Genomic DNA, 57671 nt, shown 5'->3' with positions numbered 1-57671 from the left:
TTTACCGGTATTTGCATCCAAAACACAAAGAGAGACAAGAGCATGTTTTGCCTGTTCGTCATTTACTAAGTTATTAAAGGCTTTTTCTATGTTTTGGATCCTGTTTTGAGCGTTTGCTGCGATTGTTAAGCACAGCGATAGGGACAATATTTTGAAAAATTTCATTTTTTTGCAGGCGATTATTTTATACCAGGAAACTGGTATAGTTAGCTTTATTTATAACGTATGTTTCATTGGTGGGGTATGCGTCTAAAAAAGTTGAAGGAAACTTTACTTTTTTATTCTCATTCCATTTAATTTCTATGGCATTTATTTTTCCATCAATTTCTTCTATTAAATCAATTTCCTGTTGCTGAAAACTGCGCCAAAAATAATATTTGGCGTGCTTTCTTTTATTATTACTGGCCTTTATGTATTCGGATACAATATAATTTTCGAACAACTGACCCGCATCCTGACGTAAGCCGAGCATGCCAAAATTTTCGATTACCGCATTTCGGATTCCTGTATCATAGAAGTATATCTTTTTGCTCTTTTTAATTTCGTTCCGCAGGTTACTGCTGTAAGCACCTAGCCTAAATACAACGAAACATTGTTCTAATAGATCGATGTAACGCTCAACGGTGAGTTTATCGGCTTCAATCATTTGCCCAAGCTCAGTATAAGAAACCTCATTCCCGATCTGTAGGGCCAATGCCTGTACCAGTTTTTCGAGCTGTAAAGGTTTTCGGATGCCGGTAAGGGATAAAATATCTTTAAAAAGATAACTGTTTGCTAAATTTAATAACAGCTCTTTTTCTTCCCCCGGATAATTGATCGCATCGGGGTAAGTACCATAAATTAATCTTTTTTCTAAAGCCTGTTCTTCAATAAGCACATTAGTGTCTTCAACAAGTTCTGCAACTGAAAAAGGGAAGAGGTGATATTCGAATTTTCTTCCTGTTAACGATTCTTTGATGCCAACAGCCAGATCTAATGATGAAGAACCGGTAACCAATAACTGAACATCAGTAAAATTATCAACGATCAGTTTTAAGGTTAAGCCAATATTGGTAACACGTTGTGCCTCGTCGATAAAAATGATTTTGCTAGCACCGATAATTGATTTTAACCGCTCAATACTGATGTCGGTTAATGTGGTGCGTACATTAGCTTCGTCACAGTTTAGGAAAACAAAGGACAATTCTGTTTTTTTTACGAGTTGCTTTAACATAGTAGTTTTACCCACTTGTCTTGCACCAGTAACAATAATAGCTTTTTGTTTAAAAAACTTCGATTCTATATGGTTTTGTAGATTTCTGATAATCATCTTACAAATTTTGATTATCTCAAATATAGCAAAATCTTAATTCTAATCACTAAATTATATGTAATTTAGTGATTACGATCTCTTTTTTATATGTAATTTAGTGATTACGATCCGCTAAATTATATATCTTTAAATTTTTAACTTTACCCGTTGAATAATTTGTTGCGCTTAATTTTCTTTCCCTGCCTCAATCTCACTGCATGATAAATGGTGGGTACATCATTTGTCCATTTTTTGAGTGTAAACACAATAGCGAGTATTTCTAGTCTTGTAGCCAAGCCAATCCAAAAGCAAATTTCGAATAGCACGACCGATTCGCAGTGAACCATAATTTCGACCAGGGCGGCAAATATAGTTAGTGTCCAGATTTTGGCACCGATAGAATGCGTAGCAATTTCCTTTTTAAATTTGATAAAACTTAAGACATAAGTAGAGGCCTCAAAAGCGCCTAACACAATCAGTTTTATGAGATTAGTTTTAAAAAAATCAGGGCATTGGATGTAAGTGGCAACTGCTACCGAAATAAAAAATACCTGATCGATACCAGAGTCTAGCCGCCTTAACTTTTCTGAAGAGATATTGAGCTTACGGGCAATAATTCCATCAAAAACATCGGTTAGCAAACCCACGGATAATAAGGTGATGGCTAAAAAGGAATAGTGGTTAACATGGAAAACGCTTAACAGAATAATTCCAAAACCGATAAGCAGTCTGAAGAATATTAAAGCAATTGGAATGTGTTTCATTATTGGAGCGCATAAAAAAGCCCCGAATAAATCGAGGCTTTTCTTAAGTTATTTATTGATTAAACCAATTCTTTCTGAACCAGGTATTCGGCAATTTGAACTGCATTGGTTGCTGCTCCTTTACGTAAGTTGTCGGCAACAATCCAAAGGTTTAATGCTTTTGGTGCTGATTCATCTCTACGGATACGGCCTACAAAAACTTCATCTTTTTCATGTGCATCTTTTGGCATCGGGTATTTTAGGTTGGCAACATCATCAATAACAATAACGCCTGGTGCTTTTTCTAAAATGCTGCGTACTTCGGCTAAATCGAAATCATTTTCGAACTCGATATTAACCGATTCTGAGTGACCGCCCATAACCGGGATCCGAACAGTTGTAGCGGTAACTTTGATGCTATCATCGCTCATGATTTTGTTAGTTTCCTTCACCATTTTCATTTCTTCTTTGGTATATCCGTTATCGGTGAAAACATCAATATGTGGAAGAACATTCAGATCAATTTCGTATGGATAAGCTTTAGGACCATCAATGCCTTTGCGTTCGTTCATTAACTGCTCAACCGCTTTAACACCTGTACCGGTAACCGATTGGTAGGTAGATACGATTACACGTTTAATTTTGTATCTATCGTGCAAAGGTTTTAAAACCACAACCATTTGAATGGTAGAACAGTTCGGGTTTGCGATGATTTTGTTATCGATAGAAAGTTCGTGTGCATTAACTTCTGGTACAATTAATTTAATTGCAGGGTCCATTCTCCATGCCGAAGAGTTATCGATAACAGTTGTTCCGGCTTCTTTAAAACGCGGTGCATGCTCTAATGAAGTATTGCCACCAGCTGAAAACAAAGCGATATCCGGTTTCATGCTGATTGCAGTATCCATGCTAACAATTGGGAACTTCTTGCCCTTAAAAGTAATTTCCTTGCCAACACTCTTTTCTGATGCTACGGGAATCAACTCTGTTAAAGGGAAATTTCTCTCCTCCAATACTTTTAACATGACAGTACCAACCAACCCGGTGGCACCTACTACTGCTACTTTCATTTTAATTTTTTTTATATTATTAATTATTTGATATGAGACCAAATATGCTAAAAATTAAGCTGATATCCCTATTGTTACCAATTAAATTTGCTTTTTATATTTAAAATTTTTGGTTTTCGATAGAAAATATGGTTGGAGAATAAAGTGTTAATTCGATTTAGTGATGCTTGATAGAAGATCGTCATTCCCAATCGATTGGGAATGACGATTCCTCGCAGTTTTTAATTCACTAAAATTTATTTATGAAATAAATTTTTCATCGGTTGAAGGCTACAAGATTTATAGGCATAGCAATTAAAAAGGATTGCCGTTCTATCAGGTTTAGATAAACAGGGACAATTCTCCTAATGATAGTGAAATCTTTTGTTGAAGAAAGAAGAAGTTTTGATTTACGAAGATAGATCTCTCCATTTCGCTACGCTTCAGTCTATAGAAAGACAAGCGCGTGTTAAACCCCGCAGATTTTTTGAAACCTGCGGGACTTGGATAAATTTAAATCAAACTGGCTTTGATATAATCGCAGCTGGCTTTGATTGAGCCAATTGGATCTGGCTGATAATTGGTTTCGTGCTCTACAAAGAAATGTTGCATGCCAGAAAGTTTCGCTTGTGCAAAAATGGTTTTAAAATCAATTGATCCTTTACCCACCTCGGTGTTTAATTCAGGTTTGGCCTTGTCCATATCCTTTACATGCCACATTGGGAAACGGCCTGGATATTTTTTGAACAAAGCTAAAGGGTCATTACCTGAACGGACAACCCAGTATAAATCCATTTCAAAATTAACCAGGTTTTTATCTGTTTCAGTTAAGTAAATATCATAGCCCGTGGTATCGCCCAATTTCTTAAACTCAAAATCATGGTTGTGGTAGGCAAATTTTAAGCCTGAAGCTTTAGCAATTTCAGCCACTTTGTTAAAATCGCTGGCGGTTTTTTTGAAACCATCAGCTCCTTTACTCATATCAACATGTGCGCCGGCAATGGTAAAATATTTACCACCAATTGCAGCTGATGATTCAATGTCGGCTTTTAATCTATCCGTATTTCCTGTTTTTACAAAATCATCCATGTGGTAATGACCACTTGGTGCTTTTAAGCCATTCGCATCAAGTAAGGCTTTAAATTCTTTAGGCGTTAGATCCCAGAATTTTCCATTGGCAAAACCATAGGTTTCAACTTCTTTGTATCCGGCTTTTGCTACTTTCTCGATAACGCCTTTTACATCTTTTGGCAATTCATCGCGTAGGGTATACAATTGCAGACCAACATTTTTGCTTAATTTATCAAAGGCAAATGATGGAATTAATAATGCTGCTCCTGCAGCTAATCCTGCTTGTTTTAAGAATGTCCTTCTTGAATTCATTGCCTAATAAATTAAATAATTTCTTTTTTAATAAATGCACAGCTTGCGGCAACAGATGCCATTGGATTTGGCTTGTAATTGGTTTCGTGCTCTACAAAGAAATGTTTCATACCTGAAAGTTTTGCCTGGGCAAAAATAGGTTTGAAATTGATAGAACCCGTTCCAACTTCAGCATTTAAGGCTGGGTTGGCTTTATCCATATCTTTAACATGCCACATGGTAAAACGGCCCGGATTTTCTTTGAATAATTTAATCGGATCGTTACCAGAGCGTACTACCCAATATAAATCAAGTTCGAAATCAACCAATTTTTTATCTGTTCCTTTTAACAGGATTTCGTAACCGGTAGTGTTACCTTGTTTTTCGAATTCGAAATTGTGGTTGTGGTAAGCCAAACGGATACCAGCTGCCTTGCACATTTTTCCGGCTTCATTTATTCTGGCTGCGATTTTCTTATAATCTTCGGCATTTTTTCTAATGCTTGCATCTAACCATGGGATGGTTACATATTCGCTTTTAAGTACTTTTGCTGCTGCAATTGCCGCTTTTAATTCGGTGGTATTACCATCGCTTAAATAAGTGCCTAAGCCATAATGGCCACTTGGTGCTTTTAAACCGTTTGCATCCAATAATGCTTTAAATTCTTTGGGTGTTAAACCCCAAAACTGATCTTTTATCGAAAAACCATAGGTTTCAACCTCTTTGAAGCCAGCTTTTGCCACCCTGGCAATAGTTCCCTTTACATCTTTAGGCAGTTCGTCCCTTAAAGAATATAATTGTAAGCCTACTGCTTTTTTATCGGCAGCAAACGCGAACGATGGAGCCAAAAGTGCTGCCGCTGCAGCCATACTACTATTGAGTAGAAAACTTCTTCTTGATATCATAGGTATATTTTTAAATGTCGCAAATTGAGATTGCCTTTTTTAAGGAGGCTATTTTATCAGCATTTTTGGGTATAAATTCTTGTGCAACGAAACCTTTAAAGCCGGTTTCGGCAATGGCTTTCATAATGGCAGGGTAATACAACTCCTGGGTATCATCTATTTCATTACGGCCAGGTACGCCAGCGGTATGATAATGGGCAATGTATTGGTGGTACTGCCTGATATTACTGATTACATCACCTTCATCAATTTGCATATGGTAAATATCATATAACAATTTGAAGTTTTCAGATCCCAAGCGTTTACAAAGTTCTGCCCCCCACGATGTTCTATCGCACTGGTAATCTTTATGGTTTACTTTGCTGTTTAGCAACTCCATTACCAGTACCACGTTGTGCTTTTCAGCCAAAGGAATTAATTGTTTTAACCCTTTAACGCAATTGTTCCAGCCTGTTTCATCATCTTTACCACGACGGTTTCCACTAAAGCAGATCAGGTTTTTATAACCAGCTTCGGCAACAAGGGGAATCATTGCGGTATAATTTTGAATTAACTTTTCGTGGAATTTTTCGTCGTTAAAACCATCTACCAAATTAATCTCCGCACCATTGCACATCGTCGATTCTAAGCCATGTTTTTTTAAGGTAGGCCAATCGTTCGGACCCACCAAATCGATCCCTTTGATCCCTATTTTTTTTGCTTCAATACAAAGTGTATCTACATCAAAACTACTAAAACACCAGCGACATACGGCATGGTTGATATTTCCTTTCAGCCTAAATGGCCCGCTTGATTCTGTTTTATTCATGGCTAAGGCTGATAGGCCTGAAGAAACACCAACTACAGCAGTTCCTGCAACAATGTTTTTTAATGCGTTTCTTCTATTGATATGCGAGGTCATATTAAACAGTTTTAACTTCTACTTCTGATTTGGTTTTATCGTTAAACAGTACGGCAAATAATAAGAAAACTGCAGCTGCAATACCTGCCGGTATAATCCAAACCATTTTCCAATCAGTTACATCCCCGGTTTTATACATGTCTGTGATTAACCCTGCTACTTTGAACCCGATTAACATACCAACGCCATAGGTGGCTAGGGTGATAATACCCTGAGCTGCACTTTTAAATTTTTCTCCTGCTTTTGAGTTGGTATAAATCTGACCAGAAACAAAAAAGAAATCATAGCAAACACCGTGAAGTGCAATACCTATAATCAGCATAAAACTTAAACTGCCGGCATTACCATAAGCAAAAAGAATGTAGCGTACTGCCCAAGCCAACATACCAACTATAATAGTTTTCTTAAAGCCGTATTTTGAAAAGAAAACAGGGATAGCCAGTAAAAATAATGCTTCGGAAACCTGACCAATGGCCATTTTACCTGTTGGGTTAGAAACTTTGATATCTGCCAGGAAAAGACCCGCATTTTGATAATAAAATGCCAATGGAATACAGATCAGGATGGAAGAAATAAAGAAAACCGCAAAATTTTTATCTTTTAACAATTTCAAAGCATCTAAACCTAAAATGTCACTTAATTTTATTTTTTCATCTTTAGCAACTTTTGGTGGGGTTGCAGGTAATGTAAAACTAAATAATCCCAATACCAAAGAGGCGATACCAGCCATTAAAAACGTGCTTTTTAATAATCCAGCCTGAATTCCTTCCGGAGAATCCCAATGGAAGGCAAAACTAATCAACAAACCGGCAATGATCCAGCCGATTGTACCAAATACCCTGATGTTTGCAAATTCTTTTTCGGCATCTTTCATTTGGTTAAAAGAAACTGAGTTTACCAAGGCAAGGGTTGGCATAAATAAAATCATATAAGCTAAAACGTAAGGATAGAAAACGCTTACATCGGGCGCACTATACATCTGGTACATTAAAATCGCACCAATAATATGTAGCACACCTAAAATTCTTTCGGCGTTAAAATATCTGTCGGCAATAAGACCTATTATAAATGGAGCAATAATAGCGCCCCAAGATTGTGTTGAAAATACAGAACCAATTTCAGAGTTGGTTGCCTTCAGGTTATTGTTTAAGAAAGCTCCTAAAGTTACAAACCATGCGCCCCAGATAAAAAATTCAAGGAACATCATGGCAGAAAGTTTAAAGCGAGTAGTGCTATTCATTTGGCTAGTAATTATGTAAAATGGTTAAGGTAAGAGGGATGATGGAAACGTATCCCCGTAACTCATCTTACAATTTTATAATATTTTAACAGGATTCGGTAAGAGGGATTTTGTAATTCACATTATACATTTTCCCTCTTACATTTTCCATTTTTATAGTTCTTTTATAGAGATGTTTTTGTACCAAACTTCATCTCCGTGATCTTGTAAGGCAATTTTACCAGTTTTAAAGGTTCCCCAGTTTTCCCATGTTGCAAATTTGCTGCCTGCAACAATTTTTTTCCAGTTATCGTCCCATAGGGTTGTTTTTACGACTTCAACGCCATTTAAAATTAAGGTCAATTTGCCCTTTTTACTAATGATTTCGGCTTTGTTCCATTCGCCAACTGCTTTAACCGGTTCTGATGAACTTTTTACCAGATCATAAAGATCGCCGGCACGATGCTTAGTGATTTTTCCATCAGGGTGACCATCATTATCGATTACCTGCATTTCTAAACCTGTAGAATAGGTAGCATGGTATTTAGGTTCTTCATGAACATAAAAAATCAGACCGCTATTTGCTTTAGGAGCCACTTTCCATTCATATTTTAAGTGGAAGTCGCCGTATTCTTTATCTGTCACTAAATCGCCGCCGCCATCAGTACCTTTTTTAGCTAAATCCAGATGTAATGCACCATCCTGAACCTGCCAACCACTACCAACAGTAGTTTTATTGTAAGTATGCCAGCCTGTTGTAGTTTTACCATCAAAAAGTGGTTTAAAGCCTTTTTGTGCTTTTGATATTTGTGTAACTGCAAGTATGATACAAGCAGAAAGAAAGATTTTTTTCATTTTTTTGTGCGTAAAACCCCACAGGTTTAATTCGGTTTAATAATTGGAAGGCCTTATTGGAGACTTCGTTGTCTTAAAACCTGTGGGGTTTGTAATAATTAAAGAGTTAAATTGTTCCAGCCTTTACGGTATTCGCGTTTTACAAACTGGTTTGCTTCATCGAAGTTGGTCACTTTCATATTATCGTTATCCCATAACATTTTCGTGTACCTGCCCGGATAAGTAATTTTATCATTTACCGTTTTCTGGATATCAAAACTTCTGATCGCCAGGTTGGCCATTAATAAAGCTTCGGTTAAAGGACCAGCAATTTCGAATGGAGAACTTACTTCTTGTTTGCCATAACCGGCAATTGCAGCCTCAACCCATTGTTTGTAGTGTCCGTTTGCGCCATCTGGTACGCGGGCGTATTTTGGTGCAACCTTAATGTCTTTATTTTTACTTAAAGGCAATAATTTTGGATTTGCACTATACGTTTCAGACATCATTTTGCCTTTTGTGCCGATAAACAGGGTGCCGTTACCGCCATCACCAAAAGTTTCGTTTGCTTCTAATTCTTCCGGGCGTTCTGGCTGGATACCACCATCCATCCAATGTAAAGTAACATCACCTTTTGTTTTATTCGTTTTAGGGAATTTTAAGGTAACATGGCTTGATGGAGGGCAGCTTTCAGGGAAATAACCGCGTTTAAATTCATCTACATAAACAGAACCTACACTTGCCTGAACCTCTTTGGCGTATTTTAAATTTAATACACTAAAAGGAGCTTCGATTAAGTGACAGCCCATATCGCCCAAAGCGCCAGTTCCGTAATCCCACCAGCCACGCCAGTTAAATGGAACCAATTTATCAACATAATCCTTTTCAGGAGCTGTTCCCAACCATAAATTCCAGTCTAATTCGTTAGGAATTTCTGCTTTTTTGTTTGGCCATGGAATACCTTGTGGCCATACCGGACGGTTTGTCCAGGCATAAACCGTGTGTACATCGCCGATTAAGCCAGCTTCATACCATTCCTTCATTTGGCGGGGACCGTCGTTTGATGCACCTTGATTACCCATTTGCGTAACCACTTTATATTTTTTTGCTGCTGCGGTTAGAATCCGCGCTTCATAAATATCGTGTGTTAAAGGCTTTTGAACGTAAACATGTTTGCCCAGCTGCATGGCGGCTAAAGCCTGGATGGCATGGTTATGATCGGGAGTAGAAACAGAGACAGCGTCGATGTTTTTATGTTCTTTATCCAACATCTCGCGCCAATCTTTATAGTATTTTGCTTTAGGGAAAGCTTTTACACTATTGGCTGCACGGCGATCGTCTACATCACACAGAAAAGCGATATCTGCTTTTCCACTTTTGTAAAACATATCTAAATCGCTTTGACCTTTTCCGCCAACACCAATGCCGGCAACTAATAGGCGATCGCTCGGTGCTAAATAACCTGTCCCGCCCAAAACATGGCGCGGAACAATCATAAAGGCAGCGGCAGCGATTGCTGAAGTTTTAATAAAATCACGACGGTTACTCGTGCTTTTATTTTCTTGCTCTGTTTTCATATTTAGTAAATCGATTTGCTAACGGAATTCGACTATTTTTTCTTTAAAGATAAAATATACTTTACCATTAATTTTGCGTCGTCTTTTTTAAGCGTGGCATGAGCGGTCATTGGCATATTGCCCCAAACCCCGGTTCCACCTTTAATAATTTTATCCGCTAACATATTGATGTTTTTTTCTGTAGCCGGATATTTTTTTGCGATTTCTACGTATGCAGGACCGATAATTTTATTGGTTTTGTTGTGACAACCTAAACAATCTGATTTATTGATCAGTTTTTCACCTGGATTTGATTGAAACGTTGCATGGTTTGTTGTTGTTGCCGTTGCAAGCACGGTCTTCTCTTTCGCTAAATCGGCCTTTGAAAAGGACGCCATAAAAATGACTACAGCGCCTAAAATTAAAAATGTTTTTTTCATGTTGTGTGTGTTGTTTTTAATTGCATTCAAGCTTGCATAAGCGTTAACGTTCTATTATTGTTGCTTATGCAGGTTTTCATGTTGTGTGTGTTTTGTGTGTTGTTATTCTTGTAATCCTAATATTCTTTTATTAAAAGCGCTATCACTACCTGATGCCGCAAAATCATCAAATGCTTTATCAGTTACGTTAATGATATTCTTTTTGATAAATTCTGCACCTTCACGGGCCCCATCTTGCTGGTTTTTAATACAGCATTCCCATTCCATAACGGCCCAACCTTTAAAATCATATTGGGCTAATTTACTAAAAATGGTTTTAAAATCAACTTGTCCATCACCAGGTGAGCGGTAACGACCAGCGCGGTTTGCCCAACTCTGGTATCCACCAAAAGTGCCTTGTTTGCCCGTAGGATTAAATTCTGCATCTTTTACATGGAAGGCTTTGATGCGTTCGTGGTAAAAATCGATGTACTGAATGTAATCCAATTGTTGCAACACAAAGTGAGATGGGTCATACAATAAGCATGCCCGAGGGTGATTATTTACCGCAGCGAGGAACATTTCATAAGTTTCGCCATCAAATAAATCTTCTCCAGGGTGTATTTCATAACAAACATCTACACCACATTGATCAAATTCGTTTAAGATCGGTGTCCAGCGTTTTGCCAGTTCTGCAAAACCCTCTTCAACCAGGCCGGCCGGACGTTGTGGCCAAGGGTGGAAATACTGCCATAATAACGAACCACTAAAAGTTGCGTGTGCATTTAAACCCAGGTTTTGTGATGCTTTAGCCGCGTATTTCATCTGCTGTACAGCCCATTCTGTCCTGGCTTTTGGATTTTTGTGTACTTCTTTTGGTGCAAAAGCATCAAATAAGTCATCGTAAGCAGGGTGAACTGCCACCAATTGTCCTTGTAAGTGTGTAGAAAGCTCAGTAATTTCTAAACCGTAAGTGGCAATTTTACCTGTTAACTCATCAGCATAGGTTTTGCTTTCTGCCGCTTGTTTGAGATCAATAAAGCGGGCATCAAGTGTTGGCATCTGGATGCCTTTAAATCCCAAATCTGCAGCCCATTTGCAAATACTATCAAGTGAATTAAATGGAGCTTCGTCGCTTATAAACTGTGCTAAAAATACAGCTGGTCCTTTTATCGTTGTCATGCCGGAATTATATTTTATGGTCGAACCATTTTTGATCTGATTGGCCTGAAGCCACTACATTTTCAATAAATGCCATTCCTCTGATTCCATCTGAGGTGCCAGGGAAATCGAGCATTTCTTCAGTAGGTTGCTCATTGTTTAATTTTGCATCTACGGTTAGTGCAAAGTTTTTATAGATATTGGCAAATGCTTCTAAATAACCTTCAGGGTGACCGCCTGGTGTACGTGTATTGTGTTTTGCAAAACTTCCCATATAAGCATTACCGGTTCTATAGATCTGGGCCGGTGCATTTAACCACCTCACAATCATCGTATTTGGTTCCATCTGGTGCCATTCTAAACCACCTTTTTCGCCATAAACGCTGATTTTTAATGCATTTTCTTCGCCGGCAGCAATTTGTGAGGCCACCAATACGCCGTTGGCGCCATTATCGAATTTTAACAGTACGTTACCGTCATCGTCAATGGCTCTTCCTGGTACTACTATATTTAAATCGGCACAGAGTTTAGTGATTTTTAATCCAGAAATATATTCGGCAAGATTTGCTGCATGCGTACCTATATCTCCCATGCAACCGCTTTTTCCGGTTTTAGATGGGTCTGTACGCCAGGCAGCTTGAGCATTACCTTCGCGTTCAGAAAGTGTGCTTAACCAACCTTGAGGATATTCTACCACAATTTTACGGATAGTACCCAATTCGCCTTCGCTTACCATTTGTTTGGCTTGCTTAACCATTGGATAGCCAGAGTAAGTATGTGTTAAACAAAGGGTTAATCCTGTTTCTTCTACTTTCGCGTGAAGCTGTTTTGCTTCTTCTAAAGTTAAAGTCATTGGTTTTTCGATCACCACATTGAACCCTTTATCCAATGCCATTATTGCAGGTGCAAAGTGGGCAAAGTTTGGGGTAACAATGGTTACAAAATCAATTCTTTCGTCTGCCGGCAATTCACTTTCTTTTGTCAGCATTTCTTCGTAATTGTTGTATATCCTGTTATCGGGAAGAAAAAGCATTTTTCCAGATTCGTATCCAACTTCAGGATTTACACTTAAAGCTCCGGCAGATAATTCGATTAGGCCATCCATGTTAGCGGCCAAACGATGTACGGCACCGATAAAGGCGTCTTTTCCACCGCCTATCATGCCCATTCTTAATTTTCTTTTCATGTTATAAAAGGTGTGGGGTGTAAGGTGTAAGGTTTAGGGTGAATTTCCCCATACCTCAACTCTTAAGCCTTTCCCTATTTAGATATTGTTTTTTAATAAAGGTTTAAGGTGTAGGGATTAGGGATTAGACCTTACGCCTTTTGCCTTAAACCTTACACCTCATGTTTTAAACCTTTCTAGATATTCTTTTTCTTAAGTTCTTTTACTGCATAATCAGCAGCGCGCGCAGTTAGCGCCATAAATGTTAATGAAGGGTTTTGGCAAGCAATTGATGGCATACACGATCCATCAGTTACAAACACATTGTTTACTTCGTGCATCTGGTTCCATTTGTTCAGCACAGAAGTTTTTGGATCATTACCCATTCTGGCGGTACCCATTTCGTGGATAGCCATACCTGGATAACAGCCTGCATCGTATGTTTTGATGTTTTTGATGCCTGCTTTTTCCAACATTTCAGCAGCATCGTTCATCATATCCACGCGCATTTTTTTCTCATTTTCTTTGTATTCGCAATCAATTGCCAATACAGGCTGTCCCCATTTATCTTTTTTGGTTTTATCAATATAGACCTTGTTTTCATAGTAAGGTAACATTTCTCCGAAACCGCCTAATCCCATAGTCCATTTTCCAGGAGTGGTCATTTTTTGTTTCAGATCTGCACCAAATGATAATTCGGCCACATCATTTTGCCAGTTGCTTCTGCTCGCGCCGCCCTGGTAACCGAAACCACGTAAGTAATCGCGTTTATCATTACCAATGTTTTGATACCTTGGTACATAAATTCCATTTGCACGGCGGCCATAGGTATATTTATCATCAAAGCCTTCGGCCTCTCCGGATGCGCCGCAACGGAAATGGTGATCCATTAAGTTATGACCTAACTGGCCACTACCATTGCCCAATCCGTTTGGATGTGCTTCTGACGTTGAATTTAATAGTATAAATGTAGATGCTAGTGTAGAACCGTTTACAAAAATGATTTTAGCATAAAACTCCATTGTTTTGTTGGTTTCTGCATCAATAACCATTACACCTTTAGCTTTCTTGGTATCTTTATCATAAATTATGTGATTTACGATAGAGTACGGTCTTAGGGTTAAACGTTTAGTTGCCATTGCCGCAGGTAGGGTAGAAGACTGCGTACTAAAATAAGCACCAAATGGACAACCACGACTACAAAGGTTTCTGTATTGACAATTACCACGGCCTTTATGTGGAACAGTAAGGTTAGCCACACGGCCAATCATCATAATCCGTTCTCTTTTATAATGTTCTTCTATGCGTGATTTAACCGATTTCTCAACTATGTTTAGATCCATTGGCGGTAAAAAATCGCCATCCGGGCAAGTGGGCCAGTTCTCTTTAGAACCACTGATGCCAGCAAAACGCTCTGCATAATCGTACCATGGTGAAAGTTCTGCATAACGAACCGGCCAATCGCTTCCATGACCATCTTTTGCATTATCTTCAAAGTTATGGTCGCTTAAACGGTAACTCTGACGGCCCCACATTAAAGATTTACCACCCACGTGGAAACCACGGTACCAATCGAAACGTTTATCTTCGGTATATGGGCATTCTAAATCGTTTACCCACCATTTTTCGTTTGCTTCCTGGTATGGATAATCTCTTTTTTGTACCGGGTGGGTACGTTTTTGTTCTTCAGTAAGTTTACCTGCATGTTTAAAATCCCATGGATTTTTCATGGCATTTTCGTACCCGGTGATGTGCTCAATGTTCATCCCTCTTTCGAGCATGAGTACACGTAAGCCTTTTTCGGTAAGTTCTTTTGCAGCCCAGCCGCCACTAATCCCCGATCCTATAACAATAGCATCGTAAGTATTTTCTGCTTTTAAATTCGTATTTAAATTCATGATGTTTTGTAGTTGTTGTTAAGAGGTAGCCCAAGATCTTTGGCCAGGTTTTAAAGGCGCATTGCCGTCATATCGGCCCGGAATAAGGACATATTCCCTTGCTTTGGTACAACCAATTTCTGAAGAATAGTAACCGAGTAGCGTCAAATCTCGTGCGGTGATAAAAAAGTAGGCTAAATCTTTATTCTCTTCTGGTTGGCCATCTTTTTGAGCAAGTGCGATAGCCCTCAAATCGATCATTAATTTTTTGCGGTCGGCTGGTGTTAAAGTGATATAACTTTTCCCGAAATCTTTCTTTGATTTTGCCTGAAGATCTTTAAAGCCTTTTGCAAAGGAAGTTTGCATGGTGGCAGGGTAACAATCTTTCATCATCATCGGAATGAATTTCCCTAAACCTGCAGCTTTGGCTCCTGCTGATGATTTGGTTGTCGGGACAATGATATCAGCAAATTCTGCAAAAATCTTTTCGTCTTCAAGCGAATAGTTTACAAAGTTTTTTTCATTTTCGGGGAGCGTAAAACTTTCAAATAACACGCCCATTGTACTTGCCGAGATTGCTCCTCCCAACAAAAATGCAACGTTTTTGAGTGCTTCTCTTCTGTGCATCGTCTTTATGATTTTATATTTTGGTTACTTATGTGTTCAATTAGTAATATTAGAAAAAATATAACGTAAAGCGTAACTTTATTACGTTAATTTATCAGTTTGCAATATGATTGTTACCGTGTGGAATTGTTCTAAATAATGGATTATTTATAGCTTGACGATGATTTAGGCCGTGTTTTTATATCAATTTTACTTGGTGTAAAAACTACATTTAGTACAAGGGGGCACATTATTTGTCAAAAAATCTAGAAATGCAGATTTCTCTAGAAAAAAATCTGCCTAAAGTAGATTTTTTCTGATGTAATTATAACTTTCCGCAATACTTTCATAAGGTTCTTTTTTAATGATATCCTGTTCTGTAAAGATATAATCTACACCAGCCAATTTTGATTCTGCAAAAATACTTTTGAAATCAATCCTACCAGATCCTACTTCTACAAAAACGGCTTTATCCGTTTTGTCCATATCCTTAACATGAAACATTTTATAACGGCCAGGATTTTTCTTGAACATATCAACTGGGTTTAAACCAGCATTTACCGCCCAAAAGATGTCGAGTTCAAATCCAACCAGTTTGGGATCAGTTTCGTTAAGTAGGGTTTGGTAACCTGTAACGCCACTACCTTGATCTTTAAATTCGAAATTATGGTTATGGTAAGCCAATTTTAAGCCAGCTTTTTGACAAAGTTCGGCTGCCTGGTTAAATTTTGCAGCCATGCGTTTATAATCATCCAATGTTCCGTTGGCCCTGATATCTGTTGGTAAAGCAGGGATAACAAAATACTGCTGATTAACGGTGGACGCAGTTTCGATATGCGATTTTAACACTTTATCGTCGCCTGAGGATAAAAACTCCGTTACGTTATAATGTCCGCTGGGAGAGGAGAGACCATTGGCTTTTAATAATGCATTAAAATCTTTGGCTTCCAGTCCCCAGAATCCTTTTACTTCATATTTACCTGGATAGCCAAAATAGGTTTCAACCTGTTGATAGCCGATTTTGGCGACCTGTTCGATAGTGGTCTTTACATCTGCCGTTAGTTGTTCGCGTAGGGTGAAGAGACCGATCCCTATTTTTGAAATCTTGGACGATTGTGCTAAAGCTGTTGCAATAACAGATGGACTTAAAAAAGCTGCTGCTCCCGCATAGCTTACTTTTTGTAAAAATGATCTTCTTGTTGTCATGATGTTTTAGAATAAAAAAACCGGAGCGTAAACTCCGGTTTTATTTGTTAGAATGAATAAGCCAATGATCCCCAGAAAGTACGTTGAAGTAAAGTTCTGCCAATCATTAATTGACCAGGGGTTACAGTTGAGAAATCTCTGAACTGATCTCCACGAACATCGCCCTCGGTCAACACTTTTGCATTTAACAAGTTGTCTGCCCAAAATCTTATAGAAATCTTTTTAGTGAAATTATAGCCTGCACCTGCTTTCATTACCACATAGCTAGGTAATTCATAACTTTCGCTAGGTGAAGTAAAACGACTACCCACATAATTTGCCGCTACATATAGGTTAAAGTTTTTATAGTCATAGTTGGCCCCAAGTTCAGTGTTGAATACTGGAACACGTTCAGTTCTATTGCCTGTAAAGCTGTAAACACGATTGCCAAATTCGGCTGCAACAGCAGCGTTGCCGCTAGTATTTGCTTCATAATCGGTGTATTTAGAATCTTGTAATGTTCCGGTTAAACGTAAGCTCAGTGGTTTGGCAATTTTGTAAGAAACTTCATACTCGGCACTCCAGGTACGGGTAGAGCCAAAAGCTACCAATGCCTGCAGGCCTGAAGCAACTGTTGGAACGTTAATGGTTAATGAGGTGTTTTTAATTGCGGAGTAACTTCCCGATGCAAAAATGGCCAGGTTATTTTTTGCGTATTTAAAACCTACTTCACCTAAATAAACCGGACGTTTTTTAATGTTTGCCGCATTATACGCCGATGCATTATAATCACCAATGTTTGGTGCGTTGTAAGCTTTGGTTGCCCTGGCAAAAATACTTGATGTTGTGTTTATTTTGTAGTTTGCACCTACTGAAGCTGCCCAGTTGGTTAAAGTTTCATCATAGTGCGTGTAACCTAAAATTGTAGGGGTAGCACTGGCGGTGGCATTAACTGAACCATCTGCATTTGTTGCGTAATAAGGCCGGTCTCCTTTAACATTCTGATTGTCAATTCTGGCACCAATATCTAAACGCCATTTTTCGGATATTTTAATCTCGTCTCCTGCATAAACAGAAAGGGTTCTGGTATCGCCAATAAATGTATTTTTAGTTTGGATGGTACGCTCTGCCGCTGTTGGTGATTGCAATATAATGCTTGGGTGTTCTTTAAATTCGGTGAATGAACGGAAAGCATAACGTAAATCATCCCGGTTATATTGGTGAATGCCTAATCCGATGTTAAGACTATGCTCTTTTACTTTTTTTCTTAAATCCAGGTAATTAATGATCTGAACATCACTATTAATTTGTCCTTGTGCATTTGAGGTAATTACATAATCTCCAGCTACAAATGGTGCTGGTGAGCCTCCCGGGTAGTAGTAAGGTGTTGCAGCTGTTCTTGCTACAATTCCTGCCGGGGCAGTATAGGTAGAATTAGTATGTGTATTTTGGTAGCGGAAATTGTTAACAATCTGCCAGCCATTATCAGTTAAATAGTTGAGTTGGAAACCGCCCGATCCTAATTTGGTATGGATTCCGTCTGTTAAACTAAAATTATGCAGACCTGTTGTAGGGTCATTGTAGCTCCAGTCGGTTTGCACCGGTGTAATGGATTGGGAAGCCATATTGTAATCGCGGTAAGTGGTTGGTTTCCCGGTACCATCGTATGGATAATAACTGGTGAGCAGGAACTGAACTTTATCATTCAGGTATTTGCCGTAAACGCGGATAAAACCTTTATTGTTTTTAAAGTTAAATGTCATGTTGCATTTAATCTGTCCACCCTGGTTGGCCGGATTAAAACCCTGATCTACCACACCATTATCGGTACGGTAAAAACCACCGATATTGTATTTGATCTGATTATTTATTTTACCGCCGGTATTGCCATCAAACCGATACAGACCTTGTGAAAAACCTGTGGTAAACTTAAATTGGCCATACTGTTTATCTGCGCCCACATAACTGATGTTATTAACAACAGCGCCAGGGGTATTTGCCTGCACAATGGAGGCATTGCCGCCCCTTATGGCTTCGATGTTTTGAATGGTTAAATCTGTTTTATAATATTGATCTACAGAAGGGTTAGTATTGAAACCCGTTGGCAAAAGTGGTAAACCATCTTCTTGTATACCTAAAAAGATATAACCGCCCTGTTGTGGAAATCCCCTTACCCAAACATTGCCCGGACCATCGCCACCGGTACTTTCTACGGTTAACCCTGGTATAGCTTTTAATAAATCGGTGCTGTTTAAAGGCGCCCTGTTGGTGATATCTTTATTACTTACCGAAGTTAATGCTACGCTGCTTTCTAATTTTTTCTTTGGATTACCACCGGTTACCATTACACTTTCCAGTTGCAGATTATCTTCTGATAGGCTGATACTGAGGTTTTCATCAGCATTGCCTGGTGATAGGTTTACTTCTTTAGAGATGAAGCCTACGTACCTTACCACGAGTACGCGGCTATCAACAGTGAGGCCTTTTAAAGCAAAAGCACCATTTTCATCGGTTGTTGTACCTATAGATTTTCCTTTAACGGTAACCGAAACACCTGGGATAGGATTCCCTTTACTATCGGTTACTTTGCCGGTTACGATGCCTTCGAAAGCTTTTAAGAGTTCGAGGTTGTTATTGGCGGGAATAGAATAGAGCAAAATCTGATCTTTAACTATCCTATATCCCACGTCATAACGTTTTAGCGAATTCTCAAGAAAGTATTTAAGCTTTTGATTAACCACATTAATAGAAACTTTACGGTTAGAGTTTATTAATTGTGGACTGTAAACAAATTTAACATTGGCTAAGTGTTCTGTTTTTTCAATAATGGTTTTAATATCTGTTTGGTCGGCTTTAATCGAAATAGGTATATTCAAAAAGTCTTGTGCGCCTACATTATTTGCAAATGCAGCACAGGTAAAAATTATTATTGCAAGTATTTGGTAAATCGAAACTCTCATTGCATATATCGCCAGCGAAATAAGTTGTTTTTTTTTCATAAATTTGGTTATTGTTCATTAAATGATTGGATTTATTGGACATAGAAATACCATGAATACATTTCTGATGTATTTAACTCGCCGGCAATGCCCCACATTGTCGGCTTTGTTTTTAGAAAAATATTATGGAGAATGAAGCCGCGGTTATGGGCTGTTGGTGTTGTGGTTCTGTTTCGTCATGTTTATGTATTTGGTTAGTTTTTATTGGAAACCACAATGCTGGTTCCTTTGATATAATATTTGCTTGATATGGTTCCGCAAATCAGGTCGAGCTGCTCATACAGCCCTTTCTTACTCAAATCTCCTGTAAAAGTATAGGTCAAAATCTGCTCATTATCCGATTTTATCTCTATGCCATAAGCTTCAGATAAGGTTTTGAAAATTTCTTTAATACTTTCTTCTTTAAAATTGTAGCTCAAACTTGTGGGTATGTTGTAGGCTTCGGCCAATGGAATAGGCTTGCTTACCAATGTTTTATTTAATTTGTGGTCGGCAAAAATGCCCTTTTGGTTTGGTGTTAACAAAATGGGTTTAGCCACATTCTCTTTGGTAAAACTGGATAGTGAGCTTTTCTGATTTTCGGCTACCTGAACTTTTCCTGTCCTTACCGCAACCTGAGCGGGAAGTTTATCTGTTGATGATTTTACCCAAAAGCTGGTCCCCAAAACGCGAACAACCAATTTTTGATTATACACATAAAACGGACGCGTAGGATTTTTACTTACAGAGAAAAAAGCACTTCCTTTTAAATAAACTGTTCTTTTGTTGGCCGCAAAAACTTTAGGGTAAATAATGTTTGCCTGTGGTTTAAGGGTTACTGTGCTTTCATCACTGAGCGAGATCACCAGGCTGCTATCGCTGTCGTTGGTTTTGCTGATTAAGCTTAATCCTTCATTTTCATTTATAAAAGACTGCTCGGCATGGTTGTAATTTTTTAAATATAAACCGGCAATAAAAAAGGCAATAATAATAGATGCTGCTACAGCGAATTTTGGCCAAAGCTTTTTAACTTTTAAAGTTTTGGTTGGTTTATGCTCAATATTATTGATGCCTATCCAGGTATTCAGCTGCATTTCTTCGAGCGCAGTTGACGATAAATCTTTAAAATTCTGGTTATTTAAGTTATGATACCATTGATCTACCCATCGCTTTTCGGCTTCAGTACAATGTCCATTTTGATAACGGCTTAGTAAATCGTAAAATGATTTCTGGTTCATAAAAGAATATTTGGCTTTATACTATACAAGTAACACAACAGCGGCAAAACCCTAAATTGACAGGTGAAAAAAAGCAAATAAAAATTTAAGTAACTGATTTTCAGTTATAAAAAGATATAAAAGTTTTTAATATATTCTTTTATTCTTTTGATAGATTGCGTGATATGGTATTCTACAGTTTTTTCGGAGATGTTTAAACCAGCAGAAATATCTTTGGTAGATTGGTGTTGATAACGGCTTAGCCTGAAGATTTCCTGAGTTTTTTCTGGTAGCGAATTAATGCCTTCTTCGATAATGGATGAGAGGTCGTGAAGATCGACCAGGTTTGCGGTATCTTGATGGTTTTCTGAATAGGTTAGGGTTTGGTACTCCATGTACTTATTCTGCATCACCTGGCGCCTGATGTGGTTAATTACACTTAACTTAAGCGCACCGAATAGATAGGACTGGAGATTGTTGATCTGCGCTTCATGCCTTTTTTCCCAAAGAGAGATAAAGATATTTTGTACCAGTTCTTCCGCAATGACTTCATCACCCGTTTTTTTGTAGGCGGCCAATAAAAGCTCATTACTATAGGTAAAGTATATTCTTTCGTAAGCCTGCTTATCGCCTAGCTTAAGACGCTTCAGTAAATCTTCAGATTTTTCAGGCGCTTGGTGAGTCATTAATTATTTGGTTATGCAATATACGTGTAGTAAATGTATAAAATTTATGTTTAAGTTCACAGATAGCGGTTTACAGTTCGCAATTTGCAGTTTATAATTTAACAATTAATCTTTGCTCAATAGTTTTCAGTTCACAATTTGCTTGATCTGTTTAACAATTAACCAGTTTATATCATTAACTGATTAACCCCTTCTCAAAATATTTTATTGCCTTTTATCTCATTTTTTTACCTTTGCTCAATCTCAAAAAAAATATGCAGGAAAAAATTGTTGTTTTAGGCTCTAACGGGCAAATTGGCACCGAGTTGGTAACTATGTTACGTAAAATATATGGTGATGATCATGTTGTTGCATGCGATATACGCAGGCCGGATTATGACATTAAAAACGCTGCACCATTCGAATTTGTGAATGTACTTGATAAAGAAATGATCAATGGCATTTTCCATAAATACAGACCAACACAGGTTTACCTATTGGCAGCTTTATTATCTGCTACGGGTGAACAAAATCCAAAACTGGCCTGGGATTTAAATATGAACGGTTTATTGAATGTGTTAGATTTAGCTTTAGAATATAAAACGGCAAAGGTATACTGGCCAAGTTCTATTGCAGTATTTGGACCAAATTCACCTAAGGATAATACCGCTCAATATTGTATAATGGATCCGAATACCGTTTATGGGATCAGTAAACTTGCTGGTGAGCGCTGGTGCGAATATTACAACCAAAAATACGGATTGGATGTACGTAGTATCCGTTACCCGGGATTGATTAGTTGGAAAGCTGCCCCAGGAGGTGGAACAACAGATTATGCGATTCATATTTTTCATGATGCGTTGAGAAAGGGGAGTTACCAAAGTTTCTTAAATGCGGAAACAGAATTGCCTATGATGTATATGGATGATGCGATCCGCGGAACAATCGAGTTGATGGATGCACCAGCAGATCAGATTTCGGTGCGGAGCAGTTATAATTTTGGTGGGGTAAGTTTTACACCTGAGGTTTTAGCTGCTGAAATCAGAAAACATATTCCAGATTTTACACTAACTTACGCAACTAATGATCCACGTCAGCAGATTGCAAACAGCTGGCCACGCTCTATTGATGATAACTATGCTGCAAAAGATTGGGGATGGAAACCAGAATTCGATTTATCGAAACTAACAACTGACATGTTAAATAATTTAAAAAAATAATATAAAGGTAGAAGGTTTGAAGGTTGAAGGCGTAAGGTCTCAAATCTCACATCTCATATCTCAATACTAAAATAATGGGAAGAGCATTCGAATTTAGAAAAGAGAGAAAATTTAAGCGTTGGGCCAAAATGGCGGTTCAGTTTACGCGTATTGGTAAGGATATTGTAATGGCGGTTAAGGAATCAGGACCTCATCCCGAAACCAACTCCCGTTTACGTACAGCAATACAAAATGCGAAAGCGGTAAATATGCCAAAAGATAGGGTAGAGGCGGCAATTAAGCGTGCTTCTGATAAATCGATGGCCAATTACGAGGAAATTGTATATGAAGGATATGCACCTCACGGTGTAGCGGTTTTAATTGAAACAGCTACCGATAATACTAACCGTACCGTAGCAAACGTGCGCAGCTATTTTAACAAAACTGATGGCTCATTGGGCAAAACCGGATCATTGGACTTTATTTTTAACCGTAAATCTATTTTCCGTTTTGTGCCTACCGAAGGTTTAGACCTGGAAGAATTAGAGTTCGAATTAATTGATGCTGGTTTGGAAGAACTTTATGTGGAGGCCGATGAGGAAGGAAATGATATCGTGGTAGCTCAGGGTGCATTCGAAAACTTTGGTTCCTTACAAAAAGCTTTAGAAGAGAAAGGCATTGAACTGAAAAGTTCAAAACTGGAGCGTATTGCTTTATCACACCATGAGGTTACAGAAGAGCAAGCTGCTGATGTATTAAAACTGATCGATAAGTTGGAGGAAGATGATGATGTGCAAGCGGTTTACCACAATATGGCTGAGTAATAGCAACTGATATTTATTGATAAAGGCTTGGGGATTTTCTTCAGGCCTTTTTTGTATTTAGACCTCGCAGGTTTTTAAAACCTGCGAGGTTTGATTTGTCTACTATTTCTTATGCGAAAATAGCCAGCTCAACAACTCTGGTTCGGCAAATGCACTATCCCAGCTATTGTGGTTGGCGTTAGGGTAAAGTGTAAATTTCACCTCGTCACCAACACTTTTTAGTCGTTCGGCAATGGCAATAGATAATGCCGGATCTACAATATCATCTTTAGCGCCATGAAAAATCCAAAGCGGCACATTCTGATATTTTTTAATGTTATTGGTATTGTCGCCACCACAAATAGCAATCGCTCCAGCAAATTTGCGGCGTTCTCTCCTCAGCAGCTCGTAGGTACCCATAGCGCCCATTGATAGGCCGCCAACATAAACCTGATCTTTATTTACATATGGCTTTTTAAGAAAATCTTTGATCATGCCCTGTAAGGCATGCATTACTTTGGTAGGTTTGCCACCTTCTACAAAACTGATCTTCCTTTTGCCATTGGCATCTCTGTCAAAATTGGCATTGGCCCAAAAATCATTTTGTGGACATTGAGGGAAAACTACAATGGCAGGAAAGTTCTTGCGAACATCACTCTTTAAAAATAATTTTCCACCATGTACCAGTTGGCTGGCATTATCATTGCCCCTTTCTCCACTTCCGTGTAAAAAGAAAACGATCGGATATTTTTGCTCAGGATTAAAATTCTCTGGAAATAAAACCCTGTAATAAATAGAATCTTTTCCTTTAATAAAACTTCCCCTGTCGTATTTTTTTAAGTCTTGAGCGTTTAAAAAGAGTACAGGAAAAAGAATGCAAATGGTTAGAATAATCTTTTTCATCTGTTTATTTATTAATGAGTTGTGTTTTGTTTTGTCCGGTATTGCAGCCTATAAGCTCAATTTGTTAATAATGAGAACGAAGCTATCATAACTTCTTAGTAGTTGTGTTTTTGGAAATTATAATAGTTTCATTCAACAAAAATAAAAAACCCTGGCTACTTTACAATAGCTCAGGGTTTATAACCAAACCTAATGGTCTTATTTCAACGTAAAAGATGCTTCTTTTACATCGCGTGAATTTGTACCAATAAATACCTTGAAATCGCCAGGTTCTGCAACGAATTTAAGATCTGAATTGTAAAATTTAAGGTCGTTCTCAGAAATATTGAAAGTAACGGTTTTACTTTCTCCAGCTTTTAAATTAATCTTTTGGAAACCTTTTAGCTCTTTTATCGGGCGGGTAATGCTTCCAACAAGATCCTGGATATATAACTGAACAACTTCTTTACCTTCGTATTTACCTGTATTGCTTAACGTAACGGATGCTGTGATCGATTTTCCTTTGCTTAAGGTATTTGCACTCAATTTAAAATCACTATAATTAAATGATGTATAGCTTAAACCAAAACCAAAAGGATACAATGGATCATTGCTTACGTCTAAATAGTTGGAACGGAATTTTTCGAACCATTTACCTTCAGCCAATGGGCGACCTGTATTTTTATGGGCATAATACAACGGCACCTGACCTACGTTTTGAGGAAAAGTTGCACTTAGTTTTCCGGATGGATTAACATCGCCAAAAAGTACATCGGCAATTGCATTTCCTGCTTCGCTGCCTGGGAACCATACATTTAAGATAGCCGGAATGTTTTGCTGTTCCCAATTCAATGCCAACGGACGGCCTGTAAACAATACCAATACTACTGGCTTGCCAGTTTTAGCCAAAGCTTTTAAAAGGTTTTTCTGTGTTTCAGGAATCTGGATATCAGTTACACTGCTGCTTTCGCCCGTAAATTCAGAACCTTCGCCAATCGTAGCCACAATAACATCTGATTTTTTAGCTACTTCTAAAGCTTCTTTGATCATTTCAGCTTCTGTACGCGGATCACGTTTGTATGTTGGATTGTGGATGTTTACATAACGCTGCTCCATAGCCGAATCGGCTAAAAAATTAGCACCACGTGCGGTTAAAATCCTTGCTTTATCACCCAGTGCATTTTTTAAGCCTTGAAGTACAGTTACCGATTGATCAAAAAGGGCAGCAACACTCCAGGTACCGTACATATTAGCGGTATTATCTGCCAATGGGCCAATTAAGCCAATGGTACCTGATTTTTTTAATGGAAGTACATTATTGTTATTTTTCAAAAGCACAAAACTTTCTGTTGCAACTTCGCGTGCCACCTGGCGGTTAGCCGGACTAAAAACCTCTTTTGCTGCTCTTTCAGTATTGCAAAATTTAAATGGATCTGTAAATAAACCCAATTTGTATTTTGCCTGAAGCACTAACCGGCAGGCTCTATCGATCTGCGCCATACCGACTTTTTTCTCAGCCAATGATTTTTTTAAAGTACCTAAAAAGCCTTCACCTACCATATCCATATCAATACCTGCATTTAAAGCCAAAGCAGAAACAGTTTGCAGATCACCCATGCCATGTGCAATCATTTCAGGAATACCGGTATAATCGGTCACCACAAAACCTTTAAACCCCCATTGATTCCGTAAAACATCCGTCATTAACCATTTGCTTCCAGTAGCCGGAATGCCATCAACTTCGTTAAAAGAAGCCATAATGCTGGCTGCACCTGCATCAACAGCGGCTTTATAGGGTGGGAAATATTCATTGTACATCCGTACTTTACTCATATCTGTGGTGTTATAGTCTCTACCAGCTTCAGCTGCACCATAAAGCGCATAATGTTTTACACAGGCTAAAATTTCATTGTTGGCCTGTAGTTTTCCCTGGTAGCCTTTTACCATTGCTGCGGCAATTTGTGAGCCTAAATAAGCATCTTCACCGCTTCCTTCTGAAATACGGCCCCAGCGTGGATCTCTTGAAATATCAACCATAGGCGAGAAAGTCCAGTTAATCCCACTAGCACTGGCTTCTATTGCTGCTATACGGGCCGATTTTTGCACGGTGGCCATATCCCAGATACAGCTAACGCCCAAAGGGATGGGGAAAACGGTATTGTATCCATGGATCACGTCCATTCCGAAAAGCAATGGGATTTTCATACGGCTGTTTTCAACCGCTATTTTTTGTACCGCTTTAATCTTTTCAACCCCCTTGATGTTGAATAAACCACCAACTTGTCCGGCTTTAATTTTTTTAGAAATGTCGCTGCTGTTTGCCTGTCCTGTGGTAATATCGCCAGAACTTGGCAAATTCAGCTGCCCAATTTTTTCATCAACGGTCATTTTCGCCATCAGGTTGCTGATGAAGCTGTTCATCTTTGCTTCTTCTACAGAAACAGGTTTTTTGGTCTGTGCCGATCCGTTCAGTACAAACAGGGTTAAAAAAACAACCAGGATATTCGCTCTCTTCATTATATATGTGTTTTATTCTTTTTATTAGCTGGCGCTCGTTTTCAACGAGTGCCTGAATAGCTTTACGATTTTATCGTGTTTAACCATTAATCGCTTAAAGCGATTCTTTATTTTCACACTCGTTGCAAACGAGCGTGGGCATTTATTTTAATCAACTTTCTTAACCTCGGTTTTTACCGATACGCCGTTCTCGTTTATTGCTTCTATAGAAAAATAATAAGCTTTCTGGCTGTCCATTGCTTTGAACCAGTACTCATTAAAATCGTGGATCATAATGCAGTTGTACAGTTTGTCAGGTGCAGTGCCGTAATAAAGGTTATAGGCAAAGGCATTATCAACTGGCTCCCATTTAATGTAGGCACTGCGTTTATCTTTTTCCGTCCTTAAAACGATCAGATTTTTCACTTTTGCGGGTTTCTCACCATTTCCGTTACCAAAAACGCGTAATCCACTAATGGCAAATTTTCCGGTAGGCATGTGGATGTTTACAATTTTAATGAACCTCGTTTTAACTGGTTTCTGGAGTTCAATGTAGTCATGTGGAACATCTGTTTTATTCTGGCTTTTATCAACAAGCATGCTCCATTTTTTTCCATCTGTTGAGGAAAGAATTTTATATTGATGATAAATTCCTATCTGTTTTCCTAAAAATTCAGCATCCTGATCAGCATAATTGATCTGGATAGCGTTAACGGTTGCAAGACTGCCCAAATCAGTCTGGATCCATTCGCCATTATTTGCTGTTTTGGCACTCCAATAGGTTTTAATGTTTTCGTCAACCGCATTATTGGCGTTAAAGCCGCCAAGGGTAGAGGAGACGGTTACCGGTTTTTTGTAGTTAATGAGCATCCAGCCAGGCCCGGCAGGTCCGCCTTCTTTTCTTTCTGAAGGTAAATAAAGTGGATAATCGCCAAAGGCAGTATTGGTCCACATTACGTCGTCTTGATCAAAACCGGTTGGCCAGATCCCCATCCGGCGTTCCCAGGTATTTTTTACGCAGATAATGCTGGTAGAAATATGCCAATAATTTTTGCTATTGTCCTGAAAGGTTGCACCGTGACCTGCACCGCGGGAAAATCCTCCGCCTTTATAACTCAAAGGATCGGATTGTGGAGTTGTGGGCGTATCATAAAAAAGAGGTTTGGTACCCACTACCACGCCGTCTGAGTAGCCACTAAATTCAGTTCCAGGAGCACCATACTGGAAATAATATTTCCCATTATGTTTAGTCATCCAGGCACCTTCGGCAAAAGGATCGAGGAAAGTATCGTCCATATATTCGCCAAAACGCTGCCATCCATATCTCCAGCTCTGAAGTAAATACATTGGCATACGGGTACCTTTGGGTTTAAAAGTTTTGCGGTCTAATTCTACGCCGTACATAGGATAGTTGTTGCTGCTCCCATTGTACATGTAAAATTTACCATCATCGTCGGTAAAAAATGCTGGATCCCAGCCACCTATTTCTAAAGAATCAACCAAAGGAAACCATTTGTTGCCTTTAGGATCGGTGCTTCCCCACAGGGTAAAGTTTTTAGTATAGGTGCTGCCGAAAACCACCATCGTATCACCTACAATGCCTACTCCTGGTGCACAAAGTTCATCTCTGGTTTTATTCCATGGGCGAAGAAATTTTCTTTCGTGGAATTTCCAGTTCAGCATATCGGCACTGTGCCAGTAACCCCATTGGTTGGTGCTGAACAGATAGAAATCGCCTTTATAATTTACGATTACCGGATCGGCAGTGGCGCGGTGTTTTCCCCATTCTGTAAAAGATTCGAACGGTGTATAACCATAATCTATATTGATGGGATTGCAATAGGTTTTCTGTTTTTGAGCAAATACTGCTAAAAGTGAAATCAAAAATGAAACTGTAAGTATGGTTCTTTTCATAATATTACGCTGCATCAATTTTTTAGCTACAGATTCGAAGGTTACTTATTGCCCGATGATTTATAGACTATAAACTTCCAATCTTTTGTTATCAATATTCAAAAATCATATCTTCTCCGAACTTGATCTGTAAATAGGTGGTCGACCTTTATACATACCAGCTATTATTTATTTATTTCGGGGCTTTCAAATCCAAGTTTTGTTAATCCTTGTTTCACATCCTTATTTCCCATAAATAACTTCCATAGAAGGCCAGAACGGTAATTTTCAATCATGACCACCATTGGACCCTGGTCTATGCCTAAATACTTTTTAGGATACCAGTTATCTGTTTCAGAAAAAGCGTCGTAGAAGCCATATTTACCCCAAACTTTATCACCCAAATCTTCATAGAGGTGTCTGATTACCTTCATCGATTCTTTTGGGGTATAAGGTATAGAAGATATGGCCGCGGTAGGCGAAATTACACCGTAATCTTCCTGCAGACTATGCGCAGCATATCCTTTTACTGAATAACTGGCCGTTAAACCCCAGCTATTTTCTCCATAACCTTTAAATTTCTTTGGATTGGCCACGCAATAATCGTGTATGGCCAATGTTTGATTAACATTGTTTTGCCAATAATCGGCATAACGGTCCTTTAATCCTTTCGGATTTAAACCTAAATATGAATAGTGTGCCCAGAATAATGGACCCACAGAATTTTTTGCACCTTGATAATCTAACGGGATATGATGTCCATACAGATCGAAATTTGCCTTAATTGCTCCTCCTCTTGCCCAGCCTTCATGATAAACTTTGGCTGGTACGCCATGAGTAGGAGAAGAGGCTGCCATTACGTACATAATTAAACATTCGTTATAGCCTTTTACCGGGAAATCCATTTCCCAATTGTACTCTGGCGACCAATGCCAGTATAATACATTTTGGCCTCCATTGCGGTACCAGTTAAAATCAATGCCTTTCCAAAGTTCGTCAGCTTTTTTAGCTAAAGCTTTTTCGGCTGCCGTACCATTTTTATAATATTCGTTAATGCAGATCAATGCCTGTGCAACAAATGATGTTTCTACAAGATCGCCCCCATTGTCTTTTTGTCCGAATGGACGTACTTTACCTGTTTCGCCATAAATCCAGTGTGGCCATGCACCATGAAAGCGGTCGGCCCTGGATAGAAAATCCAATATTTTATTTAAGCGGTCTAAACCTTCTTTTTTGGTTACATACTTCCTGTCAATCCCGCTTAAAATCGCCATTAAGCCAAAGCCTGTGGCACCTGTCGCAACCGTACTTTTATCATTTTCGGGATATACATTATCCACATGGAAACGCTCCCTGCCTGCACCTGATGTGGGTTCTGCACCATCCCAAAAATATTGGAAAGTTTGTTTTTGAACGAGATCCAATAATTCAGCGTCGGAGAGATTCTTTTTGATCGTTAAATCGGGATCATCATTGGTACTTTTGCTTTTTACACAAGAAGCAAAAATTAAAACCGGACATAGGATCGCGATCAGTAAGTGCGTAATTTTATTGAGGATAATTTTTTGCATATGATTAATAAAGGAAAGGCTGCCGGCGATGACCGGCAACCTTTTATCAGATGGTACAATTAATAACCTGGGTTTTGCGTTAACAAACCACCACTTAAATCAATTTCTGTTTGTGGAATTGGCCATACTTCATTTTTATTGGCTTTAAAGCCTTTAACACCAAAAACGGCTGCACCTCTTCCTTGACGGATTACATCAAAAAGTCTGTCACTTTCTAAAGCTAATTCAACTTGTCTTTCTTTATAAATTGCAGCTCGTAGTGCTACTTTGTCAGTAGTTGTAACATCAGGAAGAATGCCTGTAGCCGTTCCTCTTGCACGTGCACGAACTTTATTTAATGATGTTAGGGCAAGTGATGGATTATTAAGTTCATTAGCTGCTTCAGCATTCATTAATAAAATGTCGGCAAATCTCAATACTCTGAAATTTTGCTGAGAACCTTGATTGCCTGAAACGAACATGCTGAAAGGAACATAAGACTTTTGGTTGTAACCAATATTTACAACATTTGGTTTGATAAAGTCGCCTTGTGGAGTAGTTTCTCCTGGGAATAGAATGGTTGCATCTTTTCTTGGGTCACCGGGCTCAAAAGCAGCGATTAGTTCTGCAGATGGAGTATTGAATCCCCATCCACCAGCTGGTTCTCCAGCCACGCCTTGAACCTGACTATATTGAGAGTTTGAGGCATCATTATTGCCTGGAACAAATTCGCATTGAACCTCAAATAAGGATTCTACATTATTCTCATTTTGCGTGCGAAATCCTTTCTCAAAATCTGGGAAAAGTGAGTAACCCATGCCGATTACCTGATTGGTCAAAGATAAAACGTCATTCCACTTTTGTTGATACATGGCTACTTTAGCATGCATTCCAATTGCGGCTCCTTTTGTAGCTCTTCCGATGTCTGAAGTTCCATAAGATGCTGGCAATACTGCTGCGGCTTGGCTTAAGTCTTTTTCAATTTGCGCGTAAACAGTTGCTTTATCCGCTCTAGGGATATTGTATTCGGATGCGTCAGCAGGTACTTTTAATCTTAAAGGAACACCGCCATAAGCCCTAACCAATCTGAAATAAGAGTAAGCCCTAACAAATTTTGCTTCAGCTAAATAACGAGCTTTCAAGCTTGCATCCATTGAAATGTTTGGAATGTTATCTAAAACCTGGTTACAGAGGTTGATGTTCCTGTACTGTCCTGTCCAAAAACTCTGTAACGAACCTTCTGTAGAAGTAACAGTAAAGGTGTCGTAAAGGTTAAAAAACGCAGCATCTGTTACAGTACTACCTTTATCTGCTTCATCAGAACCTGTACTTTCGATGGCTAAAGCAGGGAAAGCCAAGTTTTCCCATGTACGTAAATTTGCATATATCGCATTTACTCCTTTGGTAGCATCTTCTTGTGTTTTCCAGAATTGTTGCGCTGCTTGTTGACCTTGTGGATCAACATTTAAAAAGCTTTTTTTACAAGATGATGCAAAAATTAAGGTTGATAATACACCAACTGCACACCATTTTTGTAAACTTATATTTATATATGTTTTCATGTTAAAATCAATTAAAAGGTTAAGTTTATACCGATGTTATACGTAGCAAACATTGGATACACGTTAAAATCTATACCTGCTTTTGTTGGTACACCTCCAACCTCAGGAGTAAAACCTTTATATCCAAACAGATTAACTGCATTTTGTGCATTGGCAAATACTCTTAGTTTTTGCATCTTCCATTTAGATACTAATGATTGAGGTAAATTATAACCTAATTGAATATTTCTCAACCTGATATAAGCACCGCTTTCAACATAAAATGAATTGGTTTGATTGTTATTACCACCAGCTAAACTAGTTGATGGGTAAGTATTTGTAGATCCAGGTCCTGTCCATCTGTTATCGTAAAAGTCTTTGGTGTAGTTCTCATTACCAAATCTATTACCCAGATTTGCATTAAATACGTCTACATCTGCTACGCCTTGAATATCAAGCGTTAAATCGAAATTTTTGTAAGCAAAATTGGTGTTAATGCCATAGGTGTATTTCGGGTTTGGATTACCCAGGAAGGTTTTATCTTTTGAGTCAACAATTCCATCTCCATTTAAATCAGCATATTTAAAATCACCAGCTCTTGCGCCTGGCATACCTGAAGCCGCAGCTTCTTGGGCTGTTTGGAGAATGCCTACTACCTGATAGCCATAGAAAGAACCGATCGGCATACCAACTACTGTTCTTGTTGGAACTACAGCGTTGTTTAAACCATCACCTCCGGCATCAATTGGATTTGAACCAGAAGTTACATTTAATACTTTATTATTATTGATGCCAATATTGCCACTGATTGAATAAGTTAAACCGCCTGAAGTTTTATCAGACCAAGTTGCTGATAATTCAAAACCACGGTTTCTAAAATCGGCTTGATTGCCTAATAATACGCTATTTGATGTACCGAGAGAACCTAAAATTGGGATGTTAAAAATAGCCTGTTCAGTTTTTCTGTTATAGTAATCGGCTTCAACTGATAATTTATTATTTAAAAAGCCCATTTCTAAGCCAATATCTGTTCCTGCACTGCGTTCCCAGAAAAGCGCTGGAGGAACTATTGTAGTTACACTTGCTCCTGTATTGGCAATCCCGTTATAGAAAGCAATTAAAGCAGCGCTTTGATTAACAGTTAAGGTTGTAGGGTTAATTGGAACACCAGCATTACCTACTTTACCCCAGCTACCACGAAGCTTTAAGTTACTAAAGATTTTTTGATCTTTCATGAAATCTTCGTTGCTTATAACCCATCCAGCACCTACTGATGGGAAATATCCCCATAAATCACTACCACCAAAAAATTGTGATGCAGCGTCACCCCTCAATGAAGCATTTAATAAATACTTGTTTTTGAAACTGTAATTAATTCTACCGAAATAAGAAGTGGCCGTGTTTAACGATCCAGAATCTTCTATGGTTCTTCCTGCTGCATTTCCTAAGCTTAGGTATAGATCGCCGTCTCTAGTATAAGGTACATTTTGGGCTGTTCCGGTCATTGTATAAGATTTATAACGCTGCGCGGTTTGTCCAGCCAATATGGTTAAGTTATGGTCGTTCCATTTATTCTCATAGGTTAACGTATTCTCTAAAATCCAATTTCTTGTTTCCGTTCTACCAATAGAGAGTGTACTTATCTTAGTATTCTGTCCGGTTGTGGCATAATACAATGGCGTGTAAATTCTATTTTCTTCTTGTCCAAAATCACCGCCTGCACTTGTTTTAAAGGTGAAATGTTTTGCAAATTTTAGTTCAGCATACACATTTCCAGTAATCCTGTATTTTGAAGTGATGCTGTTATTAAAATCAATTGTTGCCTGTGGATTTACATTACTTCCGTTACCTAGCTGGAAACTATTCGGATCTCCATAGCTACCATCAGCATTAAATACAGGTACAACAGGAGAAGCTGTGTATAAAGCACGGTAGATTGATGCCGGAGCATTATTTGATTTGCTTGAACTTCCGGTAACATTATACCCGACTTTTAAATTTTTGAAAACTTGAAAATCGTTAGATAAACGGGCGGTATACCTTTTATAATTGTTATTGGTAATAATCCCATCCTGATTAACGTAACCCAACGAAAAATTATAACTAGATTTTTCGCTGGCCCCATTAACAGAAACCTGATGGTTATTAATCATAGCTGTACGTAAAACCTGGTCGTACCAATCTGTTCCTGCTCCTAAATTTGTACTTGCGAACAATGGATTAGCTGCACCGTTAATTTTATAAGCCTCATTTACAGCTGTGGCATATTCGCTTGCATCTGTCATTTTAACCTGGTTAGTTACGCTTTGCAGACCAACTGTACCATTGTAATTAATAGTTGCATTTCCATTTTTCCCCTTAACAGTAGTAACTAATACTACACCGTTAGCAGCTCTAACTCCATATATAGATTGACTTGAAGCATCTTTAAGGATGTTGATGCTCGCGATATCTGCAGGATTTAAAAAGGTAATGTCATCATACCAAACACCATCAACCACATATAATGGTCCGGTATTACCATAAATAGTTCCTGTTCCACGAATGGTAATCTGAGGAGCAGAACCTGGTGTGGCATTGTTACTGATTGAAACCCCAGCAACTTTACCTTGCAAAGCACTTATTGGATTGGTAGAAGGTTGTTTGTTGATATCTTCTCCTTTAACTGAAGCTACCGATCCAGTAACATCAATTTTTCTCTGCGTACCGTAACCTACAACCACAACTTGCTCTAGTTGCTGTGTTGATGATGCTAATGATACATTAATAGTGGTTTGACTATTTACAGCCTGCTCAAGCGCTGTGTAGCCTACAAAGTTAAATACTAATGTGGCATTCGCCGGTGCGCTAATGGAGTAGCCACCGTTCACGTCTGTTTGCGTACCAGTTTGTGTGCCCTTAACTAATATAGTTACGCCAGGTAAAGGTGTTTTGTCACCTCCATCAATTACCTTACCTTTTATGGTAATGTTTTGCGCAAATGCTACGTTAATTGTTAGCAAACAAAGTGCAGCGAGAACAGAAAGTCTTGTAAAGATTCTTTTCATGCTTTATTATAAATTTTAGTTTAATTGTTAGTTAAATGTGGGGTTGTTTTTGCTGATGTGCAAGTGTTTGTACCTCTACATTAATACATCATATTGCATTGTGGGGTACCTCACGTCATTAAACCAAATGCGATTTTGGCCTAAAAACGCAGTTTTTGGGATTTTAACATAATTTTAACACATACACAAGTGTACAAATAACACTAAGTGTTTTGTGGGGTTGTAAAAATGGCTATGAGAGGTAATGATGTAGTGCCAATTCTGTAAGGTAGCATAGAATTAGGCCATATTCCTTGTTTTTGTAGTTTTTATCAGCGTCAATTTTGTTCAGTTATATAGCTGAAAAACGAAAGAAATCGAGCAAAGTCGAGCGCTTAAAGCTCCATCAAAAACTCAGTTAAGTTTTTATCGTGTGGTACTTCGAGCTTCTTGCGGAGGCGGTACCTGCGGATCTCTACACCACGTAAACTGATGTTCAATAACGATGACATTTCTTTACTGCTCATGTTCATCCGCAGGTAAGCACAAAGTTTTAAATCATTCGGAACAAGATCAGGATGCTGTGCCTTTAACTTTTTAAAGAAACTTTCATGCGCTTCGTTAAAACTATTTTCAAACAAGTGCCAGTCACGTTCATCATTCATCCCGTCGTTTATTACTTTTTGTATCTTGCGGGTCTGCTCATCAGAAAGTTTCTTGCCATTTTCGTCTTTCAACTTGGTGATGTCGTCAGCCAGTTTTTGGAGCAATTCGTTCTTATAAACCAACGTCATTGCCGAGTTGGCCAACTCCCTATTTTTCGAAGCCAGTTCGGCCTGCAGTTTCTCTGTTTGTAATTTAATAATCTGCTTTTCGCTGATTTCGGCTTCCTGCCTAAACTTTTCCTGTTGCTCGGCTTTTAAGCGATCGGTAATCTTTTGACTATCGCGCTTTAGTTTCCTTTCATATATCTTTTTACCCAGGATTAAAACCACTACAAATAGGATGGTGTATAATAAAATGGCCCAATTGTTCAGGTACCATGGGCGTAAAATGGTAAATTTGTAAAGTGTTTCGGTACTAACTGTATTGTCGTCAACTTTTGCCCTCACTTTGAAAGTATAGGTGCCTGCGCTTAAATTGGTGAAATCTTTCTGTGTAGCATAAGTCCAGTCAGACCAGGCGTGGGAGTAACCTTCCAGGTAAAACTGATACCTTACTTTAGCCTGCCTGTAATATGGCAAGGCGTAAGAGATCCGGATATTATTCCTGCTGTTATGAATTTCTGTTGATTCCTCATCATTTCCAGCTTCGCTGATTAGCGAGAATTTATCGGTAATGTCTTCAACACGCCTGATTAAAACAGTCGGCAGTTTTTTCTTTTCCTGATTGAGCTGAGCAGTAGGATTATAGATTACAAAACCATCATCAACACTGATCAGGTAAATAGAATTGCTAATGCGACTGATATTTTCATAGTATTGTACCATCCGGCCATCCAAAATACTAAATTGATTTGAATCGATTCCTACCTTGCCCGGCTCGCTAAAGTTAACCAGAGCGGTTTTACCATGATTTATAAACCAATATTTTTTACTGCCAGCAGGGATAATTTTGTTAGAGGTTTCGAAAGAACCCAGGCTTTTATTCAGTACTTCGTATTTGGTGAATTTATTGCTCAGGTCGTCATAGGTATAAAAACCTGCATCAGATGAAAAAACAATCTTATTCTCCAGGTTGAAAATGTTAATGTTATAATTACCGGGTAAACCATTCTTCTCATCGAAGTATTTAGTACTGGTTACTTTGGTGTAATCCGGACTTAGGCTCAATTTAAATAAGCCTTTGTAGGCATGGCCAACCCAGATATCGCCTCTGTTATCTTGTTCAACATATCTTGAAGGCGCTGTAAAACCAGCTATTTTGCCTGAAAACTTTAATTCTGCACCTGACGACTTGGTAAATAAAGATAAGCCTGTATAAGTTCCCTGAATAAGGTAATTTGGGTTTGAATTAAGTCTCTTGATGGTCCAGCCACCTGCCAGCCTTGATATCCATTCGATTTTATTACCCAGAACTTTAAACGTACCACTGTTATGGCCGCAAATTAGTTCATTATCGATAATGGCCAGCTCCCAAACCTGACCCTGTGAATTGGGAATTAAACGGAAATTGAAGGGAAGAAGATTATCTGGTGACCACTCGCTGTAAAATAGCCCCTGATTCGTGCCGAGGTAAATTTTATTGTTGAAAATAATACTGGAATAAACCGTTCCAAACTGACCTGTTTTATCAAAATAAAAATATAAGGGCGAATTGAGTTCTATTCGGTCGATGCCGTTATCTAATCCTGCCCAAAGGTTTTGCTCGTTATCCGCATATAAGCTTAAAACTGTATTATTTTGTAAACCGCTCGATTTATTGATCCGCTGCACAATTTTTCCATTCTCATCTATTATGATCAAACCGTTGAGAATGGTGCCATATGCAAAATACTTGCCCAGCAAACTTACGCCGTTGTTAAGCTGATAGGTTTTAAGGTAATTATTAGCGGGTGTATTTAGAGGTGTAAAATCTTTACCGTTGTAAGTAAATAATCCTTGTTTACTGGTTCCAATGATCAGGCCGTTATTCTTATAAGGAAGAATAGATAATATCCCTTCTTTGCCCAGCTTTTCACTTTTAGGGATAAAAACTAATTTATTGCCACTCAGTTCAAATAAACCTTTTTCCAGCACCTCGATAAAATACCTGTTGTTTACCTTGTGCAAAAAAAGAAATGAAGATGGTGATTTTATCACCTCTATTTGGTTGTTCTTATAAATAAATATTTTGGAAAAAGACTGGAAGATTACTCTGTCCGGATCTACATAGATTTTCCATACCTCATCATCAATTTTTATGTCTTTCGGCAACAAATTGGTAAGAGAATGGTAACTTAATTTATTGTTTTTAATTGCCCAGTAGCCAAACTCACCAAAGCTACCGGTATAAATTTTTCCTTTGTTATCGGTGGCAACTGCTCTAACAATCTGTCGGTTTGGCATTTGGTATTTCTGCCAATAACGTCCATCAAAAGTTAACAATCCTTCAGCATTGCCAAAGTACATTACACCATTTTGATCTTTGGCTATACTCCAGTTCTGGTTTCCTGACGAATAAGTAGCTTTTGGGTAATTTTCGATGTACGGAACGCCTATACTTTTTATTTCTGATGCAGCGCTGGTTATAGCAAAGCAGGATAATAGTAGTAAAAGCCTGAAGTAGTTTAGCATAAACTGTTATTGGGTAAACCCATTATAGCACAAAGTAATGAAAAATTGTTTAAAATAGGCGGGCGGTGGCAGATGTAAACAAATCACACACGAAAAAGATCGAACTTTCAATAGTTTCTAAAATTGCCGTCATTTCGAGCGGAGTGCACCGAAGTCGAGAACCCGAAGGCTCTGCGAAGCAAAATCTATCTCAAGAGATCTCTCCATTTCACTGCGTTTCATCCGATAGCTATCGGATCGAGATGACGGTCTTTCTATTTAATTTCTTTACCCTTTCATCGCTACCGGCTGCGGTACCTTTACATAATAACCCGTTCCATCATAAGGGCGTTTGCGGGGATTGGTTGTACATGCTACGGAGCAGCAACCCTGAAGCTGTTCACCACAGGCATCGCATTGGGTAATATGCTCGTTGCATTCTGGATTGGCACAGTTGATCATTTTTGGCGTAGTAACACCACAATTGTAGCAAACTGAAACTACTGTTGGGTTAACCTGGTTTACATCTACAGCTATGCGATTATCAAATACATAACATTTACCCTCAAAATCTTTTCCGCCGGCTTCCTTACCATATTTAATGATACCGCCGTGCAATTGATAAACATCGTTAAAGCCATGGTGCAACAATAGGGCAGATGCTTTTTCGCATTTAATCCCTCCAGTGCAATAGGTTAGTATTTTCTTGTCTTTATATTGGGCAAGCTGATTAATCTGCTCTGGGAAATCACGAAAATTCTCAATATCAAGCGTTAGTGCATTTTTAAATTTACCGAGGTTATGTTCGTAATTCGAGCGTACATCAAGAATTATTACATCCTCATCATCTTTCATTTTCATGAAATCGACCGGCTCTAAATGTTTACCCGTTTGTTTGTTCGGATCAATAATCGAAGTATCTCTTAATCCAGAATGTACAATTTCCGATTTGTAACGGCAGTGCATTTTCAGGAAAGAAAGTTCTTCAACATTATCAATCTTAAATTCAGTTTTGGCAAACCTTTCGTCCGCATGTATAGCTTCCATATAGGCTTTACAGGCTTCGGCAGTGCCAGAAACGGTACCGTTTAAACCTTCGTCGGCAACGATAATACGGCCAACTAAACCTAATGATTTACAAAATTTAAGGTGATCGGCAGCAAATTGTTCTGCCTCTGCTATGTAACTATAGCAATAGTAAAGTAGTGTTTGATATTTTTTCATAACGCTGTTGATACCGTTGCAAACGGCGTTTAAAGCGGGGCAAAGATAGTAAAAAAGGTTGAAGGCGAAAAGGTTGAAGGTAGAAGGTTTTTTATAATCTAAAATGGAAAATGTAAGATGGAATTGCCAACCGGCTTCACAACTTCCTGTTTCCTGAATAGATAAATTATATAAAAATGTAAAATGGATAATGTATTGCCTGCCATCATCCATCTTACATCAAATATCTTCCATCCTAGAAGCCATAAGATATTCTAAATCCTTGAGTTAGCTTGGTTCCACCATCATATGCAAAACCATAACTTGCCCGCAATACCAGGCGTTGAATACCAAAATAAAATTCTTTGTAATTCCTTTTTTCAGGAGATGATAAATAACCACCCCCAATAAATTCTTCAAGCTTCGCTTTACGCAACAATGGAATTTTGTTCATAAAGAAACCCGCGAAATTATGTTCTAAGTGGGCTTCGAAATATTGTTGATTGGTACTGAACTGGTAAAAATCTAAATATTGAAATTTCCTTAAATTTGGAGGAAATATGGTAGAAATGTTACCTGCGAAATGTTTAAAATCAGGGTAATACATGTTTTTGTTGTTCAGGAACTTACCTACGCCAGCTAAAAACGAGGTATATCCCCATAATCCCATTCCGATCCTATCTTGTGATACTTCGAGTTTTACAAAATCGTAGTCAATATCGCTGTTCAGTACACCATTAAAGCCTTTTTTATACAATAACGTCACTTTTGGAAACTTCGATTCGGTGTAAAACTTACCATCCGGACGGGTAATGTACTGTTGTCCAAAAGTATAGGTTAAACTTGCCGTGGCGCTAAACGAATTATAGGTTGGGAAAAGTGGCGTGTCTGATGTAGGGTTGAAAGGATTGTTCGAAGTAAATTCGCGGTCTTTCGCATCTATAAATTTAAAGGTAGAGTTATTCGTGAGGCTTTTATTCCTGCTGTAATCTATAGCCAGACTTCCTTGCAGACCTGAGGTCAGTTCACGGGTAGTATTAATATTTATAAAACTCTTTTCGTAAAATTTGGCAAAGTTTTTCTCATAAAATAATGAGTTGATGGTATTGCCCAACTGTGTCATAGAGCCCAGATTGTTCAGATCGAATATGCCCGTTCCGAACGAGGCACCTACACTGGCGCGCTTAAGCGGGTTGTAATAATAACTTCCGCTTAAATTTCCGGTAAGCTTCTGGTTGGCAAATCCGTATCTCAACTCTGGTCGAACAGAATAAGATCTTCTATTCTCAAATTCCTTTTTATAAGTAACACCGTATTTAATGGCGAAACCTTCTACCGTATTGTAAAATATAGCCCTAAGTACTGGGTCGAAAGACCAATATTCCTTATCATATCTATCGTTAACGCTATATCCGTGTAACAACAATTTGCCTATCCCAAACTTATTGTTGTCTTTTTCCAAAGAATCGAGGTATTTTTTTGATTCTTTTAATTTGGCAACACTATCTTTTTTAGCGTAATTGATTTTTTCATCTGCGGTTAAGGGGATAGGCCTGTTGTTTTTCCAGTAAACGGAATCTTTTTTATTTACCATTTCGGTAACCTTTAAAATTTCGCCATTGAAAAAGTTTTTTGGGAATTTAGGGTCGAGGTTGTAATTGCTGTAGATCCCTACAAAATAACCAGCGATTTTAAACCCTAGCACATTGCCCGCAAATTGAAAATTAATGGCGGTAGGCATGTAAACTTCATTAACCTTGGTAAACTGTTGGCTAATGTTTAAGGTATCGATAAAGTTGATCCCTGCGTTTTTAGTCAGGTATACATCGGTGTTGTAAATTCTCCAGCTATCATCAACAATATAAATAATCCCTCTAAAAACCGGGTCGTTTTCACGGCGCGGGATTACTTCTATTTTATGGATGGTTTCTCCATTTTCTTTGCTTTCGCCGAGTAATTTGTACTTGTAATAAAAAAGGGCATTATCTGCAATGGGAGAGATAAATCCCCTTGCACTCAATTTGTTTTCGAGCAGGTAATTATCGTAAAAATTGATGATCAGATCAGATGCCTTGTTAAAGCTGAAAGCATTGTTTCTACCCGCAACTTTTGAAGAAATCATTTCTTCGTGCACATCATTAGGCCGTCTGAAATTGAACTTGCTCTGCGATTCTGATAAATAGATAATGCCTTTACGGTTGGTATCTAGTTCTAAAACTTTCTGGATATCCCGTCCGAAAAACTTTTTCGGTGCGCCCCTTAAACGCTGAACACCTTTAATATACACATCGCAACTGAAAGCCTTAACCTCATCTAAGTGATTTTTTCGTTCTTTAATCGCTTTACGGATAATCACATAAGCCGGATCCTCGGCATTTGCACTGATATTTACGTTTTCTAAAGTATAACTCTCTGGTGTTAGTGTTACATTAAGCGAAATATCGGTTGTCGAATTTACAATATGCTCCTGCTGTTTGTAACCTACAGCCCTAAAACTTAAGGTATGCTCACCGCTTTTCACCTTGATCGAATATTTTCCATCAACATTTGCAGAAGTTCCCGAAGTAGTGTTTTTTAAATAAACAGATGCAAATGGAACAGGTTGTCCGTTCGTATCTTTAATAATGCCAGTAACTGTAAAATGTTGTGCAAATGCAAAATTGGTGATGCCGCAAAAAAATAGGAGTGCGAAAATTCTTATCATATGTTGGGTTAGTAAGCTATAAATATCGAATAACTTTAACACTATACACATAGGTTGGTGTTAAAGTTTGTTAAGATCGAAAAAAAAACCGTGATAAATGGTTTTTAAAAATTCATCACGGGAATATTGATCTGAACAGAGAAACATTTGTATACAAAATATAAGGATAAAATTGCCATTTTAGGTCGGAAAAGACTTTTTTTTATAACTTTGAAGTCAAATCAACCATATAAAAAGGGCCATGTATAAAACATTACAACCTGTTCTCCAAAAGGAACTTGAAGAAATTGAAAACGCTGGATTATTTAAACGTGAACGGATCATCGTTACCCCTCAGGGGGCCGACATTAAAGTAAGCGGTGGTACTGAAGTGGTTAACTTTTGTGCAAATAATTATTTAGGGCTTTCTTCTCATCCAAAAGTGATAGAAGCAGCTAAAAAAGCAATCGACGATCATGGCTATGGAATGTCTTCGGTACGTTTTATCTGCGGTACACAAGATGTGCACAAGGAACTTGAAGCAAAGATCTCTAAATTTTTAGGTACGGAGGATACCATTTTATATGCTGCTGCTTTTGATGCAAACGGCGGCGTTTTTGAACCATTATTTAATGCAGAAGATGCTATTATTTCCGATGAGTTAAATCACGCATCCATTATAGATGGGGTTAGATTGTGTAAGGCACAGCGTTTTCGTTATAAAAATGCCGATATGGAAGATTTGGAGAAACAGTTAATTGCGGCCAAAGATTGCAGACACAGGATCATTGTTACCGATGGTGCTTTCTCTATGGACGGATCTGTGGCTCCCCTGGATAAGATTGCAGATTTAGCCGATAAATATGAAGCATTGATCATGATTGATGAGTCGCATTGTACTGGTTTTATCGGTAAAAACGGTCGCGGAACACATGAACATTTTAATGTGATGGACCGGATCGATATCATTACAGGTACTTTGGGTAAAGCTTTAGGCGGTGCGTCTGGTGGTTTTACTTCGGGTAAGAAAGAAATTATCGATATGTTACGCCAAAGGTCGCGTCCTTATCTGTTCTCTAATACTTTGGCGCCGGCAATTGCAGGTGCATCTATTGCGGTATTGGATATGTTGAGCGAAACTACATCATTAAGGGATAAATTAGAAAAAAATACCAAATATTTCCGCGAAAAAATGACGGAGGCAGGTTTTGACATTAAGCCTGGGTTCCATCCAATTGTTCCGGTAATGTTATACGATGCTAAAATTGCACAGCAATTCGCGGCTAAAATGTTGGAAGAAGGAATTTATGTAATCGGGTTCTTTTATCCGGTAGTACCTCAGGGCAAAGCCAGAATCCGCGTGCAATTATCTGCCGCGCACGAGCAACATCATTTAGATAAGGCAATAGCCGCATTTACTAAAGTAGGAAAAGAATTAGCGGTAATTTAAAACCTTATAATTTTATATAAACAACAAAAGCCGCTCAAAGCGGCTTTTGTTGTTTGGGTTCATTTTCTTTTATAATGGCATTGTAAACAGATTATTTGAACTCATTAGCCCTGAAATTATTGGATAATTTGCTGTATATTTGAAGCCATGTTACAGGACAAAATAACACAATATACAGAGAAAATTAATGCTTTCGTAACTGAAAAAGCAGACGAGTTAGAGCAATTCCGCATTAAGTATTTAGGAAGTAAAGGCATCATAAAAGAGATTTTCGACGAATTCAAATCTGTTTCTGTTGAAGAAAAAAGATCGTTGGGAAAGGTTTTAAACGAATTTAAACAACTTGCAGAATCAAAATACCTCACGCTAAAGGAGTCAACAGAAAGCACTGATACCAAAAGTGAAAATTCTCAATTGGATTTAACTTTGCCAGGCGAAGGTTTCGAAATTGGTTCACGCCATCCTTTAGCCTTGGTGCGTAGAGAAATTGTAGAGATTTTTGCCAAACTTGGTTTTACTGTAGCAGAAGGCCCTGAAATTGAAGACGATTGGCATAATTTCTCAGCCCTAAACTTCCCTGAAGAGCATCCTGCCAGAGATATGCAGGATACTTTCTTTATTAAAAAAGGTGGAGAGAAAGGCGATATTGCTTTACGTACGCATACTTCTTCCGTACAGGTGCGCATGATGGAGCAAGGCCAGCCACCGTTCAGGGCAATTATGCCAGGCCGTGTTTACCGTAACGAAGCTATTTCTGCCCGTGCACACTGTTTTTTCCATCAGGTGGAAGGTTTGTATGTTGATGAAAATGTGTCTTTTGCAGATTTAAAACAGACTTTGTTTTATTTCGTGCAGGAATTATATGGAGAAGGTACAAAAGTGCGTTTCCGTCCATCATATTTTCCTTTTACCGAACCATCTGCAGAGATGGATATTTCTTGTACCATTTGTAAAGGTGCCGGCTGCCAGCTTTGTAAATACAGCGGTTGGGTAGAAATTTTAGGCTGTGGTATGGTAGATCCAAATGTTTTGGAAAACTGTGATATAGATTCCAAAAAATACAGCGGTTTTGCATTCGGAATGGGGATAGAACGTATTGCCAATCTGAAATATGTAATTAAAGATTTGCGTTTGTTCTCTGAGAACGATGTACGTTTCTTAAAGCAATTTAAATCTGCTTTAATTTAATGATGAAATATCTATATAGTATATTGTTTGTACTCCTGATCGTTTCGGGTTGTGGTAAAGACCAGGGTTTTATTCCTGATGTACCGGTAAACTTTAATGTAACGATAACGGAGTTTAGCTTAAAGGCGGTAAACAATGTCTTAGTTGTTTCAAACAATGGAGTAGGCGGATTGCTCATTGTAAAAACACCACTTGGAGGATATGTTGCCTTCGATCGATGCAGCACTGTAAACCCGGAAAAGATTTGCAAGGTAGCACCTGATGATAGCGGTGTAACGGCTACCGACCCTTGTTCGGGCGCTAAATTTTCACTGCTTGATGGGAGTCCGCAAAAAGCACCTGCCGAAAGAAGCCTAAAAGCCTATAATATTTCTTTGCAAGGCAACACATTATTACACGTAAGCAATTAAAATGGAAGCTGAAAAAATAAAAGAAACAGTAAAAAAGGCTGCCAAAGAATTATTTAGAAAATACGGTTATCATAAAACCAGTGTAAATGAAATTGCAAAAAAGGCCCGCATAGCCAAAGCAACCATTTACAAATATTTTGAGAGTAAAGAGCAGGTTTTGGATAGTATTCTGATGGATTACCTGGATCAGAACCTTTATGAGATATTAAACAATAAAGTAAGTTACGCTTCAGAAGAAGAACACTTAAAAGCTTTGGTAATGAAAACAAGCCGCTTATCATTTACGGCATGTAATGAGTTTATCGGCTGGGATTTTGTGCGCGAAAATGCAAACTCACAAGAGTTTTTGAAACATTTATCAGATCAGCTGGAAGCTTTATTGTTAGCCGCTTATCTGCAATTGGATAACTTTAAAAATAATCCGGCAAGGAGAGAAGGATTGGCATTTTTGCTAAAAGCAAGTAAAAGTATTGTGTTTTCATTCGCATTTACTTCAGTTAGCGATTCTGATGTGCGTAAGAACTTTGTAAGTTTCCAGAAAGAAATACTGCCATTTTTGGTAAAAGCCGCACTATAAAAGAAGTCGTCATCTCGACCGGAGCATAGCGGAGTGGAGAGATCTATCGAGTTTAAATTTGGTTTGACACTTCGCTAAAGCGTAAACATATTTATTAGTAGAATGTCGGAACGAGACGCTACGACTAGAATTAGGCTCGGTTCAGGGTGATGACACCTGGAAATCGGTATTTATTTGTATATATCTGTGGTTGAAAATTCCACTTATTGATTATAATAATCTTTCATTTTAAATTTCTGCACCGTTCTTTTTACTTTTCCGTCAACCATTTTTTGAGTAATCACAGTAACAATATCAGCAATGCTCGAATCTTCAATTACCGATGAGTCTTCGTAGGGTGCGTTTTTAGCGTCAAATTTGTAGTTGATGGTTTTATCAAAACAACATCCGTCCTTTTGGTGGATTGATACCTGTTTTAATTTTTTATCTACATCAAACATCCCTAAGTTTTCACTGGCAAGTTTAGTAAGTTCACTGTTCGGTAGGAATTTGTTTTCTGCTGCTGCCAAATAAATATCGTAAGATGGACTCGAATAAGCACCTTTATTACCGTTTCTGATGGCAAGATCTTCCAGGCCGTCGAAATTAAAATCGCCGAAAATTAGAGGTGTTTGGTATTTGCCAAGTTCCAGCCATCCAAGTTTAGCATTTTGAGTTTCTGTTAAGCCGAAATCCAGGTTTTCAGAATGAAAAGTATCTATTTCCCTGCCTGTAACCTTGTCGTAAACAATAACTGTAGCTTTGCCACCACAGGCATTTCCTTCACATTTATCAACAAAAATTTTGGCCTTGTATTGGTCAGAACTGTTGTTTGCCAGAAACTTAAATTGAGCTTGCGAATTACTGAAAAGAAGCAAAATACCACAAAAGATGAACAAGCTTTTCATTAAATATTTTTTGGTAAAATTACGCCAATATCATTTACCAAAAAGTTAAAAAAGGTTAACGTTTTCTTTTCCTCGTTTTGATATAACTTTGTACTGCAGCTTTGGTGGTAAGCCAATCTCTGCCCTCTTTATAAGCATCTATTTTGCCTTGCCTGGCCAATAGACTCACATACTCTTGGCCATAAGGAACATCAGGTTCTGAAACGATATTTGATATGGGTTCGTAATCTCCATAATGGTTTCCGGGCAATGCATTGATATAAATATTTAATGAGCGCTCTAGAGCCTGCAGCATTAATAAACAAAGTTTATGGTAATTACCCTTGTTGGCTTGGTTAAGTGCTTCGTAGTATTTCTTTCTGTCGTTTTTAAGGATGATTGCAGGAGGGAAGCCATTTCGCATAAGTAGTAAATTCATGGCAAGCCTCACCGTACGCCCGTTCCCATCAAAAAAAGGATGGATCCAAACGAGTTTATGGTGGAAAATAGTAGACAATACCATATCATTTAACCCCAGTGGATTATCGTTAATAAACCTGATTAGCTGATCTAATAAATCAGAAACCTTATTAGCATTGGGTGGTGTAAAGTTTGCACCCACAATGCGTACACCACCATTTCTTAAACGGCCGGCATAATCATCTTCAATACTTCTGAGCACCAAGCCATGAAGCGATAAAATATCAATGCTTCTGAGTGTATAATTTTTATTCACTAAGGTGTACAGGTAATCAATGGCTTTTTCGTGGTTGTAGGCTTCGAAATGTTCTCTTAGCGATTTGCCTTTAACAGTCATGCCTTCTTGTAAAACCATTTGGGTTTCTTTCAGGCTTAAAGTGTTTCCTTCAATGCTGTTTGAGTTATACGTCCACTCCAGCGTGAGGTCTTCTTTAATACGGTGTAGGGCGCTACTAGGTAATGGCCTTGAAGTTTCTAATCTGGCCTTTTTTTCGTATAACCTTTCTGTTTGCGGTAATAGCTCTTCTAAATCGCCTAAATCAAAATCCCACATACCCAAAGATAGTAAATATCGGATGTTATTAAAAATAAATCTATCCGATATTAAAGTTTTTCTCCAAAAAAAAATGATAACGTTTATGTTATCATTTTAAAATGCTTTGAGCTAACTTATTCCCACTTAAATACTTTTACCGCTACTGCATAAATACCAATACCCCAGAGTAATAGAATCATGATCTGAAACTTAACATCCCAAAGGCCTAAACCTTCAAAAGCTACCTTGCGCATAGCATCATTTAAATAGGTAAGCGGTAATGCCCGGCTAATTGGTTGTAACCAACCTGGGAAAGCTTCGATAGAAAAGAATGTTCCCGATAATAAAAACTGTGGTAAAGTAACAATGTTCGAAATGGGTGGTACCATACTTTCGCTTTTGGCAATGCCAGAAATAATAAAGCCAAAGCCCATAAATACGATAATGCCCATTGTGGCCAGCATAAGCATGTTGACGACCGTGATTGCACCATGCACGAGTGTAAAGCCAAAAAAGAAATGTCCAATTAAAATGATAAATAAAGCGCCAATTAAGGCAAATCCTATACGGGCCATTCCTTCGCCTATTACAATGCTCGAACGCCTTACCGGAGTTGCGAAAAAACGCTTGATTACCAGGGTTTGGCGCAGACTTAGAAAAACGAATGCTGTTCCGAAAACGCCGGTGCTTAATAGCGAAAAACCCAATTGGCCAGGAAGGATGAAATCAATCGTTTTATACTCGCGGCCTGTAATGGTGCTTTCTTTAATTTCTGCAACGGTTGGTTTTAAGGTTTTATCGTAAAAGATATTGTTTAAAACTGATTTTAAAATCCCACCTTTATCTCTCGATGCCGAAGTATAAACCACATTAACCGAATAGGCGGCAGTATTTACTTTTCTGTGTACATCAATCATAGCATCAACATTGCCCTTTTCAAGTAATTTATCAAATTCGGCTTTTGATTTATTTTTTACCAGACGGATCATACCTGTTTTTTCGAGCATACCCATTACCGGGTTATTTACATCAGAACCTGGTGTTACCCCAACATCAATACGCGTTCCACCGCCACCCAGAAAGCCAAAAACGAGTATGAATATCAAGGGGAAAGCAAGGGTGAAAACTACTGCCGAAGGACTCCGCATAATAGACCGGAAACTTGCTTTGGCAAGGGCTAGGGTTGCTTTGGTATTGCTGTAGCTCCTAACCCCTGAAGGAGCGCTTATATTTTGGCCTGGTATATCTTTTTGCATATTGATTGTGCTAGATTCTATTTTGAACTATGTATTAAACTTCGATATTAAGTTCCCTCTTAACGGGAGTAGGTGGCTATTCACGCCATTCCTGACCTGTAAGATTAATGAATACATCTTCCAGATTGGCCTTTTTAACTTCTTTCTTACGCTCAAAACCGCTGTTTACTAATTTGTCTATTAAGTTATCAGGCGTATCCAAAGCGATAATTTGTCCGCGTTCTACAAAAGCAACGCGATCGCAAAGCTGTTCAGCCTCGTCCATGTAGTGTGTGGTAATTACAACCGTGGTACCTGCATCTCGGATTTCTGTAATCAGATCCCAAAGATTTCTGCGTGCCTGCGGATCTAAACCCGTTGTAGGCTCATCTAAAAAAATAATCTTTGGTTGGTTGATGAGCGTTGTCGCTATAGAGAAACGTTGTTTTTGCCCACCTGAAAGTGCTTTGTATTTAGCTTTGGCCTTATCCTGAAGATTTACTTTCTCCAGCATCTCCATGGGTTTAATGTTGGCACCGTATAAGCCGGCAAAAAGTTCAATCAGTTCGATCAGGTTTAGATTGGGGTAATAACCAGCGGCCTGTAGTTGCACGCCAATAATCTGTTTAATATCCTGTGGGTGTTTGTCAACAGAAAAACCATCAACAATAATTTCGCCTGATGTTTTGTCTCTCAACGTTTCGATAATTTCGAGGGTAGTGGTCTTTCCAGCACCATTAGGGCCAAGTAGACCAAAAATCTCATGCTCGTATACTTCAAAATTAAGCCCTTGAACGGCCACGAAATCATCATATTTTTTTACCAGATCTTTAACACTGATAATGGCTTTTTTTGTTTCCATGTTGCGAATGTAAGGAGCTTTAAATGAATAGAGAATGAATTTTTGAATACATAGCTGAAAATGTCGGTAAAATGATGTTTTAAGCAGGCGAAAATAGGTTATAAAAGAAATCTGCGGATCGGCAGCTTATTTTTGCCGCAAATCCGCAGATCTTATTATTGTATTTTGGCCTTTAACCTTTGGTCTTTAAGCTTTAGTCTTTCTATCTCAAACTTACCAAACCAGTTCACCTTTCATTACTTCAACGAAATCATCGAATAAGTAGCGTGAATCGTGTGGACCTGGAGAAGATTCCGGGTGATATTGAACCGAGAAAGCTTTTTTACCTTTTACACGGATTCCCTCAATTGATTTATCGTTTAAATTAATGTGTGTAATTTCTACTTTATCAGAGTTCCTAACCTCATCTGGAACTACGCCAAAGCCATGGTTCTGTGAAGTAACTTCGCAGTGGTTTTTGATAATGTTTTTAACAGGGTGGTTTAATCCACGGTGACCATTAAACATTTTCATGGTACCGATACCGTTAGCTTCGGCCAATAACTGGTGACCTAAGCAGATGCCGAACAAAGGCTTATCTTCTGCTAATATATCTTTGATCGTTTCTACCGCATAAGGCATTACCGACGGATCGCCAGGGCCATTTGAAATAAAGTAACCATCAGGGCTAAATTTTTCCATTTCGGCGAAAGTGGTTTTAGCGGGGAAAACCTGAACGTAGATATCGCGGTTTTCAAAGCTACGCAAAATGTTTTTCTTGATACCCAAGTCAAGGGCAGCCACTTTTAAGCTTGCCTCAGGGTTACCGTAAAAATATGGTTCGCTTGTACTTACTTTAGAAGAAAGTTCTAAACCTTCCATTGATGGTACTTCGGCCAACTTTTGTTTTAATTCATCCAGGTCGGTAATTTCAGAAGAAATAATTGCGTTCATAGCACCTTTATCTCTGATATGGCGAACCAAAGCACGTGTATCAATATCTGAAATAGCAACCAGGTTATCATTCTGGAAATAATCCTGAATAGATTCTGTTGCTTCTTTACGGCTATAAACGATATTATAATTTTTGCAGACTAAACCAGCAATTTTGATCGAGCCCGATTCGATCTCATCTTTGTGGATACCATAATTACCAATATGTGCATTCGTGGTAACCATTATCTGTCCAAAATAACTTGGATCTGTGAAAATTTCCTGGTAACCTGTCATCCCGGTATTAAAACAAATTTCGCCGGTAGTAGTGCCAATTTTTCCGGCCGCTTTGCCGTAAAAAACCGTGCCGTCGGCCAGTAATAAAATCGCAGGTAACTTGGTGTAGTTAGTCATGGTAATTACAATATGGATTTTGATTTAAAAAAGAGTTGAAAAAACAATGGCTTTCGGCATTAAAGCCGTATTTGCAGGGTGCAAAAAAAGATGAATATATCCCTTCCATTTCGGGGTACAAAGATAGCGTTTAAGATTTGTAATGTAAAGAGAAAAGTGAAATAAGGTTGGAGGTTGAGGGTATATGGTATAAGGTTGATTGGCCCTAAACCTTAAACCTTTTACCTTATGCCTTTTTAAAGAAAAAACAATACTTTTGACAACACAAAACAAAACCCATGTCGGTACATAAAGAAATCAAACGCATTACTACGCACATTTTACAGGAAATGAAACAACGTGGTGAAAAAATATCGATGTTAACTGCCTACGATTATTCGATGGCAACCATTCTAGATGATGCGGGATTAGACGTTTTATTGGTTGGTGATTCTGCTTCGAATGTAATGGCTGGTCATGAGACAACTTTGCCTATAACCCTTGATCAGATGATTTATCATGCTGCATCTGTAATCAGGGCCGTTAAACGTGCCTTTGTTGTAGTTGATTTACCTTTCGGCTCTTATCAGGGAAACTCGAAAGAAGCTTTGAACTCAGCGATAAGGATTATGAAAGAGTCAGGAGCCCACGGTGTTAAATTAGAGGGTGGCGAAGAAATTATTGAATCTGTTCAGCGGATTATTACGGCAGGAATCCCGGTAATGGGACACCTGGGTTTAACCCCACAGTCGATTTATAAATTTGGAACCTATACCGTTCGTGCAAAGGAAGAAGAAGAAGCAAATAAGTTAAAAACAGATGTTCTGGCTTTACAGGCTGCGGGTTGTTTTGCCATTGTATTGGAAAAAATTCCTGCTGCCCTGGGTAAAGAAGTTACAGAAAGCCTGCATATCCCCACTATTGGCATAGGTGCGGGTCCAGACTGTGATGGGCAGGTTTTGGTGGTAAATGATATGATTGGTTTAACCAAAGGATTTAAACCACGCTTTTTACGCCAGTATATCAACCTGTACGACGAAATTTTGGGTGCTGCGCAATCTTATATCCGTGATGTGAAAGGAAACGACTTCCCGAACGAGAAAGAACAATATTAAGTTTGGAGTTGGGCGCTTCGAGTTTGGAGTTATTTTAAGCGCAAATAAATTATCCAACTTTAAACAATTAAATAGCTAACCGATTAACAAATAAACTTTCGCATTACACGATTTGCATTACAAATGAACTAATGACGGATGAACCAATGAACTAACTGATGCCCATTACTGATAACGACATTCTTTTTGAAGATAATCATTTAATCGCTATTAATAAAAGAGCAGGTGATATTGTGCAGGTTGATGAAACCGGCGATGAGCCATTGGATGAACAGGTGAAAAAGTACATCGCTAAAAAATACAATAAACCAAATGGAGCTTTTTTAGGGGTAGTACACCGTTTAGATCGCCCGGTGAGTGGTGTAATTTTGTTTGCTAAAACCAGTAAGGCTTTAGAACGAATGAATGCTGTATTTAAAAACCGTGAAGTAAAGAAAACCTATTGGGCAGTGGTAAAGAATAAACCCGAAAAGGAATCGGCTACTTTGATCCACTGGTTGGTTAAGAATCCACAGAAGAATGTGGTATCTTATTATAACACAGAAGTTACTGGTAGCCAGCGGGCCGAGCTTTCTTATAAAGTAAAAGCCAAAGTTGGCGATTATTACCTGTTGGAGGTAGATCCTTTAACGGGGCGTTCGCACCAGATCAGGGTGCAGTTATCCTCAATGGGCTGTCCGATTATGGGCGATAACAAATACGGTTATCCCCGGGGAAGCAGAAAGGGAAGTATTTGCCTGCATGCCCGTCGTTTACAGTTTATGCACCCCGTAAAAAAGGAACCTGTAAATATATTCGCCAAATTACCCGTTGATGGTTTTTGGGAAAGGTTTGAGGATTTATAACCTCAATTCGATTAATTATTTTTTCATAATCATTATTTTTTTAGTCGCTTAGCGATGTATGGTCGCCATGCTGAATTTATTTTATTAGTAATTTTCATTGTTTTAAAGGCCTAATAGCTACTTCGTGGTCAGCATGTTTCTTGCAAAGTAGACCCTGAAATGAATTCAGGGTGACGGCTCTTATTTAAAAATCTCCATAGTGCATCTTGGAAGATAGGTTATTAATCGAATTCAGGTTTACAGAAGAATGCTATTAATATTAATTGAGTATTAAGGATTTGGCACAATATTTAGTCTTCTATCGGTTAAAAACTAAATCCATCATGAAAAAAATCTTCTTATCAATCGCTTTAACAGGCCTGTTGGCCTCTACACTAGTTTCTTGCGATAGTACCAAAAAAACGGAAACAACCAAAGATTCCAGCAAAATTGCCGTAAACAGTGATACCGTTACCAAAGTTACCACGACCACCACTGAAACCATTAAAACAGAAGTTCCGACTTTCTCAAATGAAGAAGTAAATAAAGGCCTTGCCGAGTACAGCAAATTAAAAGACGAATACGTTGCAGCTGTAAAAAGTAAAAATGCTAAGGAAATTAAGGCCATCAGCGATAAATATACTACCTGGGCAAACCAGGCAACAGGATGGGCTTCCAAGCTAAAACCTGATGAAATTCAAAAGTATTCTGATTATGTACTTAAATTAACTAAAGAGTGGAGTGCTGCAGCTAAGGATGCTGTAGGTAAATAGTGAATATGTGCTAAGAAAGGTCGTGATTTCGATCCGATAGCTATCGGATGAAGCGCAGCGAAATGGAGAAATCTTTAAACTATGTGAAAGATTTCTCCACTACGGAAATGACGAATTCTGGTATGAAATGAAGAAGTATTATTTACACTCAATTTTTTCAAAAGTCATTGATCCATCAAACTTTAGTTGGCTCAGGTTTTTAAACTTGCTTTCTCCATTTACTTCCTGTACATCACCAAATCCTTCTACAAGCTGATTGCCCTTTTTCATAAATGCTACTTCTCTTACTGACGTTTTGCCTTCAGATTGAAAAGTGTAGTTGGCGATTAGTGTGTCGCCTTTAATAATCCCGGCTATGGTGCCTGCATTTTTATCTTTTTCATATAAATTATAGCCCAATGTACCTGTTAACTTATTATCAATTGTTTTTAAGGTTAAGGTTGCTGTATCGCGGTTTTTAATATATTGGTAACATTGAACAGAATCTGGTGTGCTTTGTGCGTTGCTTACAATAGTAGAGTCTATTTTGGCCTGTGTCTTTTTTGCCGTTCCACCCTGGCAAGATGCCATAAATAAGGTGATGGCTCCTAGAATTGGGATGATGTTTTTCATTGTAATATCTTTTTGATGATCAGATTGATCTTAATAGCAAGCAAAGCCCCTGCCAAAAATTATAATTCTACTTCAATTTTCACACCAGTATAGGCTGCCTTTTCATATGGATAAATGAATTTCCAGAATTTCGTTTACAGATATTTCAAGATAAAAATCTTGCTTACAGTGGCTCAGATCTTGCTGTCAGCCTAACTTTCATTTGCGAAAAATAAGGAAATATTGGTTCCCTTGTGTTCTTCAGATTCGATGTTAACATCTATTTTATGAAATCGGGCAATACTTTGCACAATGGCTAGCCCCAAGCCAAAGCCATTTTCTTCAGAATTTCCTCTTTTAAAACGATCGAAAGCATTTTCAACCAATGCGGCGCTCATGCCCGCTCCGGTATCGCTGATGGTGAGGATATATTTTTCGTTCTCGGTTTTATCGGTTATGGAAATAGTTCCGTGATCAACATTATATTTAATTGCATTGTTGATGATGTTAATCAAAAGCGTATGTATCAGTGCTTTGTTTCCTATAAAATGAAAGTCTTTTGAAAGCTGGGCGCTATAACTAATGTTTTTATCCGCTATCCGATCTTCCAGATCCTCGTATATATCATCAATTTCCTGTTTGAGGCTAATTTCTTCTGTTTTTAGATACTGATTGTTTTCGACTTTTGAAATGAGCAACAAACTATTTATAATCAACTTTAAGCGGTTTAGGGTTTTTAATGAGGCATAGATCTTATTTTCATGCTCAACAGGAATGTCTGGTGTATTGAGCATATTTTCAAATCGTGTACTTAAAATCGAAATAGGGGTAAGTAGCTCATGCGAAACGTTAGCAATAAACTGCTTTTCTAAAGCGAAAAGCGTATTTATCTTACGCATTAACGAGTTTATGCTATTATCAAGAATTTTAAAATCACTGGTGCTGGTGGGGATGTTCTGGTAATTATAATGAGTGGGATCATCAACCAGGTTAATCTTTTTATCAATAATGCGGTAAAATGGTCTCAGTAAAAAATTAGAGAAGGTGTAATCGGCCACGAGGGTAATGAACAATGCAGCAACGAGTACAATCAGCATATAAAAACGGATCGAATTTTTAATAGACTGAAGCGTTGTCATGGTTTCTCCGATCTCCAGGTTGTACCAATTTTTATGATAAGAGAATTTATAGTTTAAAATGCGATATACTTCAATATCACCCTCAATCTCCCTTTTTTCAGTAAATACCTTTGCAGTAGAATCTTTTTGATTGTCGGGAAGGACTGTTAATACAATAAATTCTTCTTTTAGAATATTATAGTCGGTAAAAGATTGTTCTTTATTTAAAAGGCTATCGATCTCATTATCATCTAAATGTTTGATGATTTTGTTCTTCTTTTTAATCAAACGGTTATCCAGCTGGTTATGAGCCAATCTATCTAATGAAAACAGGATGATGGCGCCCAATACCAGTATGATGGCCACTTTGGTTACTGCATTATATAAAGAAAACTTAACCTGTAACTTCATTTAGATAGATGAGGGTTTATTTATCGTTGGGTTAATTGTTTAAATCGGTTAATTGACGCTAAGCGCCAAACGCCCAACCCTAAACGCACTAGCAGTTAATCCTATAACCTATGCTTCTTACGGTTTCAAACCAATCTATTGGTGTAACTCCCGCGAGTTTTTTTCGAAGGTTTTTAACATGTACGTCCACAAAGTTTGAATCAGAATTCACTTCTAAAATATCTCCCCAAACGTGCTCCGTTAAACTCATTCTTGATACTACGCGGTTTTTATTCAGTACCAGGTAGTTAAATATCTCGAACTCCTTTTTGGTCAGGTTTAATCTTTCATCTTCAAAAGAAACAGTTCTGTTCTGGATATTGAGTAAGAAATTGTGAACATTTACCTCATTTTTCTCTAGTTTATGTTTTCTACGCGTAATCGCATGCATTCGCGCTAAAAGTTCGTTTAGCGAAAATGGCTTTGGTAAATAATCATCTGCACCCTCGTCAAGACCTTTAATCCGGTCATCAACAGCGCTACGTGCAGTTAAAATGATTACAGCATCATCACGGTCTTTCATGGCCTTCAGCTGCTTCAAAACATCGAAACCATCGCCATCAGGCAAGCCCAGGTCTAGTAAAATGAAATCGTAATTATTTACAAATATCTTTTCTTCAGCAGAAGATTTTTTCCATGCATGCTCTACAATAAATCCTTCTTTACTCAAGAATTCATCCATTTCAAGCGCCAGGCTTTTCTCATCTTCAACAATTAATACATTCATTTCAGCTAACAGTTATTAGTTTTATCTTTCAGCATTTTAAGCTATGCCTTATGCTTTTACCCTGCAACTAAGTTAATATTTTTTAAGATGGTCTTACAAGCTTCTTTAATTTCTTCTTTTGTAATAATTAGCGGAGGGGCTATCCGCATAGAATTGCTGCAATGTAAAAACCAGTCAGACAATACTCCATCTAAAATACAGGCATCTATAATTTTTTTATTGTTCTCGAAATTATCGAATTCAACAGCAAGCATTAACCCTTTGCCCCTGATTTCTTTAATTGCCGGATGTTTTAAAAGCTGTTTAAACAACTGGCCTTTTTCTTCTACTTCTTCAACAATATGATCATCAACCAGGGTGCGTAAAGTCGCCAATCCGGCTGCGCAGCAAACCGGGTGACCTCCAAAAGTAGTCATGTGGCCTAAGATTGGCGTATGCGACAATACTGACATGATTTCTAGAGAACTAATAAAAGCACCTATTGGCATTCCGCCACCAATTCCCTTTGCCAAAAGCAATACATCAGGTACAACCTCGTAATGTTCAAAAGCAAACATTTTACCACTGCGGCCAAAACCCGATTGTATTTCGTCGAAAATTAATAAAGTTCCGGTTTCGTTACATTTCGCTCTTAAAGCCTGCATATAACTTAAATCGGCAACCCTAATTCCAGCTTCACCTTGTATAGGCTCAATAAAAACAGCAGCAATGTCTGAATTGATTTTTTGCAGATCAGCCAGGTTGTTATGCTCAATAAAACTCACATGGGGCAAGAAAGGGCCATAACCAACAGAATAAAAATCACTTTCCATTAAACTTTCTGCACCCTGTGTGCTGCCATGATAAGCATTTTTGCAGGCTATAAATCCTTTACGGCCAGTATACCGTTTGGCCAGTTTCATGGCGCCTTCTACAGCTTCCGTTCCAGAGTTTAAAAAGTAGGTACAACTTAAGCTTTCGGGTAAAATTTCTGCGAGGGCCTTGGCAAAATTCACCTGTGGTGTTTGAACATATTCGCCATAAACCATCAAGTGCATATAGGTTTCTGCCTGATCTTGAATGGCTTTCACTACTGCAGGATGGCAATGGCCAACATTGCTTACACCGATACCGGCAATAAGATCAATGTGTTTTTTATCCTGTGCATCGTAAATGTAGATTCCTTTTGCCCTTACAAATTCGAGCATAAGTGGTTCAGGGGAGGTTTGTGCATTGTGTTGTAAAAACAACTGACGTTGGGTAAGCATAGCACAAAAGTACGGAAATGAAAGAGTGCTTTAAAACAAAAAAGACTTACATTGCTGTAAGTCTTTTTTGTTATGGTTTTTGACCGCCTTTAAACCTATTGAGTAGCTCTCGTTTGAAACCCTCTTGCGCCCGATAAAATTTACCTACAACTTTTATGGGCAGAGAAGATTTAAGCTTGTTGTAATATTTTTTATCAAGATTAAGATCTTTTTGCTTGAACTCAAATTCGCTGGTAATTAAACTTTGCACCTGTG

At 38.3% G+C, this 57671-nt stretch carries 47 protein-coding genes (2 of these 47 running past the window's edge); 9 read left to right on the top strand and 38 right to left on the bottom strand.

Going from position 1 to position 57671, the window contains the following annotated elements; translation table 11 throughout:
- The 19 genes from dacB to OQX63_RS16140 all read right to left on the bottom strand — a co-directional run.
- Nucleotides 1-165: the 5' portion of a D-alanyl-D-alanine carboxypeptidase/D-alanyl-D-alanine-endopeptidase gene (gene dacB, locus OQX63_RS16230; RefSeq protein WP_265851872.1), read on the bottom strand. Its footprint begins 1242 nt before the window's first position; only the first 165 of its 1407 coding nucleotides appear in the window; the start codon lies at nt 163-165; its stop codon lies beyond the left edge, outside the window.
- A gap of 19 nt (nt 166-184) precedes the next feature.
- Nucleotides 185-1309, bottom strand: coding sequence for an ATP-binding protein (locus tag OQX63_RS16225; RefSeq protein WP_265851871.1), 1125 nt, complete (start codon nt 1307-1309; stop codon nt 185-187).
- A 143-nt stretch (nt 1310-1452) separates the two neighbouring features.
- The gene (locus OQX63_RS16220) at nt 1453-2055 is read right to left on the bottom strand and encodes a CDP-alcohol phosphatidyltransferase family protein (RefSeq protein ID WP_265851870.1); all 603 of its coding nucleotides are present in this window, start codon (nt 2053-2055) and stop codon (nt 1453-1455) included.
- Between the two features lie 59 nt (nt 2056-2114).
- Nucleotides 2115-3104 (bottom strand): aspartate-semialdehyde dehydrogenase, encoded by a 990-nt coding sequence (locus OQX63_RS16215; RefSeq protein WP_265851869.1) that lies wholly within the window; start codon nt 3102-3104, stop codon nt 2115-2117.
- A gap of 492 nt (nt 3105-3596) precedes the next feature.
- Nucleotides 3597-4466 (bottom strand): sugar phosphate isomerase/epimerase family protein, encoded by an 870-nt coding sequence (locus OQX63_RS16210; protein WP_265851868.1) that lies wholly within the window; start codon nt 4464-4466, stop codon nt 3597-3599.
- 11 nt (nt 4467-4477) lie between these two features.
- Nucleotides 4478-5350, bottom strand: a complete 873-nt coding sequence (locus tag OQX63_RS16205) for a sugar phosphate isomerase/epimerase family protein (RefSeq protein WP_265851867.1) — start codon at nt 5348-5350, stop codon at nt 4478-4480.
- A 10-nt stretch (nt 5351-5360) separates the two neighbouring features.
- Complete coding sequence (locus OQX63_RS16200; protein WP_265851866.1) at nt 5361-6251, bottom strand: hydroxypyruvate isomerase family protein; 891 nt, start codon at nt 6249-6251, stop codon at nt 5361-5363.
- 1 nt (nt 6252) lies between these two features.
- Nucleotides 6253-7491, bottom strand: a complete 1239-nt coding sequence (locus tag OQX63_RS16195) for a nucleoside permease (RefSeq protein WP_265851865.1) — start codon at nt 7489-7491, stop codon at nt 6253-6255.
- Nucleotides 7492-7644: 153 nt separating this feature from the next.
- Complete coding sequence (locus OQX63_RS16190) at nt 7645-8325, bottom strand: 3-keto-disaccharide hydrolase (RefSeq protein ID WP_265851864.1); 681 nt, start codon at nt 8323-8325, stop codon at nt 7645-7647.
- A 98-nt stretch (nt 8326-8423) separates the two neighbouring features.
- Complete coding sequence (locus OQX63_RS16185; RefSeq protein ID WP_265851863.1) at nt 8424-9881, bottom strand: Gfo/Idh/MocA family protein; 1458 nt, start codon at nt 9879-9881, stop codon at nt 8424-8426.
- Nucleotides 9882-9913: 32 nt separating this feature from the next.
- A complete protein-coding gene (locus OQX63_RS16180; protein ID WP_265851862.1) occupies nt 9914-10300 on the bottom strand; it encodes a c-type cytochrome in 387 nt (128 codons plus the stop codon).
- Nucleotides 10301-10402: 102 nt separating this feature from the next.
- Nucleotides 10403-11461: a sugar phosphate isomerase/epimerase family protein gene (locus tag OQX63_RS16175; protein ID WP_265851861.1), complete on the bottom strand. Its 1059-nt coding sequence runs from the start codon at nt 11459-11461 to the stop codon at nt 10403-10405.
- Nucleotides 11462-11468: 7 nt separating this feature from the next.
- A complete protein-coding gene (locus tag OQX63_RS16170) occupies nt 11469-12626 on the bottom strand; it encodes a Gfo/Idh/MocA family protein (protein ID WP_265851860.1) in 1158 nt (385 codons plus the stop codon).
- Nucleotides 12627-12802: 176 nt separating this feature from the next.
- Entirely contained in the window at nt 12803-14503 is a 1701-nt protein-coding gene (locus tag OQX63_RS16165; RefSeq protein ID WP_265851859.1) for a GMC oxidoreductase, read from the bottom strand.
- 18 nt (nt 14504-14521) lie between these two features.
- Nucleotides 14522-15109: a gluconate 2-dehydrogenase subunit 3 family protein gene (locus tag OQX63_RS16160; protein WP_265851858.1), complete on the bottom strand. Its 588-nt coding sequence runs from the start codon at nt 15107-15109 to the stop codon at nt 14522-14524.
- A 279-nt stretch (nt 15110-15388) separates the two neighbouring features.
- Nucleotides 15389-16294, bottom strand: a complete 906-nt coding sequence (locus tag OQX63_RS16155) for a sugar phosphate isomerase/epimerase family protein (protein WP_265851857.1) — start codon at nt 16292-16294, stop codon at nt 15389-15391.
- Nucleotides 16295-16341: 47 nt separating this feature from the next.
- Complete coding sequence (locus OQX63_RS16150; protein ID WP_265851856.1) at nt 16342-19272, bottom strand: TonB-dependent receptor domain-containing protein; 2931 nt, start codon at nt 19270-19272, stop codon at nt 16342-16344.
- Between the two features lie 194 nt (nt 19273-19466).
- A complete protein-coding gene (locus tag OQX63_RS16145; protein WP_265851855.1) occupies nt 19467-20489 on the bottom strand; it encodes a FecR family protein in 1023 nt (340 codons plus the stop codon).
- Between the two features lie 104 nt (nt 20490-20593).
- Entirely contained in the window at nt 20594-21154 is a 561-nt protein-coding gene (locus OQX63_RS16140; protein ID WP_265851854.1) for an RNA polymerase sigma-70 factor, read from the bottom strand.
- Nucleotides 21155-21408: 254 nt separating this feature from the next.
- On the opposite strand from OQX63_RS16140, the gene OQX63_RS16135 reads away from it, so the two are divergent.
- Both OQX63_RS16135 and OQX63_RS16130 read left to right on the top strand, forming a co-directional pair.
- Nucleotides 21409-22353 (top strand): NAD-dependent epimerase/dehydratase family protein, encoded by a 945-nt coding sequence (locus tag OQX63_RS16135; RefSeq protein ID WP_265851853.1) that lies wholly within the window; start codon nt 21409-21411, stop codon nt 22351-22353.
- 74 nt (nt 22354-22427) lie between these two features.
- On the top strand, nt 22428-23156 hold the full coding sequence (locus OQX63_RS16130) for a YebC/PmpR family DNA-binding transcriptional regulator (protein WP_265851852.1): 729 nt from the start codon (nt 22428-22430) through the stop codon (nt 23154-23156).
- Nucleotides 23157-23258: 102 nt separating this feature from the next.
- Here the strand turns inward: OQX63_RS16130 and OQX63_RS16125 are convergent, their stop codons facing one another.
- From OQX63_RS16125 to OQX63_RS16085, 9 genes are all read right to left on the bottom strand, one after another.
- Nucleotides 23259-24038 carry a prolyl oligopeptidase family serine peptidase gene (locus OQX63_RS16125; protein ID WP_265851851.1) on the bottom strand — a complete coding sequence of 260 codons (780 nt, stop codon included), beginning with the start codon at nt 24036-24038 and terminating at the stop codon, nt 23259-23261.
- 198 nt (nt 24039-24236) lie between these two features.
- The gene (gene bglX / locus OQX63_RS16120; RefSeq protein WP_265851850.1) at nt 24237-26534 is read right to left on the bottom strand and encodes a beta-glucosidase BglX; all 2298 of its coding nucleotides are present in this window, start codon (nt 26532-26534) and stop codon (nt 24237-24239) included.
- Between the two features lie 147 nt (nt 26535-26681).
- Nucleotides 26682-28427, bottom strand: a complete 1746-nt coding sequence (locus tag OQX63_RS16115; protein WP_265851849.1) for a discoidin domain-containing protein — start codon at nt 28425-28427, stop codon at nt 26682-26684.
- Nucleotides 28428-28591: 164 nt separating this feature from the next.
- Nucleotides 28592-29977 carry a glucoamylase family protein gene (locus tag OQX63_RS16110; RefSeq protein WP_265851848.1) on the bottom strand — a complete coding sequence of 462 codons (1386 nt, stop codon included), beginning with the start codon at nt 29975-29977 and terminating at the stop codon, nt 28592-28594.
- A 59-nt stretch (nt 29978-30036) separates the two neighbouring features.
- The gene (locus tag OQX63_RS16105; RefSeq protein ID WP_265851847.1) at nt 30037-31518 is read right to left on the bottom strand and encodes a RagB/SusD family nutrient uptake outer membrane protein; all 1482 of its coding nucleotides are present in this window, start codon (nt 31516-31518) and stop codon (nt 30037-30039) included.
- 11 nt (nt 31519-31529) lie between these two features.
- Nucleotides 31530-34544 (bottom strand): SusC/RagA family TonB-linked outer membrane protein, encoded by a 3015-nt coding sequence (locus OQX63_RS16100; protein WP_265851846.1) that lies wholly within the window; start codon nt 34542-34544, stop codon nt 31530-31532.
- Between the two features lie 374 nt (nt 34545-34918).
- Nucleotides 34919-37798 carry a ligand-binding sensor domain-containing protein gene (locus OQX63_RS16095; RefSeq protein WP_265851845.1) on the bottom strand — a complete coding sequence of 960 codons (2880 nt, stop codon included), beginning with the start codon at nt 37796-37798 and terminating at the stop codon, nt 34919-34921.
- 267 nt (nt 37799-38065) lie between these two features.
- The gene (locus tag OQX63_RS16090; protein WP_265851844.1) at nt 38066-39001 is read right to left on the bottom strand and encodes a rhodanese-related sulfurtransferase; all 936 of its coding nucleotides are present in this window, start codon (nt 38999-39001) and stop codon (nt 38066-38068) included.
- 235 nt (nt 39002-39236) lie between these two features.
- On the bottom strand, nt 39237-41684 hold the full coding sequence (locus OQX63_RS16085) for a DUF5686 and carboxypeptidase regulatory-like domain-containing protein (RefSeq protein WP_265851843.1): 2448 nt from the start codon (nt 41682-41684) through the stop codon (nt 39237-39239).
- A 241-nt stretch (nt 41685-41925) separates the two neighbouring features.
- Between OQX63_RS16085 and kbl the strand changes: the two genes are divergently transcribed.
- The 4 genes from kbl to OQX63_RS16065 all read left to right on the top strand — a co-directional run bounded on the left by kbl (nt 41926) and on the right by OQX63_RS16065 (nt 45288).
- Nucleotides 41926-43113, top strand: a complete 1188-nt coding sequence (gene kbl, locus OQX63_RS16080) for a glycine C-acetyltransferase (protein ID WP_265851842.1) — start codon at nt 41926-41928, stop codon at nt 43111-43113.
- Nucleotides 43114-43260: 147 nt separating this feature from the next.
- Nucleotides 43261-44301, top strand: a complete 1041-nt coding sequence (gene pheS / locus OQX63_RS16075) for a phenylalanine--tRNA ligase subunit alpha (RefSeq protein WP_265851841.1) — start codon at nt 43261-43263, stop codon at nt 44299-44301.
- The gene (locus OQX63_RS16070; RefSeq protein ID WP_265851840.1) at nt 44301-44711 is read left to right on the top strand and encodes a hypothetical protein; all 411 of its coding nucleotides are present in this window, start codon (nt 44301-44303) and stop codon (nt 44709-44711) included. The genes pheS and OQX63_RS16070 overlap by 1 nt, the downstream gene beginning before the upstream one ends.
- A gap of 1 nt (nt 44712) precedes the next feature.
- Entirely contained in the window at nt 44713-45288 is a 576-nt protein-coding gene (locus OQX63_RS16065) for a TetR/AcrR family transcriptional regulator (RefSeq protein WP_090501759.1), read from the top strand.
- Between the two features lie 203 nt (nt 45289-45491).
- On the opposite strand, the gene OQX63_RS16060 is transcribed toward OQX63_RS16065, so the two are convergent.
- From OQX63_RS16060 to carA, 5 genes are all read right to left on the bottom strand, one after another.
- Entirely contained in the window at nt 45492-46175 is a 684-nt protein-coding gene (locus OQX63_RS16060; RefSeq protein ID WP_265851839.1) for an XAC2610-related protein, read from the bottom strand.
- 55 nt (nt 46176-46230) lie between these two features.
- Entirely contained in the window at nt 46231-47187 is a 957-nt protein-coding gene (locus OQX63_RS16055) for a Fic family protein (RefSeq protein ID WP_265851838.1), read from the bottom strand.
- A gap of 116 nt (nt 47188-47303) precedes the next feature.
- On the bottom strand, nt 47304-48425 hold the full coding sequence (locus OQX63_RS16050; RefSeq protein WP_265851837.1) for an ABC transporter permease: 1122 nt from the start codon (nt 48423-48425) through the stop codon (nt 47304-47306).
- A gap of 76 nt (nt 48426-48501) precedes the next feature.
- On the bottom strand, nt 48502-49266 hold the full coding sequence (locus tag OQX63_RS16045; protein ID WP_265851836.1) for an ABC transporter ATP-binding protein: 765 nt from the start codon (nt 49264-49266) through the stop codon (nt 48502-48504).
- Between the two features lie 213 nt (nt 49267-49479).
- The gene (gene carA, locus OQX63_RS16040; RefSeq protein ID WP_265851835.1) at nt 49480-50592 is read right to left on the bottom strand and encodes a glutamine-hydrolyzing carbamoyl-phosphate synthase small subunit; all 1113 of its coding nucleotides are present in this window, start codon (nt 50590-50592) and stop codon (nt 49480-49482) included.
- A 278-nt stretch (nt 50593-50870) separates the two neighbouring features.
- Between carA and panB the strand changes: the two genes are divergently transcribed.
- The 3 genes from panB (at nt 50871) to OQX63_RS16025 (ending at nt 53283) form a co-directional block, all read left to right on the top strand.
- A complete protein-coding gene (gene panB / locus OQX63_RS16035; RefSeq protein ID WP_090501772.1) occupies nt 50871-51686 on the top strand; it encodes a 3-methyl-2-oxobutanoate hydroxymethyltransferase in 816 nt (271 codons plus the stop codon).
- A 158-nt stretch (nt 51687-51844) separates the two neighbouring features.
- Entirely contained in the window at nt 51845-52531 is a 687-nt protein-coding gene (locus OQX63_RS16030; RefSeq protein ID WP_090501775.1) for an RluA family pseudouridine synthase, read from the top strand.
- Between the two features lie 323 nt (nt 52532-52854).
- Nucleotides 52855-53283: a hypothetical protein gene (locus tag OQX63_RS16025; protein WP_265851834.1), complete on the top strand. Its 429-nt coding sequence runs from the start codon at nt 52855-52857 to the stop codon at nt 53281-53283.
- Between the two features lie 138 nt (nt 53284-53421).
- On the opposite strand, the gene OQX63_RS16020 is transcribed toward OQX63_RS16025, so the two are convergent.
- From OQX63_RS16020 to OQX63_RS16000, 5 genes are all read right to left on the bottom strand, one after another.
- Nucleotides 53422-53895, bottom strand: coding sequence for a hypothetical protein (locus OQX63_RS16020; RefSeq protein WP_265851833.1), 474 nt, complete (start codon nt 53893-53895; stop codon nt 53422-53424).
- Between the two features lie 191 nt (nt 53896-54086).
- Nucleotides 54087-55403 (bottom strand): sensor histidine kinase, encoded by a 1317-nt coding sequence (locus OQX63_RS16015; protein ID WP_265851832.1) that lies wholly within the window; start codon nt 55401-55403, stop codon nt 54087-54089.
- A gap of 88 nt (nt 55404-55491) precedes the next feature.
- The gene (locus OQX63_RS16010; RefSeq protein ID WP_265851831.1) at nt 55492-56169 is read right to left on the bottom strand and encodes a response regulator transcription factor; all 678 of its coding nucleotides are present in this window, start codon (nt 56167-56169) and stop codon (nt 55492-55494) included.
- Between the two features lie 56 nt (nt 56170-56225).
- On the bottom strand, nt 56226-57416 hold the full coding sequence (locus tag OQX63_RS16005; RefSeq protein ID WP_265851830.1) for an aspartate aminotransferase family protein: 1191 nt from the start codon (nt 57414-57416) through the stop codon (nt 56226-56228).
- A 70-nt stretch (nt 57417-57486) separates the two neighbouring features.
- Nucleotides 57487-57671: the 3' end of a hypothetical protein gene (locus OQX63_RS16000; RefSeq protein WP_265851829.1), read on the bottom strand. The gene runs 256 nt beyond the window's last position; 185 of the gene's 441 nt are visible here — the last part of the coding sequence; its start codon lies beyond the right edge, outside the window — the gene reads right to left on this strand; the stop codon is at nt 57487-57489.

The sequence above is a fragment of the Pedobacter sp. PF22-3 genome (assembly GCF_026239555.1).
Taxonomy (GTDB): Bacteria; Bacteroidota; Bacteroidia; order Sphingobacteriales; family Sphingobacteriaceae; genus Pedobacter.
Note: the sequence above shows the minus strand (reverse complement) of the source record. Positions and strands in the feature narration are given on the sequence as shown.

Excerpts from the sequence above, each read along its gene's own strand:
- OQX63_RS16225 (WP_265851871.1), bottom strand. The coding sequence starts at position 1,309 with ATGATTATCAGAAATCTACAAAACCATATAGAATCGAAGTTTTTTAAA.
- OQX63_RS16220 (WP_265851870.1), bottom strand. The coding sequence starts at position 2,055 with ATGAAACACATTCCAATTGCTTTAATATTCTTCAGACTGCTTATCGGT.
- OQX63_RS16215 (WP_265851869.1), bottom strand. The coding sequence starts at position 3,104 with ATGAAAGTAGCAGTAGTAGGTGCCACCGGGTTGGTTGGTACTGTCATG.
- OQX63_RS16210 (WP_265851868.1), bottom strand. The coding sequence starts at position 4,466 with ATGAATTCAAGAAGGACATTCTTAAAACAAGCAGGATTAGCTGCAGGA.
- OQX63_RS16205 (WP_265851867.1), bottom strand. The coding sequence starts at position 5,350 with ATGATATCAAGAAGAAGTTTTCTACTCAATAGTAGTATGGCTGCAGCG.
- OQX63_RS16200 (WP_265851866.1), bottom strand. The coding sequence starts at position 6,251 with ATGACCTCGCATATCAATAGAAGAAACGCATTAAAAAACATTGTTGCA.
- OQX63_RS16195 (WP_265851865.1), bottom strand. The coding sequence starts at position 7,491 with ATGAATAGCACTACTCGCTTTAAACTTTCTGCCATGATGTTCCTTGAA.
- OQX63_RS16190 (WP_265851864.1), bottom strand. The coding sequence starts at position 8,325 with ATGAAAAAAATCTTTCTTTCTGCTTGTATCATACTTGCAGTTACACAA.
- OQX63_RS16185 (WP_265851863.1), bottom strand. The coding sequence starts at position 9,881 with ATGAAAACAGAGCAAGAAAATAAAAGCACGAGTAACCGTCGTGATTTT.
- OQX63_RS16180 (WP_265851862.1), bottom strand. The coding sequence starts at position 10,300 with ATGAAAAAAACATTTTTAATTTTAGGCGCTGTAGTCATTTTTATGGCG.
- OQX63_RS16175 (WP_265851861.1), bottom strand. The coding sequence starts at position 11,461 with ATGACAACGATAAAAGGACCAGCTGTATTTTTAGCACAGTTTATAAGC.
- OQX63_RS16170 (WP_265851860.1), bottom strand. The coding sequence starts at position 12,626 with ATGAAAAGAAAATTAAGAATGGGCATGATAGGCGGTGGAAAAGACGCC.
- OQX63_RS16165 (WP_265851859.1), bottom strand. The coding sequence starts at position 14,503 with ATGAATTTAAATACGAATTTAAAAGCAGAAAATACTTACGATGCTATT.
- OQX63_RS16160 (WP_265851858.1), bottom strand. The coding sequence starts at position 15,109 with ATGCACAGAAGAGAAGCACTCAAAAACGTTGCATTTTTGTTGGGAGGA.
- OQX63_RS16155 (WP_265851857.1), bottom strand. The coding sequence starts at position 16,294 with ATGACAACAAGAAGATCATTTTTACAAAAAGTAAGCTATGCGGGAGCA.
- OQX63_RS16150 (WP_265851856.1), bottom strand. The coding sequence starts at position 19,272 with ATGAAAAAAAAACAACTTATTTCGCTGGCGATATATGCAATGAGAGTT.
- OQX63_RS16145 (WP_265851855.1), bottom strand. The coding sequence starts at position 20,489 with ATGAACCAGAAATCATTTTACGATTTACTAAGCCGTTATCAAAATGGA.
- OQX63_RS16140 (WP_265851854.1), bottom strand. The coding sequence starts at position 21,154 with ATGACTCACCAAGCGCCTGAAAAATCTGAAGATTTACTGAAGCGTCTT.
- OQX63_RS16135 (WP_265851853.1), top strand. The coding sequence starts at position 21,409 with ATGCAGGAAAAAATTGTTGTTTTAGGCTCTAACGGGCAAATTGGCACC.
- OQX63_RS16130 (WP_265851852.1), top strand. The coding sequence starts at position 22,428 with ATGGGAAGAGCATTCGAATTTAGAAAAGAGAGAAAATTTAAGCGTTGG.
- OQX63_RS16125 (WP_265851851.1), bottom strand. The coding sequence starts at position 24,038 with ATGAAAAAGATTATTCTAACCATTTGCATTCTTTTTCCTGTACTCTTT.
- bglX (WP_265851850.1), bottom strand. The coding sequence starts at position 26,534 with ATGAAGAGAGCGAATATCCTGGTTGTTTTTTTAACCCTGTTTGTACTG.
- OQX63_RS16115 (WP_265851849.1), bottom strand. The coding sequence starts at position 28,427 with ATGAAAAGAACCATACTTACAGTTTCATTTTTGATTTCACTTTTAGCA.
- OQX63_RS16110 (WP_265851848.1), bottom strand. The coding sequence starts at position 29,977 with ATGCAAAAAATTATCCTCAATAAAATTACGCACTTACTGATCGCGATC.
- OQX63_RS16105 (WP_265851847.1), bottom strand. The coding sequence starts at position 31,518 with ATGAAAACATATATAAATATAAGTTTACAAAAATGGTGTGCAGTTGGT.
- OQX63_RS16100 (WP_265851846.1), bottom strand. The coding sequence starts at position 34,544 with ATGAAAAGAATCTTTACAAGACTTTCTGTTCTCGCTGCACTTTGTTTG.
- OQX63_RS16095 (WP_265851845.1), bottom strand. The coding sequence starts at position 37,798 with ATGCTAAACTACTTCAGGCTTTTACTACTATTATCCTGCTTTGCTATA.
- OQX63_RS16090 (WP_265851844.1), bottom strand. The coding sequence starts at position 39,001 with ATGAAAAAATATCAAACACTACTTTACTATTGCTATAGTTACATAGCA.
- OQX63_RS16085 (WP_265851843.1), bottom strand. The coding sequence starts at position 41,684 with ATGATAAGAATTTTCGCACTCCTATTTTTTTGCGGCATCACCAATTTT.
- kbl (WP_265851842.1), top strand. The coding sequence starts at position 41,926 with ATGTATAAAACATTACAACCTGTTCTCCAAAAGGAACTTGAAGAAATT.
- pheS (WP_265851841.1), top strand. The coding sequence starts at position 43,261 with ATGTTACAGGACAAAATAACACAATATACAGAGAAAATTAATGCTTTC.
- OQX63_RS16070 (WP_265851840.1), top strand. The coding sequence starts at position 44,301 with ATGATGAAATATCTATATAGTATATTGTTTGTACTCCTGATCGTTTCG.
- OQX63_RS16065 (WP_090501759.1), top strand. The coding sequence starts at position 44,713 with ATGGAAGCTGAAAAAATAAAAGAAACAGTAAAAAAGGCTGCCAAAGAA.
- OQX63_RS16060 (WP_265851839.1), bottom strand. The coding sequence starts at position 46,175 with ATGAAAAGCTTGTTCATCTTTTGTGGTATTTTGCTTCTTTTCAGTAAT.
- OQX63_RS16055 (WP_265851838.1), bottom strand. The coding sequence starts at position 47,187 with ATGTGGGATTTTGATTTAGGCGATTTAGAAGAGCTATTACCGCAAACA.
- OQX63_RS16050 (WP_265851837.1), bottom strand. The coding sequence starts at position 48,425 with ATGCAAAAAGATATACCAGGCCAAAATATAAGCGCTCCTTCAGGGGTT.
- OQX63_RS16045 (WP_265851836.1), bottom strand. The coding sequence starts at position 49,266 with ATGGAAACAAAAAAAGCCATTATCAGTGTTAAAGATCTGGTAAAAAAA.
- carA (WP_265851835.1), bottom strand. The coding sequence starts at position 50,592 with ATGACTAACTACACCAAGTTACCTGCGATTTTATTACTGGCCGACGGC.
- panB (WP_090501772.1), top strand. The coding sequence starts at position 50,871 with ATGTCGGTACATAAAGAAATCAAACGCATTACTACGCACATTTTACAG.
- OQX63_RS16030 (WP_090501775.1), top strand. The coding sequence starts at position 51,845 with ATGCCCATTACTGATAACGACATTCTTTTTGAAGATAATCATTTAATC.
- OQX63_RS16025 (WP_265851834.1), top strand. The coding sequence starts at position 52,855 with ATGAAAAAAATCTTCTTATCAATCGCTTTAACAGGCCTGTTGGCCTCT.
- OQX63_RS16020 (WP_265851833.1), bottom strand. The coding sequence starts at position 53,895 with ATGAAAAACATCATCCCAATTCTAGGAGCCATCACCTTATTTATGGCA.
- OQX63_RS16015 (WP_265851832.1), bottom strand. The coding sequence starts at position 55,403 with ATGAAGTTACAGGTTAAGTTTTCTTTATATAATGCAGTAACCAAAGTG.
- OQX63_RS16010 (WP_265851831.1), bottom strand. The coding sequence starts at position 56,169 with ATGAATGTATTAATTGTTGAAGATGAGAAAAGCCTGGCGCTTGAAATG.
- OQX63_RS16005 (WP_265851830.1), bottom strand. The coding sequence starts at position 57,416 with ATGCTTACCCAACGTCAGTTGTTTTTACAACACAATGCACAAACCTCC.